The organism is Pseudomonas sp. RIT623 (assembly GCF_004519305.1).
Classification (GTDB): domain Bacteria; phylum Pseudomonadota; class Gammaproteobacteria; order Pseudomonadales; family Pseudomonadaceae; genus Aquipseudomonas.
Window position 1 is genome coordinate 1 of sequence record NZ_SOZA01000038.1, and the last position, 47121, is coordinate 47121.

Genomic DNA, 47121 nt, shown 5'->3' on the forward strand with positions numbered 1-47121 from the left:
AGATTCGTGGGGGCGTGTGTTGGCCTGTTCGCCGGCAAGCCGGCTCCTACAGGGTCTGTGCCTCATCGCGGGGCCCTGTAGGAGCCGGCTTGCCGGCGAACAGGCCGGTACTGGCGCTATCAGCCCAGCCTCCGGATCGCTGATGCCCGCTGATAGAGGAATCTCCCATATCCCCGCAGCTTGAGGTACAATTCCCGGCTATTTTTCGGCGGGCGTCCGGCTCGCAGCCTTTTCGAGTGTTGACCCGTGAGTGATTTGAGTCATATCCGCAATTTCTCCATCATCGCCCACATCGACCATGGCAAGTCGACGCTGGCCGACCGTTTCATCCAGATGTGCGGTGGCCTGTCGGCGCGCGAAATGGAAGCCCAGGTCCTCGACTCCATGGACCTGGAGCGCGAACGCGGCATCACCATCAAGGCCCACAGCGTCACGCTCAACTACAAGGCGCAGGACGGCAAGGTCTACCAGCTGAACTTCATCGACACCCCCGGCCACGTCGACTTCACCTACGAAGTCTCGCGTTCGCTGGCGGCCTGTGAAGGCGCGCTGCTGGTGGTCGACGCAGGTCAAGGCGTCGAGGCCCAGTCCGTGGCCAACTGCTACACCGCCATCGAGCAGGGCCTGGAAGTCATGCCGGTGCTGAACAAGATGGACCTGCCCCAGGCCGACCCGGACCGCGTCAAGGACGAGATCGAGAAGATCATCGGCATCGACGCCACCGACGCCGTGGCCTGCAGCGCCAAGAGCGGCATGGGCGTGGACGAGGTGCTCGAGCGCCTGGTGCAGACCATTCCCGCGCCAGAGGGTGATATCGACGCGCCGCTGCAAGCGCTGATCATCGACTCCTGGTTCGACAACTACCTGGGCGTGGTCTCGCTGGTGCGCGTGCGCCACGGCCGTGTCAAGAAAGGCGACAAGATCCTGGTCAAGTCCACCGGCAAGGTGCACCTGGTCGACAGCGTCGGTGTGTTCACCCCGAAACACACCCAGACCGCCGACCTCAAGGCCGGTGAAGTAGGCTTCATCATCGCCAGCATCAAGGACATTCACGGCGCGCCGGTGGGCGACACCCTGACGCTGTCGAACACCCCGGAAGTCGAAGTGCTGCCGGGCTTCAAGAAGATCCAGCCGCAGGTCTACGCCGGCCTGTTCCCGGTCAGCTCCGACGATTTCGAGGACTTCCGCGATGCCCTGCAGAAGCTGACCCTGAACGATTCGTCGCTGCAATACATGCCGGAAAGCTCCGACGCCCTGGGCTTCGGCTTCCGTTGCGGTTTCCTCGGCATGCTGCACATGGAGATCATCCAGGAGCGCCTGGAGCGCGAATACGACCTGGACCTGATCACCACCGCGCCAAGCGTGATCTACGAGCTCGAGCTCAAGACCGGCGAAACCATCGTCGTCGACAACCCATCGAAGCTGCCGGACGTCTCGTCCGTCACCGACTTCCGCGAGCCGATCGTCACCGCGACCATCCTGGTGCCGCAGGAGCACCTGGGTAACGTCATCACCCTGTGCATCGAGAAGCGTGGCGTGCAGCGCGACATGCAGTTCCTCGGCAGCCAGGTGCAGGTGCGTTACGACATGCCGATGAACGAGGTGGTGCTGGACTTCTTCGACCGTCTCAAATCCACCAGCCGCGGTTACGCGTCGCTGGACTATCATTTCGACCGCTACCAGTCGGCCAACCTGGTCAAGCTGGACGTGTTGATCAACGGCGACAAGGTCGATGCCCTGGCCCTGATCGTGCACCGCGACAACGCCGCCTACAAAGGCCGTGCGTTGACCGAAAAGATGAAGGAACTGATCCCTCGGCAGATGTTCGACGTGGCGATCCAGGCAGCCATTGGCGGCCAGATCATCGCGCGGACGACTGTCAAGGCGCTCAGAAAGAACGTACTGGCCAAGTGCTACGGTGGTGACGTCAGCCGTAAGAAGAAACTGCTGGAGAAGCAGAAGGCCGGTAAGAAACGCATGAAGCAGGTAGGTAACGTGGAGATTCCACAGGAAGCCTTCCTCGCCGTGCTCAGGTTGGATAGCTAGGTCCTATGTCGCTAAATTTCCCGCTGTTGCTCGTCATCGCCGTTGCCGTCTGCGGTCTGTTGGGTCTGCTCGACCTGCTGTTCCTGGCCCCGCGCCGGCGGGCGGCGATCGCCAACTACCAGGGCAGCGTCAGCCAGCCCGAACTGGCCGTGGTCGAACGCCTGAACAAGGAGCCCTTGCTGGTTGAATACGGCAAGTCGTTCTTCCCGGTGCTGTTCATCGTGCTGGTGCTGCGCTCGTTCCTGGTGGAGCCGTTCCAGATCCCGTCGGGTTCGATGAAGCCGACGCTGGAAGTGGGCGACTTCATCCTGGTGAACAAGTTCTCCTACGGCATCCGCTTGCCGGTGATCGACAAGAAGGTCATCGAGGTCGGCGATCCGCAGCGCGGCGATGTGATGGTGTTCCGCTACCCCAGCGACCCGAACGTCAACTACATCAAGCGTGTGGTTGGCTTGCCGGGCGACGTGATCCGCTACACCAGCGACAAGCGCCTGTACGTCAACGGCCAGGCGATTGCCGAGCAGTTGGTCGGCAGCGAACCGGGCACGCTGGGCAGCGCCGAGCTGTACAAGGAGAAACTCGGTGAGGCCGAGCACCTGATCCGCAAGGAAATGACCCGCTACCGCATGCCGCCGGACCAGCAATGGACCGTGCCGGTTGGTCACTACTTCATGATGGGTGACAACCGCGACAACTCCAACGACAGCCGTTTCTGGGATGATCCGAACATTCCCAAGGAACTGCACGGCATGGTTCCGGACCGCAATATCGTCGGCAAGGCTTTCGCGGTCTGGATGAGCTGGCCGGAGCCGAAACTCAGCCACTTCCCGAACCTGTCGCGGGTCGGGCTGATCCATTGAGTAACGACGGCGCTGTCCACGGACGGCGCCGCTTGCATTTATGACATAGGCTGTGTTCTCAGGGAGCGAGGGCTTTCGCCGTTGCCGGCGCAGGACCACAGTCAAACCGTCTTTCAGGATGTTGATTTGAACAACGCGTTGAACATTGCCGGGGTGGCCCCATGAGTGCTTCCCTCGATCGCCTGGAGCGCAAGCTCGGCTACACATTCAAGAACCAGGACCAGATGCTGCTGGCCCTGACCCATCGCAGCTATGCCGGGCGCAATAACGAGCGCCTGGAGTTCCTCGGCGATGCGATCCTCAATTTCGTGGTCGGCGAGGCGCTGTTCGAGCGCTTCCCGCAGGCCCGTGAAGGCCAGTTGTCGCGCCTGCGCGCGCGTCTGGTCAAGGGTGAGACCCTGGCCCGCCTGGCCCGTGGCTTCGATTTGGGCGAGTACCTGCGCCTTGGCTCGGGCGAGCTCAAGAGCGGTGGTTTCCGTCGCGAGTCGATCCTTGCCGACGCCCTCGAGGCGCTGATCGGTGCGATCTACCAGGACGCCGACATGCAGACCGCCCGCGAGCGCATCCTCGCCTGGCTGACCGACGAGTTCGACGGTCTCACGCTCGTCGACACCAACAAAGACCCCAAGACCCGCCTGCAGGAATTCCTGCAGTCGCGTGCCTGCGACCTGCCGCGCTACGAAGTGGTGGATATCCAGGGCGAACCGCACTGCCGGACCTTCTTCGTCGAATGCGAAGTGGTGCTGCTGAACAAGAAAAGCCGTGGGCAGGGCGTCAGCCGGCGTATCGCCGAGCAGGTCGCCGCCGCCGCCGCATTGATCGCCCTGGGCGTGGAGAATGGCAATGACTGAGAACACTTCGACCCGCTGCGGCTATGTCGCCATCGTCGGTCGCCCCAACGTGGGCAAGTCCACGCTGCTCAACCACATCCTCGGGCAGAAGCTGGCGATCACCTCGCGCAAGCCGCAGACCACTCGCCACAACATGCTCGGCATCAAGACCGAGGGTGACGTGCAGGCGATCTACGTCGACACCCCCGGCATGCACAAGGCCAACGACAAGGCCCTGAACCGCTACATGAACCGTAACGCCTCGGCGGCCCTGAAGGACGTCGACGTGGTCATTTTCGTGGTCGACCGTACCAAATGGACCGACGAGGACCAGTTGGTGCTCGAGCGTGTGCAGTACGTGACCGGCCCGCTGATCATCGCGGTGAACAAGACCGACCGCATGGAAGAGAAAGCCGAGCTGATCCCTCATCTGCAATGGCTGCAGGAACAACTGCCGAACGCCGAAGTGATGCCGATCTCCGCGCAGCAGGGGCATAACCTCGAAGCGCTGGAGGCCCAGATCGCCAAGCACCTGCCGGAAAACGAGCACTTCTTCCCGGAAGACCAGATCACCGACCGCAGCAGCCGTTTCCTCGCCGCCGAGCTGGTGCGCGAGAAGATCATGCGTCAGCTCGGTGCCGAGCTGCCGTACCAGATCACCGTGGAGATCGAGGAGTTCAAGCAGCAGGGTCATGTGCTGCACATCCATGCGCTGATCCTGGTCGAGCGTGACGGGCAGAAGAAGATCATCATTGGCGACAAGGGCGAGCGCATCAAGCGCATCGGTTCCGAGGCGCGCAAGGACATGGAAGTGCTGTTCGACTCCAAGGTCATGCTCAACCTGTGGGTGAAGGTCAAGGGCGGCTGGTCCGACGACGAACGCGCCCTGCGCTCGCTGGGTTACGGCGACCTGTAAGCCTGTCCCGAGCGAATCTGCTCTCCCTGTAGGAGCGGCCTTGTGTCGCGAAAAGGGCCGCGCAGCGGCCGCGAAATTTCAGCGTCGATACGCAGTTGCTGGGGCTGCCTTGCAGCCCTTTCGCGACACAAGGCCGCTCCTACAGGGCTTGCGACGCTTTCGGTCTGAGTGATACCCATGGACCAACCCACCCCCCGACCTGCCTACGTGCTGCACAGCCGCGCCTACAAGGAAACCAGCGCCCTGGTGGACTTCCTCACCCCCCAGGGGCGAGTGCGGGCGGTGCTGCGCCGGGCACGGGGCAAGGGTGGCAGCCTGGTGCGGCCGTTCGTGCCGCTGGAAGTCGAGCTGCGTGGGCGTGGCGAGTTGAAGAACGTCGGGCGCCTGGAAAGCATCGGTATCGCTGCCTGGCTGCACGGCGACGCGCTGTTCAGCGGCCTCTACCTCAACGAACTGCTGATGCGCCTGCTGCCCGCCGAGGCGCCGCATCCGGCGCTGTTCGAGCACTACACCCTGACTCTTCAGGCCCTGGCCGCCGGCCGGCCGCTGGAGCCGCTGCTGCGCTCGTTCGAATGGCGCCTGCTGGACGAGCTGGGCTATGCCTTCGCCCTGGATCACGATGCCAACGGCCTGCCGGTGGTTGGCGATGGCTTGTACCGCTTGCAGGTGGACGCAGGCCTTGAGCGCGTCGAGCTGTTCCAGCCCGGCCTGTTCAAAGGGGCCGAGCTGCTGGCCCTGGCCCAGGCCGAGTGGGAGGCACCCGGTGCCTTGCTTGCCGCCAAGCGCCTGATGCGCCAGGCCCTGGCGGTGCACCTGGGGCCTAAGCCACTGGTCAGTCGGGAACTGTTTCGCAAGCGCTGATCAGCACGTATGCTGTCGGCCTCAACCCTCAGGAGTGCCCCTTCGTGACTCACAGCAACCGCATGCTTCTCGGCGTCAACATCGACCACGTGGCGACCCTGCGCCAGGCCCGCGGTACCCGCTATCCGGACCCGGTCAAGGCCGCCCTGGACGCCGAGGAAGCGGGTGCCGACGGCATCACCGTGCACTTGCGCGAAGACCGTCGGCATATCCAGGAGCGCGACGTGCTGTTGCTCAAGGACGTGCTGCAGACCCGCATGAACTTCGAGATGGGCGTCACCGAAGAAATGATGGCGTTCGCCGAGAAGATTCGTCCGGCGCACATCTGCCTGGTGCCGGAAACCCGCCAGGAACTGACCACCGAAGGCGGCCTCGACGTCGCTGGCCAGGAGGCGCGGATCAAGGCAGCGGTCGAACGCCTGTCGCGCACCGGTGCCGAGGTGTCGCTGTTCATCGACGCCGACCAACGGCAGATCGAGGCCTCGCGCCGTGTTGGCGCTCCGGCCATCGAGTTGCACACTGGCCGTTACGCCGATGCCGAGACGCCGACCGAGGTTGCCGAGGAGCTCAAGCGCATCATTGATGGCGTGGCGTTTGGTGTTGGCCAGGGCCTGATCGTCAATGCCGGTCATGGCCTGCACTACCATAACGTCGAAGCCGTGGCGGCAATCAAGGGCATCAACGAGCTGAACATCGGCCATGCGCTGGTGGCCCACGCGCTGTTCGTCGGCTTCAAGGCCGCGGTGGCCGAGATGAAAGCGCTGATCGTCGCGGCCTCGCGTTAATCCAGTCGCGGGGCAAGCCCACTCCCACAAGCACAGGTTTGCGCCTTGTGGGTACGGGCTTGTCCCGCGATGCTGTCATTCGGCCTTGAAGATCAGGGTAAACCGCGTTGGCCCAGCGGCCTGGCTGCTCACCTCGACGCGTCCGCCATGCAACTGCATGATCGATTTCACGATCGCCAGCCCCAGCCCGGTTCCTCCCTCCAGCCTTGAGCGCCCGGCGCCTGCCCGGTAGAAGCGCTCGAACAGGTGGGGCAGGTGCGCCTCGCCGATTCCCGTACCCTGGTTCTCCACCCATACGGCCATCTCGTTGCCTTGTCGCTCGATGCCAACGGCCACCGGCTTGCCTTGCGCCCCATGGCGTATCGCGTTGCTCAGCAGGTTGGACAGGGCGCGCTGGAACATCAGCTTGTCGGCCAGCGCCGTGCCCCAGCCTTGCAGGTGCAGGGAGATCCCCTTGAGTTCGGCGCTGCAGGCGAACAGCTCACTGACCCGGGCCACCTCTTCGGCCAGCGTCACTGGCAGCAGTGCCACCTGGGTTTGTGGCTGGCTGACCTGGGCGAGGAACAGCATGTCGTTGATGATGCGGCTGAGCCGGGTCAGTTCCTCGACGCTGTCTTCCAGCGCCTCGCGGTACTTGTCGCCATCGCGCTCGCGGGCCAGGGTGACCTGGGCCTTGCCCATCAGGTTGCCGATCGGCGTGCGCAGTTCATGGGCCAGGTCATCGGAAAACTGCGACAGCTGGCGCACGCCTTGGTCGAGGCGGTCGAGCATCACGTTGATGGCCCGGGCCAGCTCGGCCAGCTCCGCCGGCAGGCCGCTGTCGGGCAGGCGGTGGGTGAGGTCGTGAGCCGAGACCTGCCCGGCGATCCGGCGAAAATGGCGCAGGGGCCGCAAGCCGCGTTGCACCAGCTTCCAGGCGGCGATGCCGATCAGCAGCAGCAACAGCGGCAGGGCCAGCAGCGTCGAGTGCAGGTAGGCCTGCAACAGGCTGTTGTCGTCGCTGCGATTGAGCGACATCAGCACCTTGACCGGGGTGTCGTCGCGCAGGCGCATCAGGCGGCTGGCGGTGAGGATCTGGTTGTCGTCGCCGTCGCGCCAGGCGTGAAAGGTCAGCCGGCTGTCGGCGTCCAGGGCCAGCAGGTGCTGCGACTGCAACGCCGGGCCCAGGCTGAGCAAGGCCGGGTGGCGACCGCTGACCGCCAGCACGCTGAGGCTGAGGTTGTCATGGCCCATGACCAGGTCGAGCAACGGGTGGGCGCGGGCGCCGAGGTCGTCGCTGCGCAGGTCGACCCGCAGGTTGTGCTCGACCTGTTGCATCTTGCGCGCCAGGTCCTTGCGCGCGCGGCTGTCCAGCTCGTGGTCGAGGGCGAACACCGCTAGGGTGGCGAGCAGCAGCACCAGCGTCGCGCCCATCAAGGTGACGGTCAGGCCCAGGCGCAGCGACAGGCTCGCGCGTTTCACACGCGGGCCTCGAGCACATAGCCGACACCGCGCAGTGTGTGGATCAGCTTGTCCTCGAACGGGTCGTCGATCTTCGCCCGCAGGCGGCGGATCGACACTTCCACCACGTTGGTGTCGCAGTCGAAATTCATGTCCCACACCAGCGAGATGATCTGCGTGCGTGACAACACCTCGCCGTTCTGGCGCATCAGCAGGTGCAGCAGGGCGAACTCCTTGGCGGTCAGGTCGATGCGCTGGCCGCCGCGCCAGGCGCGGTGGCGGCCAGGATCGAGCTCGAGGTCGGCGACTTTCAGCGTGCTGGGTTGCAGGCGTTGGTCGTTGCGCCTTAGCAGGCTGCGGATACGCGCCAGTAGCTCGGGGAACTCGAACGGCTTGAGCAGGTAATCGTCGGCGCCCAGGTCCAGGCCCTTGACCCGGTCGGCCAGGCGGCCGTGGGCGGTGAGCATCATGATCCGCGTGGAGGACTCGGCGCGCAGGCGTTGCAGCACGCCCCAGCCGTCCAGCTCGGGCAGGTTGACGTCGAGGATCACCAGGTCATAGGCCTGCTGGCGGGCCAGGTGCAGGCCGTCGGTGCCGGTCTGGGCGCAGTCGACCACATAGCCGTTCTCGCGCAGGCCTTGCTGCAGGTAGTCGGCGGTGCGGGGTTCGTCCTCGATGATCAGTAGGCGCATGCTCGGGCTCGGTTCGATGAAAGGGGGCGATTCTCGACCCTGTAGTGACATCAGGGTCAAGCGCTGAGGATGTTACTGGATGCGAATGGGCAAGCGGCGGGGATTGCGTATTTGTAATGTGGGGGTCATCTGGGTGACAGGCCCGCCGCGTTCGCCAGCCAGGCTGGCTCCTGCTATCGGCGGCAACACTGTAGGAGCCAGCCTGGCTGGCGAATGCGCCTGACCTTGCAGCACTGTAATGTCTGGCTCACGTTGCTGTTAGCTGCGCCTTGGCATGCTGGCCCTGTCGATACGGTTATCACGAGGCAAGCACGATGAACCTGACCAAGTACCTGCTGTTGGCGATTCTCGCCCTGGGCAGCACCAGCGTTTTCGCCGAGGGTGGCGCCGAGCGCTCCAAGCAGTTCTGGCAAGCGTTCCGCGATGATCAGGCGCGCCTGCATGGCGACAAGCAGCAAGCGCTGGCCGAGCGCGAGCGCAAGTCCGAAGAGAAGGCCCGCGAGCTGGCCAAGGATTGAGTCACACCCCTGCGCCGCGACAGCTCCACGGCGCAGGTGGCTTCAGGCGCCCCAGCGGGCGCCTTTTTTTATTTGCGTGCCAGCAGCGTGGCGCGGCGCGGGGCCGGCAGGCCTTCGATGGTCTTGGCGTGGTCGGCCGGATCGAGGAAATCGCCCAGCGACTGGTAGCGCATCCACTCGGTGCTGCGTTGTTCCTCGACGCTGGTGACACTGACATCGACGCAGCGCACATCGCTGAAGCCGGCGCGGCGCAACCAGCGTGCCAGCGCCGGCACCGAGGGCAGGAACCACACATTGCGCATCTGTGCGTAGCGGTCTTCGGGTACCAGCACCTGGTTTTCGTCGCCCTCGATCACCAGGGTTTCCAGTACCAGTTCGCCACCCTTGACCAGGCAGTCCTTGAGCGCCAGCAAATGCTCGATGGGCGAGCGGCGGTGGTAGAACACGCCCATGGAGAACACGGTGTCGAAACCTTCGAGGTTGGCCGGCAGCTCTTCGAGGGCGAACGGCAGGTGCCACGCGGGCAAATCCGGCAGGTACTGCTGCACCGCCTGGAACTGGCAGAAGAACAACCAGTTGGGGTCGACGCCGATGACCATGTCGGCGCCGGCACCGAGCATGCGCCACTGGTAGTAGCCATTGCCGCAGCCAACGTCGAGCACGCGCTTGCCCTTGAGGTCCAGGTGCGGGGCGACCCGCGACCATTTCCAATCCGAGCGCCATTCGGTATCGACATGCACGCCGAACAGCTCAAACGGGCCCTTGCGCCAGGGCGACAAGCCCATCAGTGCCTGGCGCATCTGCGCCCGGGTGGCGTCGTCGCAGGGGCAGTCCAGGCGCAGGCCGTCGACCAGGTCGACTTCGCTGGGCGTCAGCCGCGGCAAGGCGTCGAGGGCGCCGCGCCAGCGATCGAGGTCGCCATGGCCCTTTTCCAGCTTGGCTTCGAGTTGCGCCTGCAGGCCCTGGGACCAGGTGGCAAGGGGGGTGCCCGCCAGGCGGCGGACGAGGGGAGACAAATCGATCATGGCAGGGCTATCAGCGAGGCGAAGTTGAGGCATTGGAACCAGGGCACGACCTTGGAGTAGCCGGCGGCGCGCAGGCGCGCTTCATGGGTTTGCAGGGTGTCGGGTTTCATTACGTTCTCGATGGCGCTGCGCTTCTGGGCAATTTCCAGTTCGCTGTAGCCATTGGCACGCTTGAAGTCCAGGTGCAGTTCGTTGAGCAGTTCCTGCTCCTGGGCGTCGGTGAAGCGCAGTTTTTCCGAGAGAATCAACGCGCCGCCCGGCAAAAGTGCCTGGCGGATGCGGCCAAGCAGTTCCAGGCGCTGCTCGGGGGCAACGAACTGCAGGGTGAAGTTCATCGCCACCACCGAGGCCGGCTCGAAGGGCAGGGCGAGAATATCGGCCTCCAGCACCTGCACCGGCAGCAGTTCCTGGAACATCGAGTCCTGGGCGGTGAGGTACTGGCGGCAGCGCTCGACCATGGCCGCGGAGTTGTCCACCGCGATTACTTGGCAACCGTCCGTACGCACATGGCGGCGCAGCGCCTGGGTCACCGCGCCCAGCGAGGCGCCGAGGTCGTACAGTGCCGAGCCCGGCTGGGCGAAGCGCGCGGCCAGCACGCCGAGGTTCTCGACGATGGTCGGGTAACCGGGTACCGAGCGCTTGATCATGTCCGGGAACACCTGCACCACGTCTTCGTTGAAGACGAAGTCGGGCACCTGCTCCAGGGGTTGGGCGAATAGGCGGTCGGGTTGTTTGCTCACGGTGGGTCCAGGCGGCTGGCAATCTACAGGGGCGGCATTCTAGCCAAACCACGGCAAGCTTGCATGACTGGCTGACCGATGCCGTTCGCTCAGTTGACCCGAATGGCGCAATCGAAGGTCTGTACCGGACGTACTTCCGGCGCCCAGGGCTGCTGGTAGACCAGGATCAGGTGGCCCTCACCGGCGCTCTTGGCCTGGAAGCGCCAGCTGGACAGGCCGCCGCTGCCGACGATGCCGGCTTGCTCCGGCGAGCTGTATAGCTCGGGGCCAAGGCTGCGCAGGATCTCCGAAGCCGGGTTCTGCACCAGCCAGCGGTAGCCGGTGGTGGGGTTGCTGGGCAGGGTGAGGGTCATGGTCTGGCCGACGACCAGGTGCTTGGGGCACTCGCTTTCGCCGTCCAGTTCGACAGTGCGTTGCGGTTGCTGGGTGCAGGCGGCGAGCAGGGCCAGGGCGGCGGGAACGAGCAGGCGAGGGAGGGACATGTTGGCTCCTGAAGCTGGAATGGCCTGAGGATAACCGAAGCCGGTGAAAGTTTGTGATGGCAGTGGTGGCGCCCTATTGCCACGCGCGATTCCTGCAGGAGCGGCCTTGTGTCGCGAAAGGGGTGCGAAGCGCCCCCAGGATCTCTGGCTCACTGCTAGATAGCCGGGGCCGCTTTGCGGCCCTTTCGCGACACAAGGCCGCTCCTACAGGGAGATGTGCAAACCCTCAGGCGCATCCGGCAGGGCGATCAGAACAGCACTTTCGCCACGTCGGCGAAGCGTTTGGCAAAATGCACGCTCAGCCCTTCCTTCAGGTAGTCGGGCAGCTCTTCGAAATCGCCACGGTTGGCCTCCGGCAGGATCAGTTCGAAGATCTTTTGCCGCCGCGCGGCGATCACCTTCTCGCGCACCCCGCCGATCGGCAGTACCTGACCGGTCAGGGTCAGCTCACCGGTCATGGCCACGCCTTTCTTCGGTGCCTGGTCACGGGCCAGGGACAACAGGGCGCTGGCCATGGTCACCCCGGCGCTGGGGCCATCCTTGGGCGTGGCGCCCTCGGGCACATGCAGATGGATGAACGCCTCGTTGAAGTAGCCGGGCGTGCCACCGAACTGCTTGAGGTTCGAGCTGATGTAGCTGTAGGCGATCTCTGCCGATTCCTTCATCACGTCACCCAACTGCCCGGTGAGCTTGAGGCCGCGGTTCAGGCTATGGATGTGCGTGGCCTCGATCGGCAGGGTGGCGCCGCCCATGCTGGTCCAGGCAAGGCCGGTGATCACGCCCTTGCCGGCCAGCACTTGCTCGCTGCGGAACACCGGCATGCCCAGGGCGGGCTCGAGGTCCTTGGCGGCGATCTTGAGCTTGGCCTGTGGGTCTTCCAGCAGCTTGACCACCGATTTGCGTACCAGCTTGCCCAGCTGTTTTTCCAGCTGGCGTACGCCAGCCTCGCGGGCATAGCCCTCGATTACCGCGCGCAGGGCTGCGTCGTTGATGCTCAGGCTGGTCTTGGCCACGCCGGCCTTGTCCAGTTGCTTGGGCCACAGGTGGCGTTTGGCGATGGCCAGCTTCTCTTCGGTGATATAGCCGGACAGGCGGATCACCTCCATGCGGTCGAGCAACGGGCCTGGGATCGAGTCGAGGGTGTTGGCGGTGCAGACGAACAAGACCTTGGACAGGTCCAGGCGCAGGTCCAGGTAGTGGTCGAGGAAGTCGACGTTCTGTTCGGGGTCAAGGGTTTCCAGCAACGCCGAAGCCGGATCGCCCTGGTAGCTCTGGCCCATCTTGTCGATCTCGTCGAGCATGATCACCGGGTTCATCACCTCGACCTCCTTCAGCGCCTGCACCAGCTTGCCTGGCTGGGCGCCGATGTAGGTGCGGCGGTGGCCCTTGATCTCGGCCTCGTCGCGCATACCGCCGACACTGAAGCGGTAGAACGGCCGGCCAAGGGATTCGGCGATGGACTTGCCGATGCTGGTCTTGCCCACCCCGGGCGGGCCCACCAGCAGCACGATGGAGCCGCTGATCTCGCCCTTCCAGGCGCCGACGGCGAGAAACTCGAGGATGCGTTCCTTGATGTCGTCGAGCCCGGCGTGGTGGCGGTCGAGCACCTTGCGCGCGTGCTTGAGGTCGAGCTTGTCCTTGCCGTACACGCCCCAGGGCAGGGCGGTGGCCCATTCGAGGTAATTGCGGGTAACGGCGTACTCGGGCGAGCCGGTCTCGAGGATCGCCAGCTTGGCCATTTCTTCGTCGATGCGCTTTTGCGCCTGCTCGGGCAGGGTCTTGCCTTGCAGACGCTGCTCGAACTGCTCCAGGTCGGCGCTGCGGTCGTCCTTGGTCAGGCCGAGTTCCTGCTGGATGACCTTGAGCTGCTCCTTGAGGAAGAACTCGCGCTGATGTTCGCCAATTTGCCGGTTAACTTCCGCGGAAATCTCGTTCTGCAAGCGAGCGACCTCGACCTCCTTGCGCAGCATCGGCAGCACCTTCTCCATGCGCTTGAGCATGGGCACGCAGTCGAGCACTTCCTGCAACTGGTTGCCGGTGGCCGAGGTGAGCGCGGCGGCGAAGTCGGTGAGCGGCGACGGGTCGTTGGGGCTGAAGCGGTTGAGGTAGTTCTTCAACTCTTCGCTGTACAGCGGGTTGAGCGGCAGCAGCTCCTTGATCGCGTTGATCAGGGCCATGCCGTAGGCCTTCACCTCGTCGGTGGGCTCGGCGGGCTGGCGCGGGTACTCGACTTCGACCAGGTAGGGCGGCCGGTGGTGCTTGAGCCAGGTGCGGATGCGTACCCGGGTCAGGCCCTGGGCGACGAACTGCAGCTTGCCGCCTTCGCGGCTGGCATGGTGCACCTTCACCAGGGTGCCGTACTCGGGCAGGGACTGGGTGTCGAAGTGACGGTGGTCTTCGGCCGGGGTGTCCATGAAGAACAGCGCCAGGGAATGGTGCGGGGTCTTGGCGACGAGGTCGAGGGTTTCGGCCCAGGGTTCTTCGTTGACGATCACCGGCAGTACTTGCGCGGGGAAGAACGGGCGGTTGTGGATCGGGATCACGTAGACCTTGTCCGGCAGTTGCTGGCCGGGCAGGGCGAGGTGGTGGCCGGGCTCGGCCGCTGGATCGAGGTGTTCGACTTCGCTGTGTTCGTCGGGGTGTTCCGGGAAATCCTGCTGGTCGCTCATGGGGCACCTGCGTGAATGGCTATGGTGCTTAGATGGGGCGGGGGGGATTGGGTTTCAAGCTGCAAGCTGCAAGCTTCAAGCTGCAAGAAAAAAGCGAGGCCTTGCAGACCTCGCTTTCTCTTGCAGCTTGTGGCTTAAAACTTACTCAGCCAATTTGTAAGCGATGATGTAGTCGCCCATCTTGGTGCCCAGCGAGCCATGGCCGCCGGCGGTCACCAGCACGTACTGCTTGCCATCCTTGCCGCTGTAGCTCATCGGCGTGGCTTGGCCACCCGCTGGCAGGCGTGCTTTCCATAGCTCCTTGCCGTTGTTGGTGTCGTAGGCGCGCAGGTACTGGTCCAGGGTGCCGCTGAGGAAGCCCACGCCACCGGCGGTGACGATCGAGCCGCCCATGCTCGGCACGCCCACCGGCATGCCGATCGGCACCGGGGTGCTGTCACGGGTGGTGCCGTTCTTGTGCTTCCACACCACCTTGTTGGTGAACAGGTCGATGGCCGCCACATAGCCCCAGGCTGGCGCCTGGCACGGGATGCCGATTGGCGACATGAACGGGTGCATGGTCACCGCGTACGGCGCGCCGGTATTTGGCTGCACGCCGCTGGTCTCGCTTTCGCGCTTGCTGCCTTCGGCGACCTGCTCACGCGGGATCATCTTCGATACGAAGGCCATGTAGTTCGGCGAGGTGAACAGCAGCTGACGCACCGGGTCGACCGACACGCTGCCCCAGTTGAACACGCCAACGTTGCCCGGGTAGACCAGGCTGCCCTGTTCGGACGGCGGGGTGTACTGGCCTTCGTAGCGCAGGCTGCGGAACTGGATGCGGCAGAGCATCTGGTCGAACGGCGTGGCGCCCCACATGGCCTGTTCGGTCAGCTCGGGGCCGAGCAGGTTGAGGTCGGAACGAGCCTGGGTCGGCGCGGTGTGGTCACCCTTGACGGCGCCCTGCGGAACCGGGATCTCGCGAATCGGCACGATCGGCGTGCCGTCGCGGCGGTCGAGCACGTACAGGCTGCCCTGCTTGGTCGGCACGATGACCGCCGGCTTGACGCCGTCGTCGGTCTTCAGGTGGACCAGGGTCGGCTGGCTGCCGACGTCCATGTCCCACAGGTCGTGGTGGGTGAACTGGTAGTTCCAGCGTGCCTTGCCGGTGGCCAGGTCCAGGGCGACAATGCCGGCGCTGTACTTCTCGGCACCCGGGGTGCGGTCGGCGCCCCACTGGTCGGGGGTCTGGTTGCCCAGCGGCAGGTAGATCATGCCGAGGTCTTCGTCAACGCTGGCGATCGACCACATGTTGGCTGAGTTGCGGCTGTACTGTTTGCCGTCGGCCAGGGGCTTGGTGTCGTCCGGGTTGTTGCTGTCCCAGTTCCACACCAGGTGGCCGTCGTGCACGTCGTAGGCGCGGATCACACCCGACGGCTCGTTGGTCGACTCGTTGTCGGTGACGTGGCCGCCGATGATCACCAGGTCACGGGTGATCGCCGCCGGCGAGGTGGAATAGTAGCCACCGGCGGTGAATGGGCCGATGCCGCGGGTCAGGTCGATCACGCCTTGGTTGGCGAAACCTTCGCAGACCTTGCCGGTGTCGGCGTTGATCGCGATCAGGCGGGCATCGGCGGTGGGCAGGTAGAGGCGGCGTGGGCAAGCCTGGGCCACTGCCTGGCCGGCGTCGGTGATCTTCGGTGCGGGGCGGCCGTCGCGGCTGACGTAATTGTTCTCGTCATAGTACGAGACGCCGCGGCAGGTCATGTGGGCGAAGCCCTTGAAGGTGCCTACCGGGCTCTTGACCTGCGGGTCGAAGCGCCAGATCTCGGCGCCGGTGTCCGGGTCCAGGGCCAGTACCTTGCTGTGGGCGGTGCAGGCGTAGAGCATGCCGTTGACCTTCAGCGGGGTGTTCTGGTTGGTCAGTTCCACCGGGTCGTTTTCGGTCGGCAAGTCACCGGTGCGGATGCGCCAGGCTTCTTCCAGGCGGTAGGCGTTCTGCGGGGTGATCTGGCGCAGCGGCGAGTAGCGGTCACCGTGCTCGGTGCGCCCATAGGCCTGCCATTCGCCGTCGGGCATCGACGGCGCGGCGCTGGCCATCTCGCTGCTGTCGCGGCCCAGCTCGCCGAACACTTCGCCCGGGTGGGTGAACTGGCTGCCCACGGCGCTGGCGCCAGAGGCGACCACGGCGACGCTGAGCAGCGCGGTATTGATCTTCGCGGCCGGACCGACCAGTGGGCGACGCGCCCACGGCAGCAGCAGGACCACGCCGATGGCGAACCAGATGGCCAGGCGTGGCACCAGTTGCCACCAGTCCAGGCCGACTTCCAGCAGCGCCCAGACCGTGCTGCCCAGCAGCACCAGGCCGTACAGGCCCAGGGCGATGCGGCGCATGGCCAGCAGCAGGATGCCGGACAGGGCGAAGCCGATACCGGCGATCAGGTAGTAAAGCGAACCACCCAGCTGGCTCAGCTTGATGCCGCCGGCCAGCAAGGCCAGGCCCATCAGTAGCAGCAACACGCCCATCAGGCGCGGTAGCCAGCGGGTTCCATTCTTGGCACCGTCAGTGCTCATCGTCTGTTCTCCGTCGTATGGAAGGGTTGGGTTAGAAACTGCTCTGGATCTTCAGGCCGCCGATCAATGCATCGTCGACCCGCGACACCCCGCCTGGATGGCGGATGTACTGCAGGTTCGGGCGCACGGTGAGCCAGTCGGCCAGGTGGATGCCGTAGTAGAGTTCGGCGCTGTATTCGGTGTCCTGCACCGGCAGGTAGCCGGGATTGTCGTAGTCGTCCAGCTGGGCGACCTGATTGTGCAGGCGGGCGTTTTTGCGATAGCCAGGGTTGACGTGCACGCGGGCCAGGGCGAAACCGATGTCGTCCTTGGCGCGGGCGTCGAAGGGCCCCTTGTAAACCAAACCGGCCTGAACATAGTTGTCGATGGCATTGGTCTTCTTGTCGTGCACCGTGGCATTGGCGAACAGGCTCAGGCCGCGCGACTGGTCGGAGGCCTGCGCAGTCACCTGCTGCTGGGCGCCGAACCACATGCCGTGCTTGCTGGAGCTGCTGCGGTAGGCGGCGCCACTGATGGCGGCCGGCTGGCCGTTGCTGTCCTTGAGAACATCTTGTGCCTTGGCATTACTGTAGTAGTAGCCGGCGCGATATTCCCCTTTCAGGTCATTGATCCGTGGGCTCCATACCAGTTCCACCGGCATCACCGCGCCCCGGGTGCCGCTGCCGCTGAGCTTGAAGCCGTTGCCGCTCTCCAGGTTGGAGGGGTTCTGCTCGAATACGCCGACCTGGGCATAGAGCTGCTCGTTGAGGTTGTAGCGCACGCGCAGGGCCCATTGGCTGACCGGCCAGTTGTACCAGATGCCACCGACCCAGTTGCCTACCTGCGAACCGCAGAACGCCAGGTTCTGGAAGTCGCAGGGGAAGCTGTTGAAGTCCTCGCCTTCGCCGAAACGGCCGAATTTCACGTCCAGCGCGCCGTCGAAGTATTTCTGCTTGATCCACATCTGGGTCAGCCGCCACGTCTCACCACGGCCCCAGACTTCCTGGGCCGAGGTGAAGCCGCCAACCCGCGGGTCGTTGATGCGGTCGTTGCTGATGTTGTCGCCGTGGCGCTCGGTGACGGTGAGCTGGAACTCGGTGTCGTGCCAGCCGAGGATCTTCTGCAGGTCCATGTTCACGCCGAAGGTGAACTGGTCGCTGTAGCGTGCGGCGCGGTCGTGGCTGTAGCCGCCGTGCAGATTGCTGCCCATCTCGCCGGTGTAGCCGAGGGTGAAATCGTAGCCTTTTTCCAGCAGTTCGCTGCGGGTGCCTCCCCAGTCGCCGAACATCCACGGCGAGTCCTTGGCGAACATCTCGTGGGCGCTGGTGGTGGGGGCAAGGCCGCCGAGCAGGGTGGCGAGGGCGAGGCCGGTGTATCGGGTATTGGGCAGTTGCAACATGAGATAGCGCTATCTTTTGATTGTTGAGTTAACGGCAAGCGCAACGAGGTGTGGGGCCCCGAAGTAAAATGGCTGCGAAGGATGGAGAGTGAAGCGATTCAGCTTGCGGCGGGGAGGATATAGGGGAAGTTGTAAGAAAAAAAGACAAAATGTCGCAGGGGATTGTTGCTGATGAGGTAACAGTCATGTAGTCAATCGCGCAGCAAGCCCGCTCCCACAGCCTGTAGGAGCCGGCTTGCCGGCGAAAGGACCGCGACTATCAGAAGCTGGTACGCAGCCCCACCTGCACACTGCGCCCCGGCGCCGGGGCGATATCGCGCAGGATCGAGCTGGCATAGCGCACCGTCTGGTCGGTGAGGTTCTCGCCGCGCACGAACGCCAGCCACTCGCTGTGGCCGATGTCGAAGCGGTAGCCGACGCTCGCCCCCAGGGTGGTGTAGCCATCGGTGCTGGTCTCGTTGGCCGGCTTGCGGTGCTGCGCGGCGGCATGCTGCACGTCGACCCGCGCCTGCCAGCGGTCCAGCGTCCACACCAGGCCGCTGTTCAGGCGTAGCGGGGCGATGCGCGGCAGCGGTTCGCCGCTGTCGAGGTTCTTGGCCCGGGTGTAGTCGCCGGACAGCTCCAGGGCAAAGCTGCCGTAGCGGTTCTCCAGCAACTGCCAGCGGTCCTGTGCCTCGATGCCATAGAAACGTGCGCGCACGCCCTGGTAGGCGTACTCGGGGATGTCGCCGTGCTCATGGTCGTGCTCATGGTCATGATCGTGATCATCATGGCCGTGGTCGTGACCCTCGCGCAGGTTACCGGTGCCGATCAGGCCGATGTAATTGCGAAAGTGGCTGTAGAACACGCCGACACTGCCCTTGTGCGTGCCGTTGTCGAAGCGCAGGGCCAGGTCGGTGGAAATGGCTTTTTCCTTGTTCAGGTTCGGGTCGCCGATCTCATAGGCGCCGGTGGCCACGTGGGCGCCGTTGGCGTACAGCTCGTAGAAGGTCGGGGCGCGCTCGGTGTAGCCGAGGTTGGCGGCCAGCGACCATACCGGGTCGAGCTGGTAGACGGCACCGGACGACAGGCTGAAAGCGTTGAAGCTACTGGCGCTGTCGGCGCCGACGAAGGTGGCGTTGCCCTTGGCGTCGGGGTCGACACGGGTGTGCTCCAGGCGTGCGCCCAGGCTCAGGTTCAGGCGCTCTGTGGCCTGCCATTGCTCGAGCAGGAACAGCGCCAGGCTGTCGGTGTCGGTGTGCGGGACGAAGGCTTCCTCGCCCAGGGCGGAAAACTCGTTGCGGCTGACCTGGGCGCCGATCACCCCTTCCACTGGCCCCAGCGGCTGGTGACGGGCCTCGATACGCGCTTCGTAGCCCTTGTTCTTGAAGGTGGTGTGCACTTCGCCGCTTTCGATCTCACGGTGCTGGTAATCGGTATAGCCGGCATCGACCTTGACCGAGCTGAACGGGCCGTCGAGGTCGCGCAGTTCCGAGGCGAAGCCATAGTGATCCTGCTGCATGTCCAGGCGCACGCCGGGTTCGGCCACCGAGCCGTAGTTGCTGTCGTAGCGGCTGTAGGACAGCCCGGCATAACCGTGATCCCAGTGGTAAGCGCCGCCGATGGCGCCGCCGTCCTGGCGGCCGTCGCTGTTTTCCAGGCGGTGCTTGCGGCCAGGTTCGTCGGCATCGCGCACCTTCGCGCTGCGCGCATAGCCGGGGATGCGCAGGTCGTTGAACTGGCGGCTGTTGGCGTCCAGGTGCAGGGCGAAGGCGCCATTGCCGGCTTCCAGCTTGCCGGCGCTGCTACGGGTGGTGTCGGCGCCGCCGTAGCGCAGTTCGCCAGCGCCGTGGATCCCCTCGATGGGTGAGTCGGGGATGCGGTTGTCGAAGGTGTTGACCACACCGCCAATGGCATTGCCGCCATACAGCAGGGCGGCTGGACCCCGAACGATCTCGACCCGCTCGACGGTGACCGGGTCCAGCGGCACCGCATGGTCATAGGACAGCGACGAGGCGTCCAGGGCGCCGACGCCATTGCGCAGGATACGGATGCGATCGCCGTCCAGGCCGCGAATCACCGGGCGGCTGGCGCCGGGGCCGAACCAGGTGGAGGCGACGCCGGGTTGCTTGTTGAGGGTTTCACCGAGGCTGCCTTGCTGTTGCTGCAGCAGGGCATCGCCCTCGAGCACGGTACTGGGCGCGGCCAGTTGGGCGTTGCCCAGGGGGTTGGCGGTGATTACCTGGGGTTGCAGTTCGACCGCCTGGCTGGCGGGTGAGGCCAGCCACAGCGCAACGGCGAGGGGCGAGAGGTGGAGCGGCATGTGACGCATGGGGAAGTGGCGTTCCTTGGCAGAAATGTTAATGGTTACTTTATAACATTTCATCACAAGCTGTTTGGTGCTGGCCAGTACTTTGTGGCCTGCATAGCTGTCTGTAGGAGCGCAGTTGTACAGGCCGCAGATGCCACTACCCCACTACACTCGTGTAAGGTGCGCACCTTCCCGAACCTGGAGCATTGGCATGAGCACGGCCCAACACAACGCGCTGCACGGCAAGACCCTCGAGCAGATCCTCACCGAGCTGGTGGCGCACTATCAGTGGCAGGGCTTGGCCGAGCGCATCGATATCCGTTGCTTCAAGAGCGATCCGACCATCAAGTCGAGCCTGACTTTTCTGCGCAAAACCCCATGGGCCAGGGAAAAGGTCGAGCAGCTGTACGTGAAGCTGCAGCGCAAAGGCTGATGCCGCGCCAGCCCTGGTTGACCCTCGCCGCGGTCCTTGGCTGGGTGGGGTTGGCGATTCAGCTGTACCTGGTGCTGCTGGCGCGCTGGCAGGAACAGGCCAGCCTGATCGGCGGGCTGGTCAACCTGTTCTGCTTTTTCACGGTGCTGACCAATACCCTGGTGGCGACGGTGCTGAGCCAGGCCGCGTTTGGCCGTGAATCGGCGGCGCGGCGCTGGTTTCTATCCCCAGCGATCAGTGGTTGCGTCACCGCCAGCATCGTCTTGGTCGCCCTGGCCTACAGCTTGCTGCTGCGCCACCTGTGGCAGCCCCAGGGCTGGCAATGGCTGGCGGACGAACTGCTGCATGATGTGATGCCGGTGCTGTTCGTCGTGTATTGGTGGCGCATGGTGCCCAAGGGGCAACTGCGGCTCTGGCACCTGGCGGCCTGGGCATGGTACCCGGCGTTGTACTTCGCCTTCTTGCTGCTGCGCGGGCATGAGATCGGGGTGTATCCCTACCCGTTCGTGGATGTGGCGCGGTTGGGCTATGGACAGGTGATGGTGAACGCGCTGGCGGTGTTGGCGGGGTTCTGGGGCATCGCAACGGTGTTGCTGGGCGTGGACCGCTGGCTGGGACGCCGGCGGGCGTAGGCGCCGGCTGGCGAACACCGGCATGGCCGGTGCCAGGCACCGCGTTGCCTGGTTCGCCAGCAAGGCTGGCTCCTACGCCGTGTGCGAGCTGTAGGCGCCAGCCTTGCCGGCGCGCGGAGCATGGCCGCAGGGCGATCACTCGTCGTCAGCGGTACCGTCGGCACGCCAGTAGGCGACCGCTTTCAATGCATCTTCCTGGATGCCTTTCTCCAGCAGCAATGCCTTGGCCTGGCGGGTAAGGCCTTTTTCCAGCGCTACCCAGCCATACAGGCGGCCTTGGGGCAGTGCCAGGTGCTTGACCTTATCCAACACATCTTCCTGGTCCCGGCGTACCCAGATCACCTCGACTTGCGCCTTGCTCGGCAACGGTTGGCGTTCCTGTTCGTCCTCAATCTGGATCACCGCCAGCACCTGGCGACCCGCCGGCAGTTCCTCGAGGCGCCGGGCAATGGCCGGAATTGCGGTTTCGTCGCCAATCAGCAGGTAGCTGTCGAAGATATCCGGTACCACCATCGAGGCCCGCGGGCCGGCGATGTCCAGGGTCTGGCCGGGCGTGGCCTGGGCCGCCCAGGTGGACGCGGGGCCGTCGCCATGCAGCACGAAGTCGATGTCCAGCTCGTTGTTCGCCAGGTCGATGCGCCGTGGCGTGTATTCGCGCATGGTCGGCCGGGCACCGCCGTCGCGGCCCAGGTTGCGGGCCTCGATGGCTTTTTGCTCTTGCTCGTTACGGGCGAACAGCACTTTGACATGGTCGTCGCTGCCGACGCTGGTGAAGCCCGTCAGCTCCGCGCCGCCGAGGGTGATACGGCGCATGCGCGGGGTGATGTCGGTGACCCGCAGCACGTCGAGGCGGCGCTGGCGGATCTCGTGGTTGACGCGGTGGATAGTGTCGCTCATGGGGTGTCTTCCTTAACAGGTGCGGCCGGCCCGGAGGCGATGGCCTTGGCGGTGTCGTTGAGCAGGGTGCGTACCCGCTCGATTTCGTCGGGCGTCCAGCGCCCGTTGTGCATGTGCAGGGCGTGGCGCAGGTTGCCGACGGCCTCATGGATTTGCGCCGGCCGGTCGTGGCCGCGCAGGGCGCGCTTGCTCACTTCCAGGCGCATGCGCACACCTTCCAGCGCCGTCGCCTGTTCGGTCAGCGCGGCACGGCCGGTGTCTGTGATGGTGTAGAGGCGCTTGCTGCCCTGGGTGGCGCCGGTGATCTGCTCGGCTTCCTCGAGGTAGCTCAGGGTCGGGTAGATAACACCGGGGCTGGGGCTGTAGCTACCGTCGAAGAGGCTTTCGATCTGGCGAATCAGGTCGTAGCCGTGACCGGGCTGCTCGGCGAGCATCGCCAGCATCAGCAGTCTCAGGTCGCCTGGGGCGAATACCCGCGGGCCGCGTTCGCCACGGCTGTGCTCGCGCTCGCCACGTCCGTGGCGGCGTGCGTGAAAATCATGGGAGGCATGGTCGCGCATGGTGCAGGGCTCCTGGTGGTGAGATATATCGCAAGATATTACTCAAGATATATCTCAATACAAGCCCTTAAATAAGAGTTATTACTATCTAATTAATCGATCGATTGCCGTCGTCACGGCTGCATGGCCACCTCTGGCGCCTTGCAGGCATTAGGGTTGCCCGGTTCCAGGTAGGGCATGAGGATCGGGGCCATGCCCTTGAGCACCTGTACCGGCAGAGCCGAGGTGAACTTGAAGGCCTCGGCCGAACGCCCCGGGACGAACGCCGTCAGGGTGCCGAAATGGTTGTCGCCCAGGAAGAACACGAAAGTGGCGGTGCGGTTCAGCGAGCGTGAACCGATCAGCCGGCCGCCGGCGCCGAAGCTTTCGATGCGGTTGTCGCCGGTACCGGTCTTGCCGCCCATCACCAGCGGGGTGCCGTCGTGCAGCTTGAAGCTGCCGGAGATACGCCGCGCGGTGCCAGCATCGACCACCTGCGACATGGCGCCCTTGAGAGCCCGCGCCACTTCCACGGGAAGGATCCGCTGGCCGCGGTCAGGGTCGCTGATCAATTGGGTCTCGTAGGGCGTGCCCTGGGCGAAGTGCAAGGTGTCGATGCGCAGGGTCGGCAGGCGCACACCGTCGTTCTGGATGATCCCCACCAGTTCGGAAAGGGCGGCGGGGCGGTCGCCGGAGCTGCCAATGGCGGTGGCCAGCGATGGCACCAGGTGGTCGAACGGGTAGCCGACGCGTTTCCAGCGCTGGTGGATGTCGGTGAAGGCCTCGATCTCGACCATGGTGCGAATACGGCTGTCGCGGGCGCCCTGGTGGCGGCTCTTGAACAGCCAGCCGTAGACCTCCTGGCGCTCGAAACGGCTGGCGTTGAGGGTGTCCTTGAGCGAGGCACCGGGGTTCTTCAGCAAGTAGCCGAGCATCCACAGGTCCAACGGGTGGACCTTGGCGATGTAGCCCTGGTCGGGCAGGTCGTACTTGCCGGGGCCATAGGCGTCGTACATCTCCACCAGGCGGCCGTCGGTGAGCTTGGCCGCGGCCAGCTTGTCGCCCTTGCTGTGGGCGCGGACGAAGGCGTTGAAGGTTTCCTGGCTGGCCTCGGGGAACAGGTAGCGGTGTACCGCGGCCAGGCGCTGCGGGGTCACCCGCAGGCTGTCGAGGAAGGTGTCCAGGCGTTGCTGGGAGGTCTTGCGCTGGTATTTCTTCCAGAACCGCATCATGTAGTTGGTGCCTTCGCGGTCGGCGAAGCGCGCCAGGTATTCCTGGCGGCGCGGGTCGTTGTCGTCCTTGAGCAGTGGTTCGCGGTTGAACGGCTGCTGGTAGGTGACATAGCGCACGATGTCGCGCATCAGGCGGATGAACGGCAGGTTGATCGATTCGCGCAGGGCATCCTTGAGGGTCGGGTTGCGGCCGTTGTCTTCCTTGCGAAAGTTGTTGAATACATGCATGCCGCCGCCGGTGAAGAAGGCCTCGCCGGTGTTGGCCGAGTACTTGCGCTCCAGCGCCGCGTCGAGCATGGCATCCAGGCTCTGGTTCTTGCCGTTGAGGCTCAGCCACTCCAGCGACCACTGGGTGATGCGGTCGAGTTCGGCTACCGGCACCTTCTTCAGCTCGGCGGCGGGTTTGCCTGCGTACTTGTCATGCAGCTCGGCGACAATCTCCAGGTAGGTGGTGAGCACCCGCAGCTTGGCGGTGGAGCCCAGCTCCAGCTTGCTGCCTTCGTTGATGTCGAAGGGCTGGTTGGTGCTGTCGGTCTGCACCCGCACGCGCGAACCGTCGCCGGTACGTTCGAACAAGGTGAAGCTGTAGCTCACCTGGTCGGTGGTCTTGGCGGTGAGCAGGCGTTCGCCGATCAGGCCTATCTGCGCGGCGAACTCGGGGTCGGCGAGGTTCTTCAGGTACTGGCTGACCTGCACCTGCAGGTCGGCCTGCAGGGTACTGGTGGCCGATAAATCGAGGCGGTCGAGGTCGTACAGCGGGCGGTTTAGCATGGCCGCCAGGCGGTTGCGGGCCAGGCTGATGCCTTTGTTGGTGATGATCGGCACGATGGTCGGCTGCGCCACCCAGTCGCGATACACCGCCTTGCTGGCGAGGGCGGCGTCGGCCAGCGGCTGGTCGACGATGGCGTTGGCCGCCAGCACGCGGATGTGCGCGTCGGTGAGCTCGGCCAGCTCCAGGCGGCCCTTGGACAGGTAATGCGAAGGGCGGCGCTGGGCGATCATCAGCGACAGCACCTGGCGCAGGGCAAGGCCGCGTTCGGCCAGGCTCTTGTCATCGGTTGCGGTGCCATTGAGCGCCTGGTTGACCTGGTCGAAGTCGGCGCCGTACCACACCCGCAGCCCCTCGGCCATGCCATGCACCTCACCATGACCGGGCACCGCCGACAACGGCACGCTGTTGAGGTAGTCGCGCACGATGCGCTCGCGCGCCACGGTGGTGTCAGGGCCGCCCTGGTAGGCACGCACGCTGGCCGACAGCATCTGGCGGATCTTCTCGGCGCCGGAGACGGTCAGCCCATCCGGCGAGTGGCGGTACTTCTCCAATTGGGTGGCCAGGGTGCTGCCGCCGGCGGACTGGCCGGGCAGGGCCAGGTACTTGGCCACCTGGCTGTAGGCGGCCTTGGCGAAGCGCGGCCAGTCCACCGCCGGGTTGTTCTGTGGGTCCTTCGGGTCGAGCAGTTCGCGGTTCTCGATGAACAGCAGGCTGTTGACCATCACCGGCGGAATTGCCGCGAAGTTCGGGTACAGGTGCTGCGGGTAGTTGTACTGGTACAGCATGTCGCCGCGGCAGTCGGTGATCGACAGGCCAGCCTGGATCTTCTCGATGTAGGGCACGAACAGGCCGTGCTCGACATAGTTCATCAGCGCCGGGGAGAAGCGGACCTGCTGGTTGATCAGGTAATCGCGCTTGAGCAGCCGCGGCAGGAACTCGCCCAGGGCGCTGTAGCCCAGGCGTTTGTCGAACGGGCCGTCGCCTGGGTAGACGATGGCATCGCTGGGGCCGGGCTCCAGGGCATAGGTGAGGGTGCTGGCCAGACGGCTGAACTCACGCGATTGCACCCGTGAGGTCTGGACCTCGTCATAGACGGCGAAGCCAACGGCGACGATGGCGACCACCAGGATCAACACAATCAGCCGCCACCACAGGCGACGCTGACGTGGGGTCTTGGGCAAGGGGGCTTCAGCCTGAGGTGCTTTGGGTGCTTCCGTTCTGGTTGGTTCCGATTGCCACAGTGCGCCCATAGTCTTGAGTCCGGCCAAGTGTTTTCGCGTTGCTTGTCTGAAGCTTAGACGTTGGCCGGGTTTGGTGAAAAAATTGTAGGAAGCTTCGAAGAGTTGCGTCTGAACATGCGCCTTTGGTGCGACTTCCATTCTTCGACAATGTTGCTAAGGTAGCTGCCCCATTCCTGTGCATGGGTGGAGCGAGGCCGAAATGCCCCTCCGTGGTAGGCCTTTTTGCCGAGCATTCTCGCCAAAATTCCTGCTTTATATAGTGAAAAGCCCTACAGGCGCCTTCCTATACTGCTCGACCCCTTTGTCCCGCTGGCGCCTCGTGCCCGGTGGACAGGTTGGCCCACAAGGCCGCCTGGCGTGACGACGCCCCGCCTATCGGCCGGGCCGGTGCTGCACGAAGGTCAAATCCAATAACAAAATGAGGTTGTATTGCTATGCCCGTCGGCAACCACCCTGCCCATGGCGAGTCCGCCCAGGGCGGCCCGCTCAAGCGCGAGCTGGGCGAACGGCACATCCGTCTGATGGCCCTTGGCGCCTGTATCGGCGTCGGCCTGTTCCTCGGTTCGGCCAAGGCCATCGAAATGGCCGGCCCCGCCATCATGCTCTCCTACATCATCGGTGGCCTGGCCATCCTGGTGATCATGCGCGCCCTCGGCGAGATGGCCGTGCACAATCCTGTCGCAGGCTCCTTCAGCCGCTACGCGCAAGACTACCTCGGCCCGCTGGCGGGCTTTCTCACGGGCTGGAACTACTGGTTCCTGTGGCTGGTGACCTGCGTTGCCGAAATCACCGCGGTGGCCATCTACATGGGCATCTGGTTCCCCGATGTGCCGCGCTGGATCTGGGCGCTGATGGCCCTGGGCAGCATGGGCGCAATCAACCTGATCGCGGTCAAGGCGTTCGGTGAGTTCGAGTTCTGGTTCGCCCTGATCAAGATCGTCACCATCATTGCCATGGTGCTCGGTGGCATCGGCATCATCGCCTTCGGCTTCGGCAACGACGGCGTGGCCATGGGCATCTCCAACCTGTGGAGCAACGGCGGCTTCATGCCCAACGGCGTGACTGGCGTGCTGATGTCGCTGCAGATGGTGATGTTCGCCTACCTGGGCGTGGAAATGATCGGCCTGACCGCTGGTGAGGCGCGCAACCCGCAGAAGACTATCCCGCAGGCCATCGGCTCGGTGTTCTGGCGCATCCTGCTGTTCTATGTGGGCGCGCTGTTCGTGATCCTGTCGATCTACCCGTGGAACGAGATTGGCAGCCAGGGCAGCCCGTTCGTCATGACCTTCGAGCGCCTCGGCATCAAGACCGCCGCCGGGATCATCAACTTCGTGGTGATTACCGCCGCGCTGTCGTCGTGCAACGGCGGCATCTTCAGCACTGGGCGCATGCTCTACAGCCTGGCGCAGAACGGCCAGGCCCCGGCCACCTTCGCCCGCACCTCGAAGAGCGGCGTGCCGCGCAATGCGCTGCTGCTGTCGATCGGCGCGCTGCTGCTGGGCGTGCTGGCCAACTACCTGGTGCCGGAGAAGGTGTTCGTCTGGGTAACCTCGATCGCCACCTTCGGCGCGATCTGGACCTGGGTGATGATCCTGCTGGCGCAGCTGAAGTTCCGCGCCGGGCTCACCACCGCCGAGCGCAATGCACTGAAGTACCGCATGTGGCTGTGGCCGTTGAGCTCGTACCTGGCGCTGGCGTTCCTGGTGCTGGTGGTCGGCTTGATGGCGTACTTCCCGGACACCCGCGTGGCCCTGTACATCGGCCCGGCGTTCCTGGTGCTGCTGACGGCGCTGTACTACACCTTCCGCCTGGCGCCGAAAGAGGCGCAGGGTACGGTGAGTACCGCTTCCTGATGAACGAAGCCCCGGCCAGTGCCGGGGCTTTGTTTTTGTGGGTCGGCTTGCACCCTGTAGGAGCAAGCCTTGCTGGCGAATGGCACCGGCTGCGCCGGTGTTCGCCGGCAAGGCCGGCTCCTACAGTGATCCGTCGAAAAAAACGATCAGGCAGCCACCTCGCTGTGCGGCTCGAAACTGTCGGCCCGGGCCAGTTGCCACATCCGCGAATAGAACTGCCCATTGACCTCGCCGGTGAGCAATTCACCCGGCTTGAGGAACACGTGCATCTGCGAGAACAGCTTGATCTCGGTGGCCGAGATCCGCCGCACCAGGTGCTTGGCCTCCAGTTGCGCCGGATGCTCCAGCCCCGCCGCGGCGAGCATCTCGGCCAGGGCGCGCAAGGTGTTGTGGTGGAAGTTCAGCACTCGCTGGGCCTTGTCCGGCACCACCAGGGCGCGCTGGCGCAGGGCATCCTGGGTGGCCACGCCGGTTGGGCACTTGTTGGTGTGGCAGCTCTGCGACTGGATGCAGCCGATGGCGAACATGAAGCCGCGCGCCGAGTTGGCCCAGTCGGCGCCGATGGCCAGCACGCTGGCGATGTCGAAGGCGCTGACGATCTTGCCGCTGGCGCCGAGCTTGATCTTGTCGCGCAGGTTCAGGCCCACCAGGGTGTTGTGCACGAACAACAGGCCTTCGCGCAGGGGCACGCCGATATGGTCGGTGAATTCCACCGGTGCCGCGCCGGTGCCGCCTTCCTTGCCGTCGACGACGATGAAGTCCGGGAGGATGCCGGTTTCCAGCATGGCCTTGGCGATGCCCATGAATTCCCACGGGTGGCCCAGGCAGAACTTGAAGCCCACTGGCTTGCCGCCAGACAGCTCACGCAGCTGGGCGATGAACTGCATCATTTCGATGGGAGTGGAGAAGGCGCTGTGGCGCGAGGGCGAAATGCAGTCCTCGCCCATCATCACGCCGCGAGTCTCGGCGATTTCCTCGGTCACCTTGTGCTTGGGCAGGATGCCGCCATGGCCGGGCTTGGCGCCCTGGCTCATCTTGATCTCGATCATCCGCACCTGTGGGTTCTGCGCTTGGGTGGCGAAGCGTTCGGGATCGAAGCGGCCGTCCGGGGTGCGGCAACCGAAATAGCCGCTGCCCAGTTCCCACACCAGGTCACCACCGTGCTCGCGGTGGTATGGGCTGATGCTGCCCTCGCCGGTGTCGTGGTGGAAGTTGCCGAGCTTGGCGCCCTGGTTGAGGGCGCGGATGGCGTTGGCGCTGAGCGAGCCGAAGCTCATGGCCGAGATGTTGAAGATCGATGCTGAGTACGGCTGGCTGCACTGCGGGCCGCCGACAACCACGCGGAAGCTGGCTGGGTCGGCCAGCGGCGCCGGGCGCATGGAGTGGCCGATGAATTCGAAGCCCGACTCGTAGACATCGATCAGCGTGCCGAAGGGTTTGTCCGAGGCCTCGTTCTTGGCCCGGGCGTAGACCAGCGAGCGCTGGGCGCGGGAGAAGGGCAGCGCATCGCTGTCGGACTCCAGCAGATACTGGCGGATCTCTGGGCGGATGCCTTCGACCAGGTAGCGGATGTTGCCGAGGATCGGGTAGTTGCGGCGCACCGCGTGGCGTTGTTGCAGCAGGTCGAACACACCGATCAGGCTGAGCACCCCGGTGGTCAGGGTGAAGGGCCACAACCAGTCGTGGGCGAGGAAAGGCAGGCTGGCGAGGGTGAACAGCACGCAGGCGGCGAAAAAGGCGTAACGGCTGAGAAGTGACAGGCTCATACGGGGTCCTTGCGAATGGCGCGGTCAGGCTCAGGGGCCTGGGGCAAAGCCCGACCATAGCCCGGTTGGGCGACGTTTTGCCAGCGTGCAGGGGAATGGAAAAATGAAAATTAGGGTATCGAAAATCATTCGCGTTATAGTATGTTATAAAGTATCACTTTAATTGTTAGGAGACTGCACCATGAAAGCTGGCATCCATCCCGAGTATCGTCCGGTGCTGTTCCACGACACGGCCGCCGATGTGTACTTCCTGATCGGTTCGACAGTGGACACCGACCGCACGCAGGTGCACAGCGACGGCCAGACCTACCCCTACGTGGCCCTGGATGTCTCCAGCGCCTCGCATCCGGTGTATACCGGGCAGCAGCGCAAGACCACCGTGGAAGGGCGGGTGGCCGGGTTCAACAAGCGTTTCGCCGGGTTCCAGGCCAAGCGTTGATCTTGTAGGCACCTGGACTTGCGGACTGCGCTGTCGCGCCGGGAGCAGAGTTGCAAACATCACCAACGTGGGAGCGGCGGTGATGCTGCCAGGCGATCTTCTAAGGAGGTGTGTCGCGCAACAGATGCTGGCGCCATTGCGCCTGTTCGGTCGCTGTCGAATCGACAAGAAACTGGTACTTGCCCGCCACCCGGCTGGCGACCGGCACACCGTCCCGGTACAGCACCCGATTGCCCGCCACCGCCGGCACCTTGGCCCCCGGCAGCAGGCTGCCCACCAGGTTCAGCGGATCGCAGCCGCTGACCACGACCAGTTCCCCGCCCAGCGTGCGCTTGCGTACCTGGCGCAGCAACCCTAGCGCCTCCGGCAAGGCGAATTGCTCGCCCGCCAGCCCGGCAATGAAACGCCCACCGCGTATCTCGCCACGGGCTTCCAGGCGGTGATAGCAACGCAGCAGTTCGCGCCACGCCGGCAACACGTCGCTCTCGCGCTCAAGCAAGCGCCAGCACACCACGCCATAGCGGCGCAGCAGGCTGCGGGCCACATGCTCCAGGCGCTGGTCGTTGTCGAGGGTGTCGCCCGCGCGGCGCAGCAAGGCCCAGCGCCCGGCATGGACCATGCTGCTCGACAAGGGCGGGTGGCCGCGTCGGTTGTGGCGCGCAGAGCGTTTCGCCGCCGGGGTGATCAGGCTGCGCAGGCCGCTGAAACCGTCGGCGCTCACCAAGCCCGAGCCCACCAGCTCTTGCAGCGCCGTTTCCAGTTCGCTGGGCAGCAGGTGCGCCTCATGGCTTAGCTCATCGAAGAACAGCGCGCCTTGTGCCTGTAGTGCCTGCAGCACCCGCTGCGCGCGGGTACCCAGTCGTTCGAGGTCGGGTGCCGGGGCCAGGCTACGCCATAACCCCAGGTGTTCACGCGGCAGCAGCACCAGGGGGGTGCTGGTCAGGGTGCTGGTCGATAGCGTCGCCGCCAGCCGACTCCAGGCCCACTGGCCGCTGCGGCAGGCATCGTCCAGCCAGTGCGGGCTGTAATCCTTGATCCGCGCAGGCAGCAAGTCGCTTTCCCAGGCCCCGGCGGCGGCGGGGAAGCCTTGCAACTGGGCGAGCACTTCGCCGACCGCTTGCGGCCCGCGCAGGCGGGTGTCGCCGGCCAAGTGCTGCCAGTGGCACAGAAAGCGCAGGTAGTCCTGCAGGCTGACCGGTTCTATCTCCTGGCGCAGACGCTTGACCGTGTAGTGGTGAATGCGCGCCAGCAGGTGCCGTTCGCACCATTGCAGGTGGACCTGGCCGGGGCTGAAGTGGCCACGCAGCACATAGCCTTCGCCTTCCAGGCGGACCAGGCCCTGTTGGCAGTCATTGCTGGCCAAGGCCAAGGGTTGGGCGACTTGCTCCAGGGTCAGCGGGCCGAAACCGCTGAGGCGCGCGCGCAGCAGTTCGCTCAGCGCCTTGTCGTGATCGACCGGCGCGTCGAAGCCCGGCAGTGGCGGCACCTGCGGTTCCAGGCGGCTGGCCGGATACAGGGTGCGCATCGCTTGCAGGCGCTCGCGGGCCAGCCACAGCCCTTGCGCGCCATTGTCGAGGCGACAGGCGCGGCCCGCCTTGGCCAGTTGTCGAGCCCAGTCGGACCAGCCGTGATTGGCATCGACCTCGGCTTGGGTGATGGCGCCAAGGCTCATCAGCGCCTCATGCATCTCGTCGGCATCGCCCACCTGGGGCCAGGCCTGGGCCTGTACCGCGGCAATGGCATCGGCATCCAGCGCGCCAAGGTCGTCGGCGCTGTGCACCTCGTTCCAGCGCCGGCTGAGCACTGCCTGGGTGCGCCGTTCTTCCAGCGGCGCGTCGTCGAGGAAGGTATAGGGGCGGGCGTTGAGAATCGCCGAGGCCAGTGGCGAGGGCGCCGGCAGGTCGCGGCTGAGCAGGCGTACCTCGCCGCGCTCCATGCGCTGCAGCAGCGCCAGCCAGCCTTGGCTATCCATGGCCTCGTGCAGGCAGTCGTCGAGGGTTTGCTCGACCAGCGGGTGCTCGGGGATCTGCCGCTCGCCGACGATGTTTTCCAGGCAGGCGATCTGGTCGGGGAACACCGCGGCCACCAGATCCTCGCTTTTCATGCGCTGGATCTGCGGCGCCACCTTGCGCCCGCCCACATAGCGCGGCAGGGCCAGCGCCACCGCAGCGTTCCAGCGCCAGCGCACGCCGAACAGCGGGGCGTCGAGCAGGGCCTGGACCAGGACCGGCTCGGCGCTGCGGCTGTGCAAGTAGCGCCATACTTCGTCCAGTTCGAAGCTGTGGCTGGTGGACAGCGACAGCACGATGGCGTCCTCGCTGGCTGCCGCCTGCAGCTCGAAGTTGAAGGTGCGACAGAAGCGTTTGCGCAGGGCCAGGCCCCAGGCGCGGTTGATGCGGCTGCCGTAGGGCGAGTGGATGATCAACTGGGTGCCGCCGGACTCGTCGAAAAACCGCTCCATCACCAGGGTCTGTTGCGAGGGCAGGGCGCCAAGCACCTGCCAGGTGCGGCCCAGGTAATCGAGCAACTGGCTGGCGCAGGCGTCGTCCAGGGCATAGCTCGCCTGCAACCAGGCCAGCACGTGCTGCCTGTCGCCGGCCTGCAGCTGCTGGTCGAGCCGCTGTTGCAGCCGGGCCACGGCGGCGGACAGCTCGTCGCTGCGTCCCGGCGCCTCGCCGAGCCAGAACGGAATGGTCGGCGGCAAGCCATGGGCGTCCTCGACCCGCACCCGCCCGGGCTCGACGCGCAGGATGCGATACGAGGCGTTGCCCAGTTGGAAGATATCGCCTGCGATGCTCTCGACCGCGAAGTCCTCGTTGACGCTGCCGATGTTCAGCGCCTGGGGTTCGAGCAGCACGGCGTAGTCGGCGGTCTCGGGGATGGTGCCGCCGCTGGTCAGCGCGGTCAGCTGGGCGCCCCGGCGCCCGCGCAGGGTGGCGTTGACCGCGTCGCGGTGCAGGTAGGCGCTGCGCACGCCCTGGCGGCCGTTGTAGCCCTCGGCGAGCATGCGCAGCAGGGCCTGGTAATGGGCCGCGTCCAGCCCTGCGTAGGGAGTGGCCTGGCGCAGCAGGTCGAACAGCGCTGCCTCGCTCCAGGGTTGGTTGCTGACTTCGGCGACGATCTGCTGGGCCAGCACATCCAGCGGCGCGCGGGGAATGTGCAGCTCATCCAGCTCACCTCGGCGCACGCCGTCGAGCAGCGCGACGCACTCGATCAACTCGTCCCGCGAGGTGGGGAACAGCCGCCCCTTGGGCACACCATCGACCTGGTGGCCCGAGCGGCCGACCCGTTGCAGGAAGGCGGCGATCGACCCAGGCGAGGCGATCTGGCACACCAGGTCGACCTCGCCGATATCGATGCCCAGCTCCAGCGAGGCGGTGGCCACCAGCACCTGCAGCTCCCCGGCCTTGAGTCGTTGCTCGGCGGTCAGCCGGTGTTCCTTGGCCAGGCTGCCGTGGTGCGCGGCCACCGCGTCGTTGCCCAGGCGTTCGCCCAGGTGGCGGGTCAGGCGTTCGGCCAGGCGCCGGGTGTTGACGAACACCAGGGTCGTGCGGTGTTCGCGGGCGAGGGCGGCGAGGCGGTCGTAGACCAGCGCCCATGCATCGCTGGCCATCACCGCGCCTAGCGGCACCGGTGGCACCTCCAGGGCCAGGTCGCGCTGGCGGACATGGCCGATGTCGACAATGGCGCAGGGGCGCCCGTGGCCGACCAGGAACTGCGCCACCCGTGTCACCGGGCGCTGGGTGGCGGACAGGCCGATACGCCGCAATGGCCGCCCGGCCAGGGCTTGCAAGCGTTCCAGGGACAGCGCCAGGTGGCAGCCGCGCTTGTTGCCGGCCAGGGCGTGGATTTCGTCGACGATCACCGTGTGCACGCTGGCCAGGCCTGCGCGCCCCGAGGCCGAGCCAAGCAGGACATAGAGCGATTCGGGCGTGGTCACCAGGATGTGCGGCGCCAGCTTGCGCATGGCCGCGCGTTCCTTGTACGGCGTGTCGCCGCTGCGCACGGCGGTGGTGATGCGGGGAGCCTTGAGGCCGAGCGCTGCGATCTGCTGGCCGATGCCTGCAAGCGGTGCATCGAGGTTCAGGCGAATGTCGTTGGACAGCGCCTTGAGTGGTGACACATACACCACCAGGGTTTGCGCGGGCAGCTCACCGCCTTGTTCCAGCCCCTGGCGGAACAGTTCGTCGAGCACGGCAAGGAAGGCGCTGAGGGTCTTGCCCGAGCCGGTCGGCGCGGCCAGCAGTGTCGACTGGCCGCCATGGATCAACGGCCAGGCGCCGGCTTGGGCCTCGGTGACCGTGGTAAAGCGCTGACCAAACCAAGTGGCGACAGCAGGGTGGAACAGGTCGAGCACCGGGTGGAGTTGGGCGGGCAGGTTCATGGGTTGGTTATGGCGGGTAAGCAGCGCAATGGCAAGGGGCCGTTCGTCAGCCTGTTCCGGCCCCGCGATAGAGCCTTGTCAGGTATCCTGCGCCCGTTCATCCATCCGTGAGTCCATTATGCTCAAGACCATCCGAATCGCCGCCGCGCTGCTCCTCGACTCCCAGGGGCGGACGCTGCTGGTACGCAAGCGCGGTACCTTGGCCTTCATGCAACCGGGCGGCAAGATCGACCCGGGCGAGTCGCCGGCGCAGGCGCTGGTGCGTGAGTTGCACGAGGAACTGGGGCTGCATGTCGATCCCGCCGAGGCCATCCACCTGGGCCAGTTCAGCGCCCCGGCCGCCAACGAGCCGGGCTTTGAGGTTCACGCCGAACTGTTTCGCGTCGACTGCCTCGCTGCCGTGGTCCCGGCCGCGGAAATCGAGGAAGTGACCTGGTTGGCCGCCGACCAGGCCTGCACCCTGAACTTGGCTCCGCTGACCCGCGACCTGATCCTGCCGTTGTGGCGCGAAAGCCTCAGCGCACCGCGCTGACCCCGTCGAGGGTGGCGAACGAAGTGTCCTTGGCGGTCAGCAGGAAGTCGCGCATGTACGGCGCATCGAGCATGTCGGTGCGCACTGCCGCATAGAGCGTGGCGAACAGGCCTTTCTCGCCCAGGCGCTTGCCCTTCACATAGCCCCGCGAGCTGTATTCGTGCAGCGCCCAGTGCGGCATGCCGCACACGCCACGGCCGCTTGCCACCAGTTGCATCATCATGACCGTCAGTTCCGAGGTGCGCACCGCGGCCGGCTCGATGTCGGCCGGTTCCAGGAAGCGGGTGAAGATGTCCAGGCGATCGCGTTCCACGGGGTAGGTGATCAAGGTCTGGTCGAGCAGATCCTGGGGCACGATGTACGGTTTGCTGGCCAGCGCATGCTGGTTGGCCACGGCGAGCATGGCCTCGTAGGTGAACAATGGCACATAGGTGATGCCGGCCAGGTCCAGCGGGTCGGAGGTCACCACCAGGTCGAGGTCGCCGCGGGCCAGGGCTGGTAGCGGGGCGAAGGCGAAGCCCGAGGCCAGGTCCAGTTCCACCTCCGGCCAGGCGTCGCGGAACTGGTCGATGGTCGGCATCAACCACTGGAAGCAGCTATGGCACTCGATGGCCATGTGCAGGCGCCCGGCGGTGCCGCCGGCCAGGCGGGCGATGTCGCGCTCGGCGCCGCGCAGCAGCGGCAGGGTGGCGTCGGCCAGTTGCAGCAGGCGCAGGCCGGCGCTGGTGAAGCGAATGGGCTTGGTTTTGCGCACGAACAGCGGCAGACCCAGGCGTTCTTCCAGCTCCTTGAACTGGTGCGACAGCGCTGACTGGGTCAGGTGCAGGCGCTCGGCAGCCTCCACCAGGCTGTCGGCTTCGCGCAAGGCATGAAGGGTTTTCAAGTGGCGGATTTCCAGCACGGTGACTCCTGGTGAAATCTTTGGGTAAGCGTAGGCCGGTGTTGAGTTTCCCTCATGTTAAAGCGGATGTCGATGTATGGAAGAAGAAGGGCATCTGCACGATGCCCTGTGGCCGCTTAAAAATGCCCGGCCAAATGTTTCAGGGCCTGGGGACGGCTTAGATCGCCCCGCCAGATACGTTCGATATGGCTTGCCTGCCATTCCTGACCCAGGTAGCGCTGGGCCGGTGTCTTCAGGTGTGCCTTGACGAACTCGTCGAACCCGGGTGATGGCTTGTTGAAATGCACATGGGCATACCACAGTGGGCGGGGGGACTCCTGGCGCTTGTCGTGAATCACGAACTCTTGGAGGAAATCGCGGCGCCCTTCGGCGGTACGCCGCAGTTCGACCAGGCTGCCGACTTTCTCGATGGCCAGGACGTCTTGCTCGACCAGGTAGTCCAGTTGTCCGCCATTGGGCTCATGGGTTTTCATGATCTGCTCTATGCGCAGGGTCCGTCCCTGTCCGGTGAGTTGTCGTGAAGCGCTGCGCAGTCGTAGCAGTAATGGGTCGTGCGGCGCTTGCTCGGCAATGCGGGTCGCCATGGCGTCGAGGTCGGCGACCTTGAACAGCATCAGGTCTTCCAGGCTCGTGCCCGCCATGTTCTGCGCCGCGTACTGGCGGACCTGTCGGGTGAACGCGTCCAGTTCATCGAGGTGGCGTGTGGCTTCGCTGCGCAACTGTGTCAGCGTGGCGCGGTGCACGGTGGGCAGATCGCTGGTGTCCGGGTTGGTGAGGGTGAATTTACCCGAAGCGTCCTGGCGGTAGATCTCGGTGCGTCCGTTCACTCCGGTGATACGGTAGGTATTGGGCTGTTGCTGATCCGGTTCACCGATCAGGTAATGATGCTGCGAGGTCTCGAACACGCGGGGCTGTTGTCGCCCTGCCCCGACGCTTGGCCGGGTGGCTGGCGCACTCGGTTGCAACGTTCTGGCATGGCGTTCGTGGGCGTCGAGCGTGGTTTTTAAACGCTCGAGCGACGGTTGATCGAAATACCTGGAATAGCTGGTTTTCCAGTAGTGCAGGCGGTTTTTGAATTGCCGGATCTGCTCGATCGACCTGTCCAGGATGGCTTTGCGCTGACGCATACTGGCCCGGGTATTGGCCAGTTCATGCAAGGCATACAGTGTGCGATCGAGTTCGGCGCGAGGATCACGCATGAGGTACTGCAGGTTGATCCAGGTGCCGTCGAGATTCTCGGGTGTCCGGGTGAGCAAGCCCAGCAACTGACCGATGTCCATGTAGTCCAGGACAGGATCGCTGAACTTGGCCAGTTGGCTGTCGATATGCTGGAACGCCTCACGGCGTGCACTCATCTGGTTGATCTGGCGGCGCCAGGTGCGCATGGCCTGGACCTGCCGGCGCAGTTCATCGAGTTCGGTCAGGGCCGTGCTGCGAGTACTGTACAGGCTCGAGCGCAATGCGAGGGCTTTGTGGGAGAGGGCGAGGAAGTGTTGTGCGTCCATGCCTGGCACTATTTTGTGGGCGTTGTCGCGGGCTTGTTGACGTAGCCGGGTAATGTCGTCCAAGGCTTCGTTGATACGTCGTTGGGCCATTTGGCTAAGGCGGTTGTGGCTATCGCAGACCAACATTGCCAGATCATTGGCCTGGGCCTGCGCGTCGTGGCGGGGTCGGCCGCTGGATACCTCGGTGAACGCCAGGCAGTCGGCATGCAGGCGCTTGGCGTCATCTATACAGGTTTGCAGGGCGTTGCTCAGGGATGCGTCATGGGCATCCTGCAAGGCGAATGAGCGATGCATGCGCTGGTTGATGGCCGCGCTTCTGGCCTGAAGTTCAGGCAAGTCTCGATGAAGGCTGTCGCGCAGGCGGTTGTGTCGGCGGTAGGCCTGGTCTCGCCACCAACGAGGGAGACGTTCCTTGATGGGAGCCGGCCAGAGCGGGTCCAGCGTATCGGCAAGCTGTCCCAGTACCTGGCCGCCGCCGACCCCGCCGCCGAGGCGATGTACGCCGTACAGCGTCAGGTGGGTGTCCCATTGTCCCTGCTCGTCCAGGGCAATGGCGCGTTTGAAGCGGTGGCTGGCATTGCCCGCCAGTTCCCAGGTATGGCTGGTCTGGTCCCAGAGCACCTGGTATTGGCGGCCTTGTACTTGGACGTAGTTGCTCTGAGCATGACGATAGATGCCTCGGTATCGGCCCTCCTTGCCCACCGACAGCCCTGCCAGGGACACGGGGTCGGTCATCTGATAGCCCTGCAGGCCCGCAAGGGGGCTTTGAGCGCTGTTGACTGCGGGCATTGGCGTGGCGCGCGATAGGCGCAACTTGCCGAGCTGGTGGCGTTTGACCGAGCGACGTAGGCCAGCGGTGTTGATGGCGGCGCTCCCGCCGAGCAGGTCCATGCCAATGTCGAGGATGCTCACAAATATGTTCTGGATGGCCTCGAGAACATCGGCAGTACCCTGTTCGGCAATGGCCTTGACCAGGTCGGCGGAAGCGCTGTAGAGGTCATAGAGGCTGACCGGCAGGCCAAGGCCGGGGATCAAGCCCAGGGCAACCTTGAAGCCGATCAGGAGTTTGCCGGCTTGCGCGGCCAGGTTCTCCAGATGTACGTCAAGATTGCTCCGTGAGCTGCTACGGTGGGCTTCGAGCAATTGCCCCATGTGCGTGTCGAGCTGCAACTGCGCCAGTGATTGTGTTGCCGGCCACTGCATGCCGATACCGATAATGCCTTTGAACCGATGGGCGTGGGCTTGATCCAGGCGCGAACGATGGGCCGCGGGGTTGCCTTTGAGCGCGCGATTGGCGAGGTAGTCGCGTTCACGGCTATCGACACTGCCTTCGAACAGGCTCAGGCGTGCCGATTCCAGGTCGGGAAATTGGCGCAGCGGGCTGCTGGGGTGGTCGGGGCGATAGAGTATGGTGGTCTTGCGGGTTCGGTCCTCGATGAAGGTGATACCCGCCAGGGACACAGGTTGTCCATCGGTGTCCGGGCCACCGCTGGTCAGCATCGCTGGCAACAGGCGCAGGTCGTAGCCATTGCCCTGGTAGTCGGCCTTGCTGCGGGCATCGATCACTTGCGCCAGCATGGCCTGGCTGTTGTGATCCAGATGGCCGCTGATGCCGAACAGCTGGTTCTGTAGCCGAAGGATCAGGCGATGCGGCTCGACCAGGCATTCGCGTCTGAAGGCATGGCTGTATGCGGGTTCATCGATACCTTGGAAGGCCTCGATAATCTCGCTTTCATAGCGTTGCGCAAGGTCCAGTTCCTGGGCCAGTGCACGCAGGTAAGTTGCGTCGATACCGCTTTGCAAGGCCTGGCGCAGCGTTTCGTCGGCAGGCGTGATGTTCAGTTGCATGAACCCCAATCGGCTGAACATGCTGTCGTCGATCTGGTCCAGGAGCAGGGTTTCCAGGGCCAGGCTCACCCGCTCTTCACTTGGTTTGGGCACAAGCTTGGTCGGCGTTCCCGGCGCGCCGCTGCCCACGATCAAGTCCTTGACATGGGCAACGCTTGCGGGCAAGTCCAGGGTGATCGCATGGCCGTTGAGTCCGTCAAAATCGCGTCTGAGACGTTTTTCGACAAGGCGCTGGCAAAAAATGCGGCGTTCTGGAACATCACGAGCAATCAAGGCTTGGGCGTTGCGCAGCGCCGCGAGATAGTCGTTGACCAGTATCAGCAGCGCTTGGCGTTGATTGGCGGGGATCTTTGCCAAACTGCCCAGCGAAGCGTTGGTTCGAGCTATGAGTTGTTGCTGCTCGTCGCGCAGGCTCAGCGAAATTTCACGTGCTGTGTGCCGAGGCACTTGCAGGCTCAGGGCAAGTTTTTCACGCAGCCACGGCAATGCCGTCGCCACGGCGTCAAGTCCAGCCTTCTCCTGGACTGCGTTTTTTTCCTGGCGGCCAGCGGCGAGTACGGCGTCGAGGGTGTGCGCGATAGCATCCTTGGCAAGCACTGAGAGCGCCACCGGCATGCCGGCGTTCAGGCTCGTTTCCAGTTGCTGGCTATCTTCGAAGCGCAACAGCCCACCCTGTTCGCCAAGCCAGTAAAGCAGCACGCTGGAAGGCTTATCGGGCGTGTTTGCGCCCGTATTGGCGGTGATCGCAAACGCCCCCACTAGGATGGACTTCACTGCGTTGGCGTCAGCGCCATCCTCCGTGGGCGGCAGCAGTTCGATCTGCGCGGCGACTGCGTCGTTGCTGCTGCCGTCGAGCACCGATTGCACCCAGCCGAGTTGCTGGTCATCCAATAGTCCCAGCGCATGCTGGAGTCGGGCATGGGCGAGCAGCCCGTCGCGATGGGCCTGAACCAGGCTTTCACCGGCTGCGGTGGGCTTGGCGTCGGAGTGCCACTTGGCTGATGCGGTCAATATGCTGATCTGCACCTGCGCGGTATTGCGGGCGTCGGCGATGGACGCTTGCAATTGCTTGCATTGCGCAAACCGATCCTCCGACAGCGCATCCAGCAAATCGAGTTGTCGACTGATCAACTGTTTACGTTGCGCGGGTGCCAACTCCAATCCCAGGTTGCCGAAGTCGAACAGGGACGGCCGCGAGTCGTTCGTCAGCTGCGCCCAATCATCGGCAGGGGGCTGGGCGAAGACCTGGCTGTCGCGCCATGACCGCGCCAAGTGTTCGGCCGGGCTCAAGCTGCTGGCGGCGTGATGTTCGAGGCGACCGCCCGGTTGTTGAGCCAAGGTGCCGAGCAGTTGGCTTTCGAGCTGTTCGAATAAGGGGGTGAAACCTAGGCCGATACTGTCGACCGAGGTGAAGGAAAGCGCTTCGTGCCCGGCGGTGGCGAGTACTACCTCGAGGGCTTCACGGGTGGCGTAGCCGGTGAAAGCTTGGGGCTGGGACGGATCGTATAGCACCTGGGTCGGCTCATCCGCGAGGCTGACGATGATCGCGCCGGGGTGGCTGGAGGGCAGTTCGATCAGTACCTGGCGATTGTCATGGATCAACCATTCGGGGTTTTCCAGCAGCCCCAGGAGCGCGCGCTGATGCTCGGTGCCCAGTGTGCCTTGAATCAGCGCGACCTCCAGCGTGGCCAGAAAATGCGCGCGGTACTGTTGTCGGGCGTATGCCAGCCGGTTCGACGCGGTGCCTTGCGCGCGGGCGTCCCAGTAAGCCTTCCAGCGGCCACGCAGCCTCCCCGGCAGGTCGTGCACAGTCAGGCGGTTATACAGCTCGCTAGGCCTTAGCTCGGTAATTTTACGGTTGTCGCCCTCCACGCTGGCGCGTGCGTCCAGGTCAGCGCTTGGGGTGGGGTAGTGGTGAGCGAACAGGCACAGCTGGGTGAGGCTCACGAAATGCGCCTGGTCGCCATGCCTGAGTCGCAGGCCTGTGTGTTCCGGGTCGCTGCCCAGGGTGTCGTGCAACAGTTCGTTGATCACCTGGCGCACGCTGGGGGCCAGAGCCAGCAGGCGGTTGAAGGTTTGCCGTGCGCTGTGCCATTCGACCAGGGCTAGGCGTGTCGCTGGCGTATCGGCAAGGCGGGCGCGCAGCAACCTGGTATCGAGGGTGTAGGGTAAAAAGGGGAGGGTTGAATCTGGCATGCGAACGCCTTCAATGCAGTGGTTGTAGGCTGAGCATTGAAGGGACTTTGCTGGAGACGATGGAGGTACTGGGATATGTACGCGACCACTGGGCAGGGTTCACGAAATTGTCACGGTTTTGTGGCAGCGCGCCCGAACGAATTTCATCAGACTCGCGCTCTACTGGGGATCTGCATTCTGGTGTTTCTTTCATGCGGGCGTTTTTACTTTTCTTCTTTCTATTGAGCAGCGTGCCAGCAAGCTTTGCCGAGGGCCGCTGCGACGTTCATGTGCCGGTGCAACGGGCCGAGCTGGGCGAGTTGAGCCTGGTCTACCAGAGCGTCGGTGCGCCGCGCGACCCGGCGCTGCTGTTGGTGATGGGCCTGGGCGGGCAGTTGATCCACTGGCCGGACGACGTGGTCGAGGCCCTGTGCCTCCAGGGCTTTCGGGTGATCCGCTACGACAACCGCGATGTCGGCCTGTCGCGCTGGAACCAGCTACCGGCGTCGGCCAACCTGACCATCGAGTTGCTGCGCTACAAGCTGGGGTTGCCAGTGTCGGCGCCTTACACGCTGACCGACATGGCCAATGACGGCGTGCGCCTGATGGACGCGCTGCAGATTCGTCAATTTCATGTGCTGGGCGTCAGCATGGGCGGCATGATTGCCCAGCACATCGCCGCCATGGCGCCGCAGCGGGTGCGTAGCTTGACGTTGGTGATGTCCAGCTCGGGAGCTGCTGGCCTGCCGGCGCCGAACCCGGCGCTGGTGCAATTGCTGGCGCGGCGCGGCGCGCCGAGTCGCGAGGTGGCGATCGAGCAGCAGGCCGACCTGTTGGCGGCGCTGGGCAGCCCACAGGTCAGTGACGATCGCGCCGTGTTGCGCCAGCAGGCGGCGCAGGCTTATGACCGGGCGTTCAACCCTGACGGGGTGAAGCGGCAGATCATGGCGATCCTGGCTGAGCCGAGCCGGGTCGAGTTGCTCAACCAACTGCGGGTGCCGACGCTGGTGGTGCACGGCACGGCCGACCCGTTGCTGCCGGTGATGCATGGCGTGCACTTGGCGGCGCATATTCAGGGCAGCCAGTTGCGACTGATTCCAGGGCTGGCTCACCGCTTCCAGGAGCCGTTCAAGGCGCCGTTGCTGGGGGCGGTGCTGCCATACCTGCAAGCGCACAGGCAGGATGTGACTCATATCGCCGGGCTTTGAGAAGGGCGTGGTAGCGGGCTTGCCCGATGGATGGCACCGGCTTTTCCGGTATCGCGGGGCCTTTTGCATTCGAAGCTTTAACCAAGCCCGTACTTCTTCACCTTGTCGAACAGCGTGGTCTTGGCCATGCCCAGTTCCTGGCTGGCCTGGCTGAGGTTGCCACCGGTGCGTTGCAAGGCATCGCTGAGCAGGTTGCGTTCGAACGCCTCCACCGCCTCGGCGAAGCCCAGCCCCTGGCTGGCACCGCCGCCGGAACCCTTCTTGAATGCGGGCAGGCCCAGGGCGTGGCGTTCGGCAACGTTACGCAGCTCGCGCACGTTGCCTGGCCAGTCATGGGCCATCAGCTGTGACAGGGTCTGGCTGTCGAGGGCCGGCGCCTCGCGGTCGAAGCGCAACGCCGATTGCAGCAGGAAGTGCTCGAACAGTTGCAGGATGTCCTCGCGCCGTTCGCGCAGCGGCGGCAGCTCGAGGGTGACAACGTTGAGCCGATAGTACAGGTCGCTGCGGAACTGGCCGCTCTGGCCAAGGGTTGCGAGGTCGGCCTTGGTCGCGGCGATCACCCGGCAGTCCACCGGGATGCTCTGGTTCGAACCCAGGCGCTCCAGGGTGCGTTCCTGCAATACGCGCAGCAGTTTGATCTGCAGGTTGACCGGCATGCTTTCGACTTCGTCGAGGAACAGCGTGCCGCCATTGGCGTGTTCGATCTTGCCGATGCGGCGCTTGCCGGCGCCAGTGAAGGCGTTGGCCTCATGGCCGAAGATCTCGCTCTCGAACAGGTTCTCCGGCAGGCCGCCGCAGTTCAGCGCCACGAACGGTTGGCCCTGGCGCCGGCTGAAGTCATGCAGGCAGCGGGCGACCAGTTCCTTGCCGGTGCCGGTTTCGCCTTCGATCAGCACGTTGGCCGAGGTGTCGGCGACGTTGACGATTAGCTCACGCAATTGCTCCATGGCCGGCGAGCGGCCGATGATGCGGCCTTCCAGGCTGCTCTGCTCGGCCAGTTGGCGACGCAGGGCGAATACTTCGCGGGCCAGCCCGCGTTGCTCCAGGGCGCGACGCACCACGTCGACCAGGCGCTCCGGCGAGAATGGTTTCTCCATGAAGTCATAGGCGCCGTTGCGCATGGCCCCGACCGCCATGTCGATGTCGCCATGACCGGTGATCAGCACCACCGGCAAGCTGCGGTCGCGGGCCTTGAGGCGGTTGAGCAGCTCCAGGCCATCGATGCCCGGCAGGCGGATATCGCTGACGACGATTCCGGCGAAATCGTCGCCGATGCGCTCGAGGGCTTGTTCGGCGCTGCCGACGCCTTCGCAGGCGATGTCTTCCAGGGCAAGAGCCTGCTGGCAGCCGAGCAGCACATGCGGGTCGTCTTCGACGATCAGGACGGTAAGAGGTGCTTGGTTCATAGGGGCTCAGCCATTTCGCTAGGGGGCGTGACCAGGGGCAGGACGAGGACGAACGCGGTACCGCCGCTGGCGGGGTGCTCGACGCTCAGGGTGCCTTTGGCGGCGGTGGCCAGGCTTGCCGACAGGGTCAGGCCCAGGCCCAGGCCGTGCTCGCCCGGTTTGGTGGTGAAGAAGGGTTCGAACAGGTGCTTGCGGGCCTCGGCGTCGATGCCATGGCCATTGTCGCGCACCCGCAAGCGGTATTTGTCGCCGTGCGGTTCGCCTTCCAGCCACAGTTGCGGCAAGGGCTGGGTGGCCATGGCGTCGAGGGCGTTGCCGATCAGGTTGACCAGGATCTGCTCGAGGCGGGTCTGGTCAATGGCCAACTGCTGGTCCTCGAACTGCAGGTGCAGTTGCAGGTGGCAGGCGCTGATCCGGTTGCCCAGCACCTGCAGCGAGGCCTGCACTGCCTTGTCCAGCGAGGCCTGGCCGCTGTCGTCGCCGCGCCGGGCGAACGAACGCAGGCTGGCGGTGATACGGCCCATGCGGTCGATCAGGTCGTTCATGGTGCGCAGGTTGGCGCTGGCGGTTTCCAGGGCGCCGCGCTCGAGGAAGCGCACGGTGTTGCCGGACAAGGTGCGTAACGCCGCCAGTGGTTGATTGAGCTCATGGGCGATGCTGGTGGACATCTGCCCGATGGCGGCCAATTTGCCCGCCTGGACCAGCTCGTCCTGGGCATGGCGCAGGGTTTGCTCGGCATGGCGGCGTTCGCGAATCTGACCCTTGAGGCGTTCATTGCTGGCGCGCAGGTCGGCGGTGCGTTCGGTGATCTTGCGTTCCAGTTGGCTATTGGCCTCTTCCAGTGCTTCACGGGCCGCCAGGCGAGTGGCGATCACCTTGCGCCGCTCGTTCCAGGCAATGGCCAGGATCGCCAGCAAGGCGAAGGCGACGCCCACCAGGATGCCCTGCACCATCGATTCGCGGCGCAAGTCCTGCAGCGGGGTGAGGAGGGTGAAGTGCCAGGGCGTGTCGGCCAGTCGTCGGGTCTGGGCCAGGTAGGCCACCTCGCGCTGCTTGCCGTGCTCGGTCTCGCTGTTGGCCGGGAAGGTGAGTTTTTCCACGCCATCGGCCAGGGTCTCCCGGGCCAGTGGTTGCAATTCGTTGAGCGGCCACCAGTAGTACTGCAGGCTGCGCGCCAGGCGCTCCTTGATCTGCGGGTTCAGCGGGCGCACCGATTTCAACCGCCGGGATGGATCACTGGAGAGGATGATGATGCCGTTCTCGTCGCTGACGAAAGCCTCCAGGCGGGCACGTTGCCAGCGCTCCTCCAGGGTGTCCAGGCGCACCTTGATCACCGCCACGCCAATGATCTTGCCGTGCTCTTCCAGGCCGTGGGCCAGGTAGTAGCCGGCTTCGCCGGTGGTACTGCCGATGCCGTAGAAACGCCCGGGTTCGCCGCGCACGGCAACCTGGAAGTAGGCGCGAAACGCCAGGTCCTCGCCAAGGAACGAGTCGGCGTCGCGCCAGTTGCTTGTGGCCTGCACGCGACCACTGGTGTCGAGTACGAAGATCGCCCGGCTGCGGCTGCGCCGGTTCAGGCCCTCGAGGTATTCGTTGACGGCCTGGCGGTCGCCGGCGTCAGGGTCGGTGAGCAGGCGCGAGACGCTGTCTTCCAGCTCGAGCAGGCTGGGCAGGTAGGTGTATTTGCTGATCTCGCTCTCGACCGTGCGCGCGTGCAGCTCCAACTGGCGTTCGCCGGTTTCGCTGAGGGTGCGGATGCCGTTGCTCTCGCTGATCAGGAAGCCGGCCAAGCCCAGACCGACCATCAGCAGGATGACCAGGGGCGGGACGAGCAATTGGCGGATCAGGCGGGATTTCACGGCAGGTTGGGCAGGGCGCAGGAGCGAAGGGTCGCATTTCATCACAGTGGCCTTGTCACCACCAGCATCGGCTGCCCGGCTGGGCCGGGCAGCGGTGCCTGCTTAGTGTTGCAGGATCTTGCTGAGGAAGTGCTGGGTACGCTCGTGGCGGCCCTCGGGGTTGCCGAAGAAGTCTTCCTTCTGGCAGTCCTCGATGATGTTGCCCTTGTCCATGAAGATCACCCGGTTGGCGACCTTGCGCGCGAAGCCCATCTCGTGGGTGACGCACATCATGGTCATGCCTTCGTGGGCTAGCTCGACCATCACGTCGAGTACTTCGTTGACCATTTCCGGGTCCAGCGCCGAGGTCGGCTCGTCGAACAGCATGACGATCGGGTCCATCGACAGCGCCCGGGCGATCGCCACGCGCTGTTGCTGGCCGCCTGATAACTGGCCGGGGTGCTTCTTGGCATGGGCGCCGAGGCCGACGCGGTCGAGCAGGGCCAGGCCCTTCTTGGTGGCTTCCGCCTCGCTGCGGCCGAGCACCTTGCGCTGGGCGATGGTCAGGTTCTCGGTGATGCTCAGGTGTGGGAACAGCTCGAAATGCTGGAACACCATGCCGACCCGCGAGCGCAGCTTGGGCAAGTTGGTCTTGGGATCGGCGATGGAGGTGCCGTCGACCACGATGTCGCCTTTCTGGAACGGCTCCAGGGCATTGACGCATTTGATCAGGGTCGACTTGCCCGAACCGGACGGGCCGCAGACCACCACCACTTCACCCTTCTTGACCTCGGTGTTGCAGTCGGTCAGTACCTGGAAGTCCCCGTACCACTTGTTGACGTTCTTGATGGAAATCATACGGTGATCCTTTTTTGCAGGCGCTTGACCAGCCAGGAAGCGGAGAAGCTGATGATGAAGTAGATGACACCGGCGAAGATCAGGAACTCGTGGGAGCGCCCGATGATGTCGCCGTTGGCGCGAGCCGAGTTGAGGAAGTCGACCAAGCCCACGGTGTAGACCAGCGAGGTGTCCTGGAACAGGATGATGCTCTGCTGCAGCAGCAGCGGGGTCATCTTGCGGAACGCCTGGGGCAGGATGATCAGGCGCATGGTCTGGCCGTAGGTCATGCCCAGTGCCTGCGCCGCGCCCATCTGGCCCTTGGAGATCGACTGCACCCCGGCGCGAACGATTTCACAGAAGTACGCCGCCTCGAACATCATGAACGCCACCACGCAGGAGGTGAACGCCCCCACGGGGGTGTCCTCGCCGGTGATCCAGCGCAGCACGAAGGGCACCGCCAGGTAGAACCAGGTGATCACCAGCAGCAGCGGGATGGAGCGGAAGTAGTTGACGTAGGCGCCGGCGACGTTGGCCAGCAGCTTGCTCGACGACAGCCGCATCAAGGCCAGGACGGTACCTAGGGCGATACCGCCGA

The 47121-nt window shown here is 64.8% G+C and carries 33 protein-coding genes; 13 read left to right on the top strand and 20 right to left on the bottom strand.

Features of this window, described 5'->3' with window-relative positions; all coding sequences use genetic code 11:
- The first annotated feature begins 246 nt into the window (after positions 1 to 246).
- The 6 genes from lepA to pdxJ all read left to right on the top strand — a co-directional run bounded on the left by lepA (position 247) and on the right by pdxJ (position 6298).
- Positions 247 to 2046 (top strand): translation elongation factor 4, encoded by a 1800-nt coding sequence (gene lepA / locus E3U47_RS20560; RefSeq protein ID WP_134693446.1) that lies wholly within the window; start codon positions 247 to 249, stop codon positions 2044 to 2046.
- A gap of 5 nt (positions 2047 to 2051) precedes the next feature.
- On the top strand, positions 2052 to 2906 hold the full coding sequence (gene lepB / locus E3U47_RS20565) for a signal peptidase I (protein ID WP_134693447.1): 855 nt from the start codon (positions 2052 to 2054) through the stop codon (positions 2904 to 2906).
- A gap of 161 nt (positions 2907 to 3067) precedes the next feature.
- A complete protein-coding gene (gene rnc / locus E3U47_RS20570; protein WP_134693448.1) occupies positions 3068 to 3757 on the top strand; it encodes a ribonuclease III in 690 nt (229 codons plus the stop codon).
- Complete coding sequence (era, locus tag E3U47_RS20575) at positions 3750 to 4652, top strand: GTPase Era (protein ID WP_028690122.1); 903 nt, start codon at positions 3750 to 3752, stop codon at positions 4650 to 4652. Before rnc ends, era begins: the two co-directional genes overlap by 8 nt.
- A 177-nt stretch (positions 4653 to 4829) precedes the next feature.
- Positions 4830 to 5513, top strand: a complete 684-nt coding sequence (gene recO, locus E3U47_RS20580) for a DNA repair protein RecO (protein ID WP_134693449.1) — start codon at positions 4830 to 4832, stop codon at positions 5511 to 5513.
- Positions 5514 to 5575: 62 nt separating this feature from the next.
- Positions 5576 to 6298, top strand: coding sequence for a pyridoxine 5'-phosphate synthase (gene pdxJ, locus E3U47_RS20585; RefSeq protein ID WP_372239541.1), 723 nt, complete (start codon positions 5576 to 5578; stop codon positions 6296 to 6298).
- A gap of 75 nt (positions 6299 to 6373) precedes the next feature.
- Here pdxJ and E3U47_RS20590 read toward each other — a convergent pair whose 3' ends face one another.
- Together E3U47_RS20590 and E3U47_RS20595 are read right to left on the bottom strand one after the other, a co-directional pair.
- Positions 6374 to 7759 (bottom strand): heavy metal sensor histidine kinase, encoded by a 1386-nt coding sequence (locus tag E3U47_RS20590; RefSeq protein ID WP_134693451.1) that lies wholly within the window; start codon positions 7757 to 7759, stop codon positions 6374 to 6376.
- Positions 7756 to 8430 carry a heavy metal response regulator transcription factor gene (locus E3U47_RS20595; protein WP_134693452.1) on the bottom strand — a complete coding sequence of 225 codons (675 nt, stop codon included), beginning with the start codon at positions 8428 to 8430 and terminating at the stop codon, positions 7756 to 7758. Before E3U47_RS20595 ends, E3U47_RS20590 begins: the two co-directional genes overlap by 4 nt.
- Before the next feature lie 314 nt (positions 8431 to 8744).
- Between E3U47_RS20595 and E3U47_RS20600 the strand changes: the two genes are divergently transcribed.
- Positions 8745 to 8948, top strand: a complete 204-nt coding sequence (locus E3U47_RS20600; protein WP_134693453.1) for a hypothetical protein — start codon at positions 8745 to 8747, stop codon at positions 8946 to 8948.
- A gap of 68 nt (positions 8949 to 9016) precedes the next feature.
- Here the strand turns inward: E3U47_RS20600 and cmoB are convergent, their stop codons facing one another.
- The 7 genes from cmoB to E3U47_RS20635 all read right to left on the bottom strand — a co-directional run bounded on the left by cmoB (position 9017) and on the right by E3U47_RS20635 (position 20106).
- Complete coding sequence (gene cmoB / locus E3U47_RS20605) at positions 9017 to 9973, bottom strand: tRNA 5-methoxyuridine(34)/uridine 5-oxyacetic acid(34) synthase CmoB (RefSeq protein WP_134693454.1); 957 nt, start codon at positions 9971 to 9973, stop codon at positions 9017 to 9019.
- Positions 9970 to 10713, bottom strand: a complete 744-nt coding sequence (gene cmoA / locus E3U47_RS20610; RefSeq protein ID WP_134693455.1) for a carboxy-S-adenosyl-L-methionine synthase CmoA — start codon at positions 10711 to 10713, stop codon at positions 9970 to 9972. Before cmoA ends, cmoB begins: the two co-directional genes overlap by 4 nt.
- 89 nt (positions 10714 to 10802) lie before the next feature.
- Positions 10803 to 11195 carry a protease inhibitor I42 family protein gene (locus E3U47_RS20615; protein ID WP_134693456.1) on the bottom strand — a complete coding sequence of 131 codons (393 nt, stop codon included), beginning with the start codon at positions 11193 to 11195 and terminating at the stop codon, positions 10803 to 10805.
- A 248-nt stretch (positions 11196 to 11443) separates the two neighbouring features.
- On the bottom strand, positions 11444 to 13864 hold the full coding sequence (gene lon / locus E3U47_RS20620) for an endopeptidase La (protein WP_134693457.1): 2421 nt from the start codon (positions 13862 to 13864) through the stop codon (positions 11444 to 11446).
- A 141-nt stretch (positions 13865 to 14005) separates the two neighbouring features.
- Complete coding sequence (locus E3U47_RS20625; protein WP_134693458.1) at positions 14006 to 16417, bottom strand: glucose/quinate/shikimate family membrane-bound PQQ-dependent dehydrogenase; 2412 nt, start codon at positions 16415 to 16417, stop codon at positions 14006 to 14008.
- 31 nt (positions 16418 to 16448) lie between these two features.
- Positions 16449 to 17795: a carbohydrate porin gene (locus tag E3U47_RS20630; protein ID WP_134693459.1), complete on the bottom strand. Its 1347-nt coding sequence runs from the start codon at positions 17793 to 17795 to the stop codon at positions 16449 to 16451.
- Positions 17796 to 18054: 259 nt separating this feature from the next.
- Positions 18055 to 20106, bottom strand: coding sequence for a TonB-dependent receptor (locus tag E3U47_RS20635; RefSeq protein WP_134693460.1), 2052 nt, complete (start codon positions 20104 to 20106; stop codon positions 18055 to 18057).
- A gap of 190 nt (positions 20107 to 20296) precedes the next feature.
- On the opposite strand from E3U47_RS20635, the gene E3U47_RS20640 reads away from it, so the two are divergent.
- The gene (locus tag E3U47_RS20640; protein WP_011532490.1) at positions 20297 to 20518 is read left to right on the top strand and encodes a VF530 family DNA-binding protein; all 222 of its coding nucleotides are present in this window, start codon (positions 20297 to 20299) and stop codon (positions 20516 to 20518) included.
- Positions 20518 to 21150, top strand: a complete 633-nt coding sequence (locus tag E3U47_RS20645; RefSeq protein WP_134693461.1) for a Pr6Pr family membrane protein — start codon at positions 20518 to 20520, stop codon at positions 21148 to 21150. Before E3U47_RS20640 ends, E3U47_RS20645 begins: the two co-directional genes overlap by 1 nt.
- A 135-nt stretch (positions 21151 to 21285) precedes the next feature.
- On the opposite strand, the gene E3U47_RS20650 is transcribed toward E3U47_RS20645, so the two are convergent.
- The 3 genes from E3U47_RS20650 to E3U47_RS20660 all read right to left on the bottom strand — a co-directional run bounded on the left by E3U47_RS20650 (position 21286) and on the right by E3U47_RS20660 (position 25840).
- Positions 21286 to 22047, bottom strand: a complete 762-nt coding sequence (locus E3U47_RS20650) for a siderophore-interacting protein (RefSeq protein WP_134693462.1) — start codon at positions 22045 to 22047, stop codon at positions 21286 to 21288.
- Complete coding sequence (locus E3U47_RS20655; RefSeq protein WP_134693463.1) at positions 22044 to 22607, bottom strand: PadR family transcriptional regulator; 564 nt, start codon at positions 22605 to 22607, stop codon at positions 22044 to 22046. The genes E3U47_RS20650 and E3U47_RS20655 overlap by 4 nt, the downstream gene beginning before the upstream one ends.
- 113 nt (positions 22608 to 22720) lie before the next feature.
- Complete coding sequence (locus E3U47_RS20660; RefSeq protein WP_134693464.1) at positions 22721 to 25840, bottom strand: transglycosylase domain-containing protein; 3120 nt, start codon at positions 25838 to 25840, stop codon at positions 22721 to 22723.
- Between the two features lie 425 nt (positions 25841 to 26265).
- Here E3U47_RS20660 and E3U47_RS20665 point away from each other — a divergent pair, with 425 nt between their 5' ends.
- Positions 26266 to 27684, top strand: coding sequence for an amino acid permease (locus tag E3U47_RS20665; protein ID WP_134693465.1), 1419 nt, complete (start codon positions 26266 to 26268; stop codon positions 27682 to 27684).
- Between the two features lie 146 nt (positions 27685 to 27830).
- Here the strand turns inward: E3U47_RS20665 and E3U47_RS20670 are convergent, their stop codons facing one another.
- The gene (locus E3U47_RS20670) at positions 27831 to 29450 is read right to left on the bottom strand and encodes an FMN-binding glutamate synthase family protein (RefSeq protein WP_134693466.1); all 1620 of its coding nucleotides are present in this window, start codon (positions 29448 to 29450) and stop codon (positions 27831 to 27833) included.
- A 181-nt stretch (positions 29451 to 29631) separates the two neighbouring features.
- On the opposite strand from E3U47_RS20670, the gene E3U47_RS20675 reads away from it, so the two are divergent.
- On the top strand, positions 29632 to 29889 hold the full coding sequence (locus E3U47_RS20675) for a type B 50S ribosomal protein L31 (RefSeq protein WP_134693467.1): 258 nt from the start codon (positions 29632 to 29634) through the stop codon (positions 29887 to 29889).
- Positions 29890 to 29989: 100 nt separating this feature from the next.
- Here the strand turns inward: E3U47_RS20675 and E3U47_RS20680 are convergent, their stop codons facing one another.
- Positions 29990 to 34273 (bottom strand): DEAD/DEAH box helicase, encoded by a 4284-nt coding sequence (locus E3U47_RS20680; RefSeq protein WP_134693468.1) that lies wholly within the window; start codon positions 34271 to 34273, stop codon positions 29990 to 29992.
- A 118-nt stretch (positions 34274 to 34391) separates the two neighbouring features.
- On the opposite strand from E3U47_RS20680, the gene E3U47_RS20685 reads away from it, so the two are divergent.
- Complete coding sequence (locus tag E3U47_RS20685; protein WP_134693469.1) at positions 34392 to 34805, top strand: NUDIX domain-containing protein; 414 nt, start codon at positions 34392 to 34394, stop codon at positions 34803 to 34805.
- Here the strand turns inward: E3U47_RS20685 and metR are convergent.
- Together metR and E3U47_RS20695 are read right to left on the bottom strand one after the other, a co-directional pair.
- Entirely contained in the window at positions 34789 to 35706 is a 918-nt protein-coding gene (gene metR / locus E3U47_RS20690; RefSeq protein ID WP_134693470.1) for a transcriptional regulator MetR, read from the bottom strand. The two genes, E3U47_RS20685 and metR, sit on opposite strands and share 17 nt — an antisense overlap.
- 116 nt (positions 35707 to 35822) lie before the next feature.
- On the bottom strand, positions 35823 to 41255 hold the full coding sequence (locus E3U47_RS20695) for a dermonecrotic toxin domain-containing protein (protein WP_372239538.1): 5433 nt from the start codon (positions 41253 to 41255) through the stop codon (positions 35823 to 35825).
- 191 nt (positions 41256 to 41446) lie between these two features.
- Between E3U47_RS20695 and E3U47_RS20700 the strand changes: the two genes are divergently transcribed.
- Positions 41447 to 42442, top strand: coding sequence for an alpha/beta fold hydrolase (locus E3U47_RS20700; RefSeq protein WP_134693472.1), 996 nt, complete (start codon positions 41447 to 41449; stop codon positions 42440 to 42442).
- 77 nt (positions 42443 to 42519) lie between these two features.
- Here E3U47_RS20700 and E3U47_RS20705 read toward each other — a convergent pair whose 3' ends face one another.
- The 4 genes from E3U47_RS20705 to E3U47_RS20720 all read right to left on the bottom strand — a co-directional run.
- On the bottom strand, positions 42520 to 43848 hold the full coding sequence (locus tag E3U47_RS20705; RefSeq protein WP_134693473.1) for a sigma-54 dependent transcriptional regulator: 1329 nt from the start codon (positions 43846 to 43848) through the stop codon (positions 42520 to 42522).
- Positions 43845 to 45749, bottom strand: coding sequence for an ATP-binding protein (locus E3U47_RS20710; protein WP_134693474.1), 1905 nt, complete (start codon positions 45747 to 45749; stop codon positions 43845 to 43847). Before E3U47_RS20710 ends, E3U47_RS20705 begins: the two co-directional genes overlap by 4 nt.
- 60 nt (positions 45750 to 45809) lie before the next feature.
- A complete protein-coding gene (locus E3U47_RS20715; RefSeq protein ID WP_134693475.1) occupies positions 45810 to 46544 on the bottom strand; it encodes an amino acid ABC transporter ATP-binding protein in 735 nt (244 codons plus the stop codon).
- The coding region (locus tag E3U47_RS20720) for an amino acid ABC transporter permease (protein WP_134693476.1) at positions 46541 to 47121 on the bottom strand (581 nt) is incomplete at its 5' end. The genes E3U47_RS20715 and E3U47_RS20720, both read right to left, overlap by 4 nt.

Coding starts and splice junctions, on each gene's coding strand:
- E3U47_RS20680 (WP_134693468.1), bottom strand. CDS start 34,273: ATGAACCTGCCCGCCCAACTCCACCCGGTGCTCGACCTGTTCCACCCT.
- E3U47_RS20655 (WP_134693463.1), bottom strand. CDS start 22,607: ATGCGCGACCATGCCTCCCATGATTTTCACGCACGCCGCCACGGACGT.
- recO (WP_134693449.1), top strand. CDS start 4,830: ATGGACCAACCCACCCCCCGACCTGCCTACGTGCTGCACAGCCGCGCC.
- pdxJ (WP_372239541.1), top strand. CDS start 5,576: ATGCTTCTCGGCGTCAACATCGACCACGTGGCGACCCTGCGCCAGGCC.
- rnc (WP_134693448.1), top strand. CDS start 3,068: ATGAGTGCTTCCCTCGATCGCCTGGAGCGCAAGCTCGGCTACACATTC.
- E3U47_RS20645 (WP_134693461.1), top strand. CDS start 20,518: ATGCCGCGCCAGCCCTGGTTGACCCTCGCCGCGGTCCTTGGCTGGGTG.
- E3U47_RS20660 (WP_134693464.1), bottom strand. CDS start 25,840: ATGGGCGCACTGTGGCAATCGGAACCAACCAGAACGGAAGCACCCAAA.
- E3U47_RS20630 (WP_134693459.1), bottom strand. CDS start 17,795: ATGTTGCAACTGCCCAATACCCGATACACCGGCCTCGCCCTCGCCACC.
- E3U47_RS20685 (WP_134693469.1), top strand. CDS start 34,392: ATGCTCAAGACCATCCGAATCGCCGCCGCGCTGCTCCTCGACTCCCAG.
- E3U47_RS20600 (WP_134693453.1), top strand. CDS start 8,745: ATGAACCTGACCAAGTACCTGCTGTTGGCGATTCTCGCCCTGGGCAGC.
- E3U47_RS20710 (WP_134693474.1), bottom strand. CDS start 45,749: ATGAAATGCGACCCTTCGCTCCTGCGCCCTGCCCAACCTGCCGTGAAA.
- lepB (WP_134693447.1), top strand. CDS start 2,052: ATGTCGCTAAATTTCCCGCTGTTGCTCGTCATCGCCGTTGCCGTCTGC.
- E3U47_RS20595 (WP_134693452.1), bottom strand. CDS start 8,430: ATGCGCCTACTGATCATCGAGGACGAACCCCGCACCGCCGACTACCTG.
- E3U47_RS20705 (WP_134693473.1), bottom strand. CDS start 43,848: ATGAACCAAGCACCTCTTACCGTCCTGATCGTCGAAGACGACCCGCAT.
- E3U47_RS20670 (WP_134693466.1), bottom strand. CDS start 29,450: ATGAGCCTGTCACTTCTCAGCCGTTACGCCTTTTTCGCCGCCTGCGTG.
- E3U47_RS20715 (WP_134693475.1), bottom strand. CDS start 46,544: ATGATTTCCATCAAGAACGTCAACAAGTGGTACGGGGACTTCCAGGTA.
- lon (WP_134693457.1), bottom strand. CDS start 13,864: ATGAGCGACCAGCAGGATTTCCCGGAACACCCCGACGAACACAGCGAA.
- E3U47_RS20615 (WP_134693456.1), bottom strand. CDS start 11,195: ATGTCCCTCCCTCGCCTGCTCGTTCCCGCCGCCCTGGCCCTGCTCGCC.
- E3U47_RS20695 (WP_372239538.1), bottom strand. CDS start 41,255: ATGCCAGATTCAACCCTCCCCTTTTTACCCTACACCCTCGATACCAGG.
- E3U47_RS20665 (WP_134693465.1), top strand. CDS start 26,266: ATGCCCGTCGGCAACCACCCTGCCCATGGCGAGTCCGCCCAGGGCGGC.
- E3U47_RS20640 (WP_011532490.1), top strand. CDS start 20,297: ATGAGCACGGCCCAACACAACGCGCTGCACGGCAAGACCCTCGAGCAG.
- cmoB (WP_134693454.1), bottom strand. CDS start 9,973: ATGATCGATTTGTCTCCCCTCGTCCGCCGCCTGGCGGGCACCCCCCTT.
- E3U47_RS20650 (WP_134693462.1), bottom strand. CDS start 22,047: ATGAGCGACACTATCCACCGCGTCAACCACGAGATCCGCCAGCGCCGC.
- E3U47_RS20700 (WP_134693472.1), top strand. CDS start 41,447: ATGCGGGCGTTTTTACTTTTCTTCTTTCTATTGAGCAGCGTGCCAGCA.
- E3U47_RS20625 (WP_134693458.1), bottom strand. CDS start 16,417: ATGAGCACTGACGGTGCCAAGAATGGAACCCGCTGGCTACCGCGCCTG.
- E3U47_RS20635 (WP_134693460.1), bottom strand. CDS start 20,106: ATGCGTCACATGCCGCTCCACCTCTCGCCCCTCGCCGTTGCGCTGTGG.
- E3U47_RS20675 (WP_134693467.1), top strand. CDS start 29,632: ATGAAAGCTGGCATCCATCCCGAGTATCGTCCGGTGCTGTTCCACGAC.
- era (WP_028690122.1), top strand. CDS start 3,750: ATGACTGAGAACACTTCGACCCGCTGCGGCTATGTCGCCATCGTCGGT.